Source organism: Stenotrophomonas sp. GD04054 (assembly GCF_029836955.1).
Classification (GTDB): domain Bacteria; phylum Pseudomonadota; class Gammaproteobacteria; order Xanthomonadales; family Xanthomonadaceae; genus Stenotrophomonas; species Stenotrophomonas maltophilia_A.
On record NZ_JAOECR010000002.1, the window covers coordinates 1 to 57671 of the forward strand.

Here is a 57671-nt window from a genome sequence, read left to right on the forward strand (position 1 = left end):
GCGGTGATCATCGGCTGGCGTACACACGCGGCGTGGGATACTCCGCCGGCTATTGATGGCGAGGGAATGCGATGTTCCGTTGGTTTGAATCCCTGATTCCGGTGTTCCCACCCGTGGACGGGCGCATGCCGCCGCGCAAGGTGGTGCCGTTCTACCTGCACTACCTGCGCCCGGTGTGGCCGGTGCTGCTGGCCACCCTGATCGCCGGCCTGCTGCTGGCGCTGGTGGAAGTGGCGATGTTCGATTACCTGGGCCGCATCGTCGACATGGTCGCCGAGCAGCCGGGGGCCGATTTCTTCAAGCGCCATGCCAATGAGCTGGGCTGGATGCTGTTCATCACGGTCATCGCGCGGCCGATCCTGGTCGGCCTGCACAACCTGCTGGTCAACCAGGCCATCGTGCCTGGCCTGAGCAACCGCTCGCGCTGGCTGATGCACAACTACGTGGTGCGGCAGAGCCTGAACTTCTTCCAGAACGACTTCGCCGGCAGCGTGGCCAACCGGGTGATGCAGACCGGTACCTCGCTGCGCGAATCGGCAGTGCAGATGGTCGACTCGCTCTGGTACATCGTGGTCTACACCGGCACCGCGCTGTACCTGTTCGCGCAGGCCGACTGGCGGCTGATGGTGCCGTTGATCCTGTGGCTGCTGGCCTATGCAGTGATCCTGGCCTATTTCGTTCCGCGCGCGAAGGAACGCGCATGGATCGCCTCCGAAGCGCGTTCCAAGGCGATGGGCCGCATCGTTGATGGCTACACCAACATTCCCACGTTGAAGCTGTTCGCCCATGGCGGACGCGAGCAGGCCTATGTGGCCGAGTCGATCCAGGAACTGGCGGTCAAGCACCGTGCGCAGACCCGCATCACCACCGGCATGGACCTGACCATCGCCATCGTCAACGGTTTCCTGATTGCCGGTACCTGTGGGCTCGCGCTGTGGCTGTGGAACGGTGGCCACATCACTGTTGGCGCGATCACGCTGGCGACCGGCCTGGTGATCCGCATTCACAACATGTCCGGCTGGATCATGTGGACCATCAACGGCATCTTCGAGGACATCGGTACGGTGCAGGATGGCATCACTACCATCGCCCAGCCGCTGACCGTGCAGGACCGCGAGGATGCGGTGCCGTTGCAGGTGACCCGTGGTGGCGTGCACTTCCAGGACATCCACTTCCACTACGGCAAGAAGGGCGGCGTGATTGCCGGACTGGACCTGGTGGTGAAGCCGGGCGAGAAGATCGGCCTGGTCGGTCCTTCCGGTGCCGGCAAGTCGACCCTGGTCAACGTGCTGCTGCGCCTGTACGACCTGGAAAGCGGCCGCATCCTGATCGACGATCAGGACATCGCCCATGTCAACCAGGAGAGCCTGCGCCAGCAGATCGGCGTGGTCACCCAGGACACCTCGCTGCTGCATCGCTCGATCCGCGACAACCTGCTGTATGGCCGCCCCGATGCCACTGACGAGCAGCTGCATGCCGCCGTGGCCAAGGCGCGCGCCGCAGCCTTCATCGATACGCTGGTGGACGGGCAGGGCCGGCGTGGCTACGACGCGCACGTGGGCGAGCGCGGCGTGAAGCTGTCCGGTGGTCAGCGCCAGCGCATCGCCATCGCCCGCGTGCTGCTGAAGGACGCACCGATCCTGGTGCTGGATGAGGCGACCTCGGCACTGGACTCGGAAGTGGAAGCGGCGATCCAGGACAGCCTGGACCAGCTGATGGGCGGCAAGACGGTGATCGCGATCGCGCACCGGCTGTCGACCATCGCACGCATGGACCGGCTGGTGGTGATGGACCAGGGCCGCATTGTCGAGACCGGCACCCATGCCGAGCTCATTGCGGCCGGTGGCCTGTACGCGCGCTTGTGGGCGCGGCAGACCGGTGGTTTTGTGGCTGCAGACCAGTAGACCCACGCCATGCGTGGATGCATTCCTTGGGGTCGGAGGCCCGCATGATTCGTTCTCTACGCCCCCTGCTGCTGGCGCTGGTGCTGGCACTGGTCGCCACTGCCGCAGCCGCTGCATCGCCATCAGTGGAAGGCGAAGCCCTCGAGCAGGTCATCCTTCTCAGCCGCCACAACCTGCGCGCACCGGTGGTGGCATCGGGCGCGTTGGCCAATGCGACTCCGGAGCGCTGGCCGAGCTGGGACGTGGGCGCCGGCGAGCTGACCACCAAGGGCGGCGTGCTGGAGGTCTACATGGGCCGTTACATCGGCCAGTGGCTGCGGCAGGCAAAGTTGCTGCCGGCAACGGGCTGCCCGCAGCCGAGCGACTTCCACGCGCACGCCAACAGCCTGCAGCGCACCCAGGCCACCGCGCAGTTTTTCGTTGCCGGTGCGTTCCCGGGCTGCCACGTGGCGGTGGAACAGCGCATGCCGCTGGGCACGATGGATCCGTTGTTCAATCCGGTGATCCACAACGGTGATGCGGCCTTCCGCGAACGCGCGTTGTCGGCGATGCAACAGGCGCAGGCCGCATCGGATCTGGCACCAGCGTTGGCGGCGGTGGAGGCGATCACCCGCTACCCGCAGTCGGCTGCGTGCGCAGGCCGCAGCGAATGCCACCTGACGCCGGCCGATTCCATTTTCAGCGCAGAGCCGGGCAAAGAACCGCGTACTTCCGGTTCGCTGGCCCTGGCAAGCGGGTTGGTCGATGCCTTGTTGATGGAGCACTACCAGGGAAGTGGCATTCCCGGCGAAGGCTGGGGCCGATTGAACACGGAGGACCAATGGCAGGCGCTGGCGCAGGTCCGCAACCGCTACCAGGACATCCTGTTCGGAACACCCGAGGTGGCGCGTGACGTGGCTGCGCCGCTTTTGGCAAGAATAAACGGGCTGTTCGAAGATCCGGCGTCACCGAAGGTGAGCCTGCTGGTCGGCCACGATTCCAACATCGGTTCCGTGCTGGCGGCGCTGGGAATCACGGACTACACGTTGCCGGGCCAGTATGAGAAGACACCGATCGGCGGCCTGCTGCAGTTCGAGCGCTGGCGCGACCGCCAAAGCGGTGGCGAGCGCTTCCGCCTGGCCTACGTCTACCCGACCACCGCGCAACTGCGAGATGCGCTGCCGTTGAGCGATGTACAGCCACCCGGTCGGGTGGAGCTCGCGCTTCCCGGGTGTGGGCAGAATGGATGCAGTGACGTGCAGTTCGAGCGCGTGCTGCATCGCGCGGTGAATTGAATGCCATCCACGCATGGCGTGGATCTACTGGCAGGCGGGTAGTAGATCCACGCCATGCGTGGATGGGTCCATCCCGGGACGCCGAACAGAAAACGGCCCGGGTTTCCCCGGGCCGTTCTGTTTCCGCTCACACCGGCGCGATCACTCGATCGGCTGGTCCAGCATCAGCTGGCGTGCGAAACGCACCGGTGGCGCGCCGTAGGACAGCATCTGGTCGTGGTAGGCCTTGAGGTTGAACTTGTCGCCCAGCTTCTCCTGCACCGCCTTGCGGGTGTCGAAGTGTTCCTGCGCACCGACGAAGTAGGTCGGCAGCTGCGCCGAGGTCAGCTGCGCGCGCACCCACTTGCCCGAGGCTTCGCTTTCCTGCTGGAAGGCATCGTGGGTCATCAGGTGCATCGCCTTTTCGCGATCCCAGTTGTCCACGTGCACGCCCTGGTCGAGGATCGCGTTGGAGATCGTGCGCAGGTAGAACTTCAGCTGCACCAGGTGGAACAGCGGGTCGTTGTTGAGGTAACCCTGCTCCTGCATCATGCGCTCGGTGTAGACCGCCCAGCCTTCGGCGAACAGGCCAGAACGCAGCACCGCACGCAGGGTGGAGGGGAACTTGGCCGAATGCCAGCCTTCCAGGTAGTGGCCCGGGGTGCCTTCGTGGATGCTCAGCAGGTGGATCATGCGCGAGTTGTACTCACGCAGGAACGAGTCGACCTGCTTGTCGTTCCAGTCGTCCGGAATCGGCGACACGGCGTAGAAGGTCTTCAGGTTCTTGTCCAGCGGGCCCGGCGAATCGCAGTAGGCCACGGCCACGCCACGCTGGAATTCCGGCATCAGGATGATGTCCACCGGCGCGTCGGGCAGGGTCATCAGATCGTGCTCGCGCACGAATGCGGTGGACTGCTCCAGTGCGGCCTTGGCATCGTCGACCACCTTGTCGCGCGCCGGCTTGTCGGCGTAGGCCAGCTCCAGCGCGGCCTCGATCGCCTTCTGCTGCTGCTCGTCGGTCGGCTGTGCCGGCATCTCCGGTGCGCCCGGCTTGTCCTTCAGCACGGTCTGCGCGATGCCGTACATGTCTTCGCGCACGCGCTTGAGTTCGGCGCGTGCACGCTCGCCGATCTCCTGGCGCGACAGCGACGAGTTCAGCGCGAACTTCAGCTTCTGGTCGTACTTCTCCGCGCCGATGCGGAAATCGCCCTTGGCGTTGGGCACCAGGGTCTTGTCCAGCCAGGTCTGCTGCTCGTCCACGGCCTTCTTCAGGCCATCGATGGCGGCCTGCAGGCGCTGCTGGTCGGCCTGCGGCAGTTCACCGATGTGCGGGGTGATGAAGGTATCGACGATGCTGAGGATGCCCTTGTTCTGCTTGGCCACCGTCTCGGCGTGGATCTTCGGCACGCGGGCCGGATCCAGGTTCTCGCGTGCCTGGGCGAAGATCGCCGGCAGCTTTTCCATACGCGCGGTGGCCGACTTCAGGCGCTCCGGCAGCGGCGCGAACTCGCGGGCCATCAGGCCGTAGATCGCGCTGCCGGCAATGCCGTTGTACAGCTGCGGGTCCCACTTGCCGGACTGCAGCACTTCGGCGTTCCAGATCTCGGACTGCAGCTGGTTGCGCAGGATCGCCGCGTCCACCTGGTTCTCGCGGCCCAGCTTGGCCACCTCGATCTTGTCCAGCTCGCCCAGAAGCGCCTTGTAGGCGGCCAGGGTCTTCTGCTGGCCGGCGGCACTGAGGTCATCCAGTTCGCTGTCGTAGCGGTGGTCACCGATCTGGGTGGCGCTGACCGGCGAGAGCTGCATCCAGGTGTCCAGGGCGCGCTTGGACAGGTCGGCGAAGGCGGCATCGACCGCCGCGTCACCGGCCTGCTGGCTGGCGGCCGGGGTGGAACCGTTGGTCGGGGCGTCGGCCGGCTGGCAACCGGCCAGGGCGGCGACCAGGGCGAGGGCAAGAAGATGCGGGCGCATCGGCGTTCCTGTACAGGGTCAAACCCCGAGCATAGGGCCCCGGGGCTGCTTTGTCCCCGTGCCATAGGATTACCATGGGCACTGACAAGGACCCTCCAGCGGAGCACAGGACATGGAATACCAGGGAAGCTGCCATTGCGGCAGGATCGCATTCACCGTACAGGCCGAGGCGCCGATCAGCGACGTCATCGACTGCAACTGCTCGATGTGCCGCCGTCGCGGCAGCCTGCTGTGGTTCGCCCCGCGCGAGGCGTTCCAGCTGAGCACCAATCCCGCGGACGTGGCCACCTACCACTTCAACAAAGCCCACATCGATCATCACCACTGCCGCGAGTGCGGCGTTGCCCCCTACAGCGAAGCGGTGGACCCTCGCACCGGTACGCCGATGGTGGCGGTGAACGTGCGCTGCGTACCGCAGGTGGACCTGGCCACGCTGGCGGTGATGTCCTACGACGGAGCGGCACTGTGACGCCGCTGCGCGCGTGGACGCGTGTGGTGGCAATGCCGGTGCTGCTGCTGGCGCTGGCGGCCTGTGCCAAGAACGGCGAGAGGGCGCAGGAGGCGGGTGCGGCCGCTGCCGATGCTGCTGTCGCTTCGCCGGAAGGTGCGTTCCTGGCCTACGAGCATGACGTGCAGATCCAGCTGGAAGCGGCGCAGATCGCTGTGCGCATCCAGCAGGTGGCGCAGGCCTGCCAGAGTGCGAAGTTCGGTGATTGCGCGGTGCTGCAGGTCGACCAGCGCAGTGGCGAGCAGCCCAGCGGTGAGGTCAAGGTACGAATCGCGCCGAAGGGCACCGAGCCGTTGATCGCTCTGGCCGGTGAGGGGGGCACGCTGCAGTCGCGCAATACGCGCGCCGAGGACCTGGCGCAGGAGGTAGCAGACACCGCACTGACCAAGGCGCGGCTGGAGAAGGAACATGCGCGGCTGCTGTCCTACCAGGACCGCAAGGACCTGAAGATCGAGGACCTGATGGCGATCACCACGCGCCTGTCGGAGATCGAAGCGGGCGTCGAACAGGCCAACAAGGATTCGGCGCAGCAACGCCGGCGCATCGATACCCAGCTGGTCACGATGCACTTCGATACCACCTCGGGCCAGCGCAGCCGCAGCGAGATCGGTGAGGCGCTGAGCGAATCGGGCAGCATCCTCAGCACCAGTATTGCGTTCCTGATCCGCGCCGCGGCCGCGCTGCTGCCGGTGGCGGTGCTGGCCCTGATCGCGGCCTGGGGTGTGCGGGCGTGGTGGCGTCGCCGCCGCCGCAGGCTGCCGCCCAGCCTCTGAGGTGAAGGTTGATGCCGGCAACCCGCCGGCATCAGCCCTCGTCGGTCTCGTACTCGACGAACACGTCCAGCTCCAGTGCCAGTTCCTGCACGGCATCGCGCACCTTCTGCGCGGTGCTTTCATTGCCGACTTCCACTTCCAGTTCGTGGATGCCCGGGCCGATGTCATCGGACAGCCCGGCCGAACTGGAATCGTCGTCGTCCATGTGCGGCATCAGGTCGTCGGTTTCCTCGACATGTTCGATGCCGTCCAGGCCGAGCAGCAGGTCGCTGATGGCACGGGCGTCGTCTTCGGTTCCGGTGATGCGCAGTCGCAGCATGGCCATGGCGTCGATACGGTGTGGGGTTGCCTGCAGCCTAGCCAGCGTGAAGCAAAGAACGGGTGAGGGCGCAGTCAGCCGTGCGTGGCCGGGCGCCCGAGCAGGCTTTCCGGCAACGCGGGAATCGGCGTGCGTTCGTCCTGCGCCTGCTCCAGCAACCAGTCGATGAACAGGCGCGCGGCGTGGCTCGGCGGTTGCCCTTCGGCATGCACCACGTGATACGCGTAGCGCGCCTTCAGCGCCGGGCCAGGCAGGCGTACCACCTCGTAGCGCTGCAGGTAGGGCTGCGCGATATGGGTACGTGCCAGCACCGCGCCCATGCCGTACACCGCGGCACGCATCGCATCAGTGCTGTCGGCAAAGGTATGCATCGGCGGCAGCGGCGACGGTGGACGCACACCCGAGTGGCGGAACCAGTCGCGCCAGCCCTGCGGCGACAGATCGGTCAGCAGCGGCAGGTCGGCGATGCGCGCCGGATCGACCAGCGTTTCGACCCCGGCCAGCGCCGGCGAGGCCACCGGGAACAGGTAGTCATCCATCAGGTGCTGTGCACGCAGGCCTGGCCACTGGCCCAGGCCATAGCGGATGCCGACCTCCGGACCGTTGTCGTCGTAGCGGTCCAGACCGCTGCCCGTGTGCAGTTCGATGCGGATGTGCGGATGGGCCTGGGTGAAGCGTGGCAGCCGTGGCAGCAGCCAGCAGTAGGACAGCGAGCGCAGCGTGGTGATCCGCAGCGGCACGCTGTCGGCATCCGGCTGCAGGTGATGGGCGACGGCCGCGACATCGGAGAAGGCGGCGCTGGCGGCGTCGGCCAGCTGCCGGCCCTCGGCAGTCAGGCGCACGCCGCGGGCGTGGCGCAGGAACAGCCGGGTTTCCAGCACCTCCTCCAGCCGGCGCACATGGTGGCTGACCGCGCTGGCGGTCAGGTGCAGCTCCTGGGCGGCCTGGGCGAAGTTCTGGTGGCGCGCGGCGACCGCGAACACGGCCAGTGCGGGGAGCAGGGAAGGGCGTAGCTGCATGTCCAGCCTCAAACCATATTTGTGGCTGGCAGCGATACTACGCGCTTGTGCGGCGGGCGTCTGCGCCCGATCCTGTCTGCCTTGGCGAGGAACAGACGATGGACGGAGGCAGGGCATGAATGCGGTCCCACAGGCGGCCGAGCGCGACTGGCGCACGCCGCTGGAATTGACCCTGCTGGGCGCCATCTGGGGCTGCTCGTTCCTGTTCATGCGGGTGGCGGTGCCGTCGTTCGGCCCGTTCGCGCTGGTCGAGGTGCGGCTGGTGCTGGGCGCGCTGGTGCTGCTGCCGTTCCTGTGGCGCGCCCGCGCGCAGTTCCCGCCGCGGCGCTGGCTGTGGCTGGCACCGATCGGCCTGATCAACTCGGCGCTGCCGTTCGTGCTGTTCGCCTATGCCGCCGAACAGGCACCGGCCGCGATCGGTGCGATCTGCAATGCGATGACCGTGCTGTTCGCCGCGCTGATCGCCTTCCTGTTCTTCGGCGAGAAGATCGGCATGCGCCGTGCGGGCGCGCTGCTGGTCGGCTTCGCCGGCGTGGTGGTGCTGGCCACGGCCAAGGTCTCCGGCCTGAGCATCGGCACCGCGGTGCTGGCCGGTGCGGCGGCTTCGTTGCTGTACGGCCTGGGCGTGAACCTGGTGAAGCGACACATGACCGGGCTGCCGTCGGCGGCCGCTGCGGCAGCAACGCTGTCCTGTGCCTCGCTGTGGATGCTGCCGATGGCGGTCAGCCATTGGCCGCAGGCGGCGATTCCGGCCAAGGCCTGGGGCGCAGCGATTGCCCTGGGCGTGGCCTGTACCGGCCTGGCGTTCCTGATGTTCTATCGTTTGATCGGCCGTATCGGCCCGTCGCGTGCGTCGACCGTGACCTATCTGATTCCGCTGTTCGGCGCTGCGTTCGCGTGGTTGTTCCTGGGTGAGCCGGTGACGCTGCAGATGCTGATTGCCGGTGCGTTGATTCTGGGTAGCGTGGCGGTGAGTCAGAAGGGCTGATGCGTTGGCGTTTTGCGCGTGGCGCGTGCTGAAGGTGCTTCATCGTTCATGGGCGTCACTTTTCTTTTCGCGCGAAAAGAAAAGTAACCAAAAGAAACGCGCCGCCAGGTCGCGAGCCGCCGTGCTTCGCACGTCGGTCCCCTGCGCTTCTCGGTGAATCAGGGGACGGTGCCGAACTCGCTGCGCTCAGACATCGGCACCTCTTCGCCCCTGATTCCCCTGCGATGCTCGGCTCACTCAAGGCGGACCCAGATCAAAGACCGCAGCTGCACCCAGTAGATCCACGCCATGCGTGGATGCCTTTGCCGTTGATCTTGACCTTCCAGTCCGCCTTGAGCGAGCCGAGCACCGCAGGTCCGGCGAGGGCGAAGAGGCGCGGGTGTCTGAGCGTAGCGAGTTCCTGCGCCGTCCCTCGACGGGCCGAGGAGCGCAGGGTACCGGTGCGCAGCACCGGCTTGCGGCTGGCGGAACGTTTCTTTTGGTTACTTTTCTTGATGACGCACGTCCCTGTGCGCCACCCTCCGGGCCGGCTGCGCCGTTCCGCGCCGCTCCTGCAGCGCGGCGCGCGTACAAAGAAAAGTAACGCCCATGAACGATGAAGCACCTTCAGCACGCGCCACGCGCAGAACCCGCGACGGCGTTACTTCACCGGCACCGGAATATTGCACAGGTCGATATGCCCCGCCGGGCGCTTGTAGAAATCATCCACGCGATTCCGCCGCGCTTCCACCGTATCGGCGAAGGTCTTCGAATCGGTGCGCAGCACCTGGATTGGCGTGCGCTCGGCCGCCGGCACGTCGCTGGCGCGGCGGATCGACACGATCGGCGTGCGCAGCTTCGGGTCGGCGTAGAAGCCCATCGGCGCCGGTCCGCGCGGCGTTGCACTGAGCAGTTCCATGCCCTTCAGCACGCGGCCGACCAGGGTGATGTTGCGGTCCAGCTGGCGCGGCGACTGGCCGGTCACCACGTACAGTTCGGCGCCGATGCTGCTGTCTTCCTCGTTGCTGCGGCCAGCGCCCAGCATGCCGTAGCAATGCGCCAGCCAGGCCTTGCCGGCCTGCGGGTCCTGGCCGACCGGGAAGCCGTCGACGAAACCGGTCTGCGCGGCCCAGCCATCGCGGTCCGGCAGCACGCTGACCTTCAGGCCGGCGCTGGCGCGCTCGAACTCGGCCGGCAGCTTGCGCGCGGCACTGCCGAACGGCTTGGCCTTGGCTGCGTCATCGGCGTCGGCATCGCCGAACTGCACCACGAAGTTGTCCTGCGAGCGGTAGATGCTGGTGCCGTCCCAGAAGTGCTCGCGGGCGAAGGTCTGGATGTTGGCGACATGGCGCGGGGCGAACTGCGGCGCCAGCTCGATGATCACCCGCCCGGCCGGCAGGTCCATGTACAGCAGGTTGGCCGGGTCCGGGGTGCGCCAGTCGCTGGCCGCCGAAGCATCGAGGATCTGCTGCGGGCTGCGGTAGGGCGTGGCCGCACTGGCCAGGGCGGGCAGCAGGCAGGACAGGGCGAGGGCGGTCAGGGCAAGGCGACGACGGTGCGGCATGGGAACCCCGGAACATGAACGAGGCTTCGATTCTGCGTGAGCGGCCCGGCCACGCCAACCGGCAGAGTGACTAACGACACATTCGCTATACCGAACTTCGCACTACTGTGGACTTCAACGTAGTGGAGGGCCGGTCATGTCCGAGGACGATGTCCAGCTGAAGAAGTTCCAGAAGGAACTCAGCGCTGGAACGGTGTCGCTGGCCCTGCTGGCGGTGCTGGCCCGGGCTGGGGAGCCGCTGTACGGCTACCTGATCGCCAAGGAGCTGGAGCGGGTGGGCGAGGGCGTGTTGAGCGGCAAGCAGAGCGCGCTGTACCCGGTGCTGCGCAATCTGGAGGGCGCCGGCCTGCTGGAAAGCCATGTGGAGCCGTCCAGCAGCGGGCCGCCGCGGCGCTACTACCGCATCAATGAACGTGGCCGCGAGGTGCTGGCGCAGTGGCGCCAGGCCTGGCAGGCCACACGCGATTCCGTCGATTCCGTGTTGGAGGGGGTACCGCAATGAACGACCCGAGCCTGGCAGGCCGAGCCCTGCCCACGACCATCCCGCAGTACCTGGCGCAGCTGCGCGCGGCATTGGAAGGCGCCGACCCGGCGATGGTGCAGGACGCGCTGTACGACGCCGAGGAATACCTGCGCTCGGAGCTGGCGGCGCAGCCCGGCCGCAGCGAGGCGGAGGTGATCGCCGACGTTGCCGGCAGCTACGGTGCGCCGGACGAGGTAGCCGAAATCTACCGCGAGACCGAAGTGACGGTGAATCGCGCGCTGCGTACACCGCGTGCGGATACCGCACCGATGCTGCGTGCGGCCGCGCAAGCGAGTGGCGTCGAGCCTGCCGCGCCGCCGCCGACGCCGGTGCAGCGCTCGCTGCTGGCGCGTTTCTTCGGCGTGGTGGCCGATCCGCATACCTATGGTGCGCTGTTCTACATGTTGCTGTCGCTGGCGACTGGCACCTTCTTCTTCACCTGGGTGGTCACCGGGCTGTCGCTGTCGCTGGGTTTGATGATCCTGATCATCGGCATCCCGTTGACGGTGCTGTTCTTCGGTTCGGTGCGCGGGCTGGCGTTGCTGGAAGGGCGCCTGGTGGAAGCGCTGCTGGGCGAACGCATGCCGCGCCGGCCGCAGTACACCGACCGCAGCCGCACGTGGCTGCAGCGCATCGGTGACATGTTCACCGATGGCCGCACCTGGCTGACGCTGCTGTACTTCGTGCTGATGCTGCCGCTGGGCGTGATCTACTTCACCATCGCGGTGACGTTGCTGTCGCTGTCGCTGAGCCTGATCTGGGCGCCGGTCGCGGCGATCTTCAGTGGCGACATCCCCGGCGTGTACATCAACGACGTGAACGTGCTGCCGATGGCGGCCTCGCCGCTGGTGGCAATCGCGGTTGCCGCGGCGGGCGCGCTGCTGCTGCTGCTGACGATGCATCTGGCACGCGGCATCGGCAAGCTGCATGGGCTGATCGCCAAGAACCTGCTCGTGCGGCTGTAAACGGGAATCCACGCTTCGGTAGGTGCCAACCTTGGTTGGCACGATCCATCAGTGCAGGGGCGCTTGGCGGAATTCGCTTTGGTAGGTGCCAACCTTGGTTGGCACAATCCATCAGATACCGGGATTCATGGTAGAGCGCCAACCAAGGTTGGCATCTACCAGGGCGTACCGACCAAGGTCGGTGCCCACCAGGGCCGAGTTACCCCGCCTTTCGCCGCAACGGGGTGACGTTGCTCTTCTTCTTCGTGACCTTCGCCGCCGGTGCTTCGGCATGCGCGGCGAAGAAATCGCGCACCTTCGGGTACACCACTTCGCGCCAGCGACGGCCGCTGAAGATGCCGTAGTGGCCGGCGCCTTCAACGATGAAATGCTCGCGGCGGTCAGCGTCGATGCCGGTGCACAGCGCCTGCGCCGCTTCGGTCTGGCCGAGGCCGGCGATGTCGTCCAGCTCGCCTTCGATGCTCAGCAGCGCGGTATCGCGGATCGCCGACGGATCGACCTTCTCGCCGTTGACCACCCACTCGCCACGCGGCAGCAGGAAGTCCTGGAACACCACGGAAATAGTATCCAGGTAGTACTTGGCCGGCATGTCCAGCACCGCGTTGTACTCGTCGTAGAAACGACGGTGCGCGTCGGCGTCTTCCAGGTCGCCCTTGACCAGGTCGGTGTAGAAGTCCCAGTGCGAGCTGAAGTGGCGGCTCGGGTTCATCGACAGGAAACCGGCGTGCTGCAGGAAGCCCGGGTACACGCGACGGCCGGCGCCGGGATAGCTGGCCGGCACGGTGTGGATGACGTTGTTCTCGAACCACGACAGCGGGTTCTGCGTGGCCAGGTTGTTCACTGCGGTCGGGCTGCAGCGTGCATCGATCGGGCCACCCATCATCACCAGCGTGCGCGGCGTCGGCTCGCCACGGCTGGCCATCAGCGAAACTGCCGCCAGCACCGGCACGGTCGGCTGGCACACGCTGACCACGTGCAGGCGCTCCACGCCGAGGTGGCGGATGAACTCCTGGATGTAGGCGATGTAGTCGTCCAGGCCGAACTCGCCTTCGCTGGCCGGCACCATGCGCGCGTCGACCCAGTCGGTCACATACACGCGGTGGTCGCGCAGCAACGTGCGCACGGTGTCGCGCAGCAGCGTGGCGTGGTGGCCGGACAGCGGCGCCACCACCAGCACGAACGGCTGGTTGAGCATGGTGTGCAGCTGGTCGGCTTCATTGCTGTGGCGCTTGAAGCGCAGCAGCTTGCAGAACGGCTTGCTCACTTCCTCGTGCACGACGATCGGCACGCGCTCGCCCTCGACGTCGATTTCGTTGATGCCCCACTCGGGCTTCTCGTAATCCTTGCCGATGCGATGGAAGAGTTCATTGACCGCCGCCAGGCGATCAGCACCGGGCATCTGCGACCACCAGTGGCCCTGGTTGGCGAAGAACCTAGCGTTGGCCTGGGCCTGGTGCACCCAGGGGGCGAGCAGGTTGCGGGTCAGTTCGTGCAGTTGATAGAGCATGACGACCGAATATGTATGGTCATATGTTGCCGCGCAGCATATCCCATCCGGGTGTCCCGAAGGTTAAGTTGGCTGAAAATAATGAATCCGGATTCACATCCGTTCCAGCGCGGCCGCATCGCCTGCCAGGGCGGGACCGAGCCAGCAATGCGACCCTACCGGCTGCAGGCCATGCCGGGCCAGCGTCCGCCGGTACCAGCGCGCCGGGCGGGCCTGGAAACCCTCGTGGTCGCCCTCGAACGCGTCCTCGGCGGCGAAGGTCTCCAGGAAGGCCACGCCGCCGGTCAGCTCCGCCACGCCGGCCAGTCCGGCACGCAGCTCACGGTCGGGCACGTAGTGCATCACGTCCGAGCAGATCAGCAGGTCGACCGGGGCGCAGGGCCGCAGCCAGGCGAAATCACCGAAGCGGGCCAGGTGCAGGTTGCGGGTGCGGCCGTAGCGGCGCACAGCGTACTCGCTGCTGTCGAAGCCGAGGTATTCGACCTTCGGACGCAGCTTCAGCAGCGGTGCGCGCCAGGCGCCTTCGCCACATCCGATGTCCAGCACGCTGCGGATCGGCCGTTCCAGGTAGTACTCGGCGCTGGCCACGGCCAGGGCAACCTTGCGCGCCAGGCGGGCGCTGCCGCCGATGTCGGCACGGCGGTACCAGCGTTGGAAGTAGGCGGCGTCGTAGGTCTTGTCCATGGGGCGGTGCACGATCGGGGAAAACGGCGCTTATCGTACGGCGTTGCGGCGTGCCATGCGTCGATGTGTCGCGGCGCTGGGGCGTGAGGTGGCCCGGCCACGGCATGCGAGAATTGCCGCCAACCTACGCCAGCCGCCGGAGCGAGCGCATGCAGAGCTATTACTGGGTCAAGACCTTCCACATCGTGTTCGTGGTGGCGTGGATGGCCACGGTGTTCTACCTGCCGCGCATCCTGGTGAATCTGGCCGAGACCGCAGGCCAGCCGGCGGTGACCGAGCGCCTGCAGCTGATGGGCCTGCGCCTGTACCGTTTCGGCCACTCGATGTTCGGGTTGGCATTCCTGCTGGGCCTGGTGCTGTGGCTGGGCTACAAGGTCATTCCGGATTTCCCGACGATGGTTGCCTCGGGCGGCGCCGGTTGGCTGCATGCCAAGCTGGGGCTGGTGGTGCTGCTGCTGGTGTACTTCAGCTGGATCGGGCGCCTGCTCAAGGGCGTGGCCAAGGGCAGGGCGCTGCCGTCGTCGCGCGCGCTGCGCTGGATCAATGAGATCCCGCTGCTGGCCTTCATCCCGATCGTGTGGCTGGTGCTGGCCAAGCCGTTCTGAGATCCCGCTATCCGTAGAGCCATGCTTGGCTCTACGGGTTCGCGTGATTCTTCGCCAAAGCAGAGGCATCCACGCGTGGCGTGGATCTACTGGGTGCAGCTGTGGCTTTTGATGTTCAGGTCCGCCATGAGCGAGCCGAGCATCGCAGGTGAAACAGGGGCGAAGAGGCGCCGATGTTTGAGCGCAGCGAGTTCGGCGCCGTCCCCTGATTCACCGAGAAGCGCAGGGAACCGGTGCAAGGCACCGGCTCGCGTTCGGCGGCGTGTTCTTTGGTTACTTTCTTGCACGAGCAAGAAAGTAACAAGCCGATGAATCAGGCCGCTTCGTACGTGCCGTAGCTGCGCAGGCGGGCGTAGCGCTGTTCCAGCAGCTGCTCGGTGGACAGCTTGTCCAGCGCGTCCAGTTCGTTCAGCAGCACCGCCTTCAGGCGCTTGGCCATCTGCGTCGGGTTGCGGTGGGCGCCGCCGGTCGGCTCGCGCACGACCTTGTCGACCAAGCCCAGGCTCTTCAGGCGCGGGGCGGTCAGGCCCAGCTGTTCGGCGGCATCCTTGGCCTTGCCGGCATCCTTCCACAGGATCGAGGCGCAGCCTTCCGGGGTGATGGTCGAGTACACCGAGTACTCCAGCATCACGGTGCGGTCGCCCACGCCCAGCGCCAGCGCGCCGCCGGAGCCACCTTCACCGATCACGGTGCAGATGATCGGCACCTTCAGTTCGGCCATCTCGATCAGGTTGCGTGCGATCGCTTCGGACTGGCCACGCGATTCGGCATCGATGCCCGGCCAGGCGCCGGCGGTGTCGATCAGGGTCAGCACCGGCAGGCCGAAGCGCTCGGCCATCTTCATCAGGCGCAGGGCCTTGCGGTAGCCCTCCGGCTTGGGCATGCCGAAGTTGCGCTTGATCTTTTCCTTGGTGTCACGGCCCTTCTGGTGGCCGATCACCATCACCGCACGGCCGTTGATGCGTGCCAGGCCGCCCATGATCGCCTTGTCGTCGGCGAAGGCACGGTCGCCGGCCAGCTCCTGGAACTCATCGAACATGACGCGGAGGTAGTCTGCGGTGTACGGGCGCGACGGATGACGGGCCAGCTGCAGCACCTGCCACGAGGTCAGGTTGCGGAAGATCTGCGCGGTGCGCATGCGCAGCTTGTCCTGCAGCGCGTGCACTTCCGCCTCGACATTGACCGCCGGCCCGGCACTGGCGTTGCGCAGTTCCTGGATCTTGGCTTCCAGGTCGGCGATGGGTTGCTCGAAGTCGAGGTAGTTCGGATTCATCGGAAGCCGTCGTGTAAAGAAGAGGGGAATTCTAGCCGAATGCGTGCAAACCACCCGTACGCCTTCGTCTGGAAGGCGACGGTAGCGCAGCCGGGCAGGGGGCGCCAGTCAGCTCAGGGCACCACCAGGGCGCTGCGGCCCATCAGCTGGCTGCGCTGGGAAACGAAGTCGTTGTAGGCCTCGTTGGCCTCCCGGCCCAGCCCGCTGCCCAGGGTGGCGGTGGCCGAGGTGAAGGCCATCTGCGCGGCGAAGTCCTGCTTGCGCAGGGCCTTCTGTTCATCGGCGGTGGTGGCCTTCAGCCAGCGCGCATAGACCTCACGCAGCGGCGCGGCATGCGCCTCGAAGGCCGGCACCAGCGCCGGCAGGCTGGCCTGGGCCGATTCCAGGCTAAACGCCGGGGCCACGTAGCCGGCCGGCTGCTCGCGCTTGAACGCACCGGGCTCGCCCATGCCTTCTTCCACGTAAGCGATGAAGTCCGGCGCGGTGAACACCTTGGCCACGATCTGGCCACCGCTGGCGTCGACGTGGGCCACCACCTTTTCCTTCGGGAAGGGCTCGCGCACGCCGTAGGTCCAGGTCTTGTCGATGAACAGTTCGTGGCTCTTTTCGAACGGGCCTTCGAAGTCGACGCCGCCCAGCTCGATGCCGGCCTTGCCGGTGCCGAAGTTCTTCAGCTTGCTCTCGTCGGTGACATAGATCTCGCGGGCGATCACGTACTCGCTCAGGGTCGGGTTGATCAGCCCGCCACGACCGTCGACGTAGACGATGAAGCGCACATCACCGAGCTTGTCGGTATGCAGGCGATGCTCGCCGACGGCCAGCGAAATCGGGCGCGAGCCCTGTGCGGCCACCGGCAGGTCCTTGCCATCGATGCTCAGTGCCAGCGGCGTGTCGGTCGGGTTGTCGATCTGGAACTCGACCTTCGAGGGCGAACAGGCGGCCAGGGCCAGCGCGGCGGCGAACGGGAACAGCAGGGTCTTCATCGGCAATCGTCCTTGATACATGGAACGGGAAAGCAGGGGTATCAGCAAAACCAGGGAGCCAGCTTCAGCTGGCCCACGGCGGGCTGTAGCGCACCTTCAGGGTGCGCACGGCGGGGTCGGCGCGCAGCGCCTCCATCAGCTTGGAATCGATGCGTACCGCGCTCTGCCCGGACACATCGAGCATGCCGGCGACACCGCCCTGCGGACCCTTCAGCAGCAGGTCCAGGCGCAGCGGCGTGCGGCCGGGGCGATGGCGGTCGAGCAGGGCGTCGATGCGCTCCCAGACCGGGCGCTGCTGGCGCAGGTCCAGGCGCAGCGACAGCCGCGTGGCGTAGTTGGCGCAGACTTCGTCGAAGTCCCAGCACTGGCGGATGCGCAGCGCGAAGCCGCCGTTGAACTCGTCCTCGCGCAGGCCACCTTTGACCACCAGGATGCGGTCCTTGGTCATCAGGTGGCCGAACTCGGCCATCGCGTCGGAGAACGCGCTGCACTCGACGCGGCCACGGCCGTCCTCGAGCTGGATGAAGATCTGGCTCTCACCCTTGCGGCGCACGCCGACCACCTGGCCGGCCAGCACGGTCTGTACTTCCGGGCGCCAGCGCTTCTCGCCGCCGCCGCCGCCACCACTGTTGGCGCTCCAGATCTTCTCCACCGAGCCCAGGTCGTTGCCGACCAGGTCGCGCACGTCGTCGCGCCAGGGATCGAACGGGTGGCCGCTGAGGTAGAAGCCCAGCGTGTCGCGCTCGCCATTGAGGCGCTGCAGCAGCGGCCATTCCTCGGCTTCGGGCAGGTCCAGCTGGATCGTGGTCGCGCTCGGGTCGGGGCCGCCGAACAGCGAGTTCTGGCCCGACGCACGTTCGCGCGCCATCTGGTCGGTGGCCTTGATCACCTCCGGCAGCTGCAGCATCAGCGAGGCACGGTTATGGCCGAGTTCGTCCAGTGCGCCGCAGTTGATCATCGCTTCCAGCGTGCGCCGGTTGAGCTTGGCCGAACCGACGCGGGTACAGAAGTCGAGCAGGTCCTTGTACTCGCCGCCCTTCAGGCGTTCGTCGACCACCGCTTCGCAGGCACCCTGGCCGACGCCCTTGATCGCGCCAAGCCCGTACTGGATGGTGTCCGGGGTCACGGCTTCGAACATGAAGGCGGAGTGGTTCACCTTCGGCGGCAGCACGGTCAGGCCGAGGTTGCGCACCTCGTCGAGGAAGCCGACCACCTTCTCGGTGTTGTCCAGGTCCGAGGACAGCGTGGCCGCCATGAACTCGGCCGGGTAATGGCGCTTCAGCCATGCGGTCTGGTAGCTGACCAGCGCGTAGGCAGCGGCGTGCGACTTGTTGAAGCCGTAGCCGGCGAACTTCTCCATCAGGTCGAAGATCGCGTCGGCCTTGGCCTCGTCCACGCCGTCCTTGGCCGCGCCTTCGCGGAAGATCTCGCGGTGCTTGGCCATTTCGGCCGGCACCTTCTTGCCCATCGCGCGGCGCAGCAGGTCGGCGCCGCCCAGCGAGTAGCCGCCGACGATCTGCGCCATCTGCATCACCTGCTCCTGGTACACCATGATGCCGTAGGTGTCCTTCAGGATCGCTTCGGTGCGCGGATCGGGATAGATGATTTCTTCCTGGCCGTGCTTACGCGCGTTGAAGGACGGAATCAGGTCCATCGGGCCGGGGCGGTACAGCGACACCAGCGCGATCAGGTCTTCGAAACGGTCGGGGCGCGCGTCCTTCAGCAGGCGGCGCATGCCCGAGGATTCGAACTGGAACACCGCGCCGGTGTTGCCGTTGGCGAAGATGTCCTTGTAGGTGGGCGTGTCGTCCAGCGGGATCGCGGCGATGTCCACCGGCGGGATGCCGGCGCGCTCATGGCGCTTGTTGATCGCCTTCACCGCCCAGTCGATGATGGTCAGCGTGCGCAGGCCCAGGAAGTCGAACTTCACCAGGCCGACTTCTTCCACGTCGTTCTTGTCGAACTGGGTGACCGGGTTCTTGCCGAGGCCGTTCTCGTCGTGTTCGGCGTACAGCGGGCAGAACTCGCTCAGCGGCTCGGGCCCGATCACCACGCCACCGGCATGCTTGCCGGCGTTGCGGGTCAGGTCTTCCAGCTGCAGCGCCAGATCGATCAGGTCGCGGACATCGTCCTCGGTCTCGTAGCGCTGGATCAGTTCGGCCGACGCCATTTCCGAGCTCGGGCCTTCCTTGCCCTTGCCCAGCGCATCCTTCAGGTGGATGCCGAGGATGTTCGGGATCAGCTTGGAGACGCCGTCGACCAGGCCGTACGGGAAACCGAGCACGCGGCCGGAGTCGCGCACCACCGCCTTGGCGGCCATGGTGCCGTAGGTGATGATCTGGCTGACGCGCTCGCGCCCGTACTTGCGCGCGACGTAGTCGATCACCTCGTCGCGGCGGTCCATGCAGAAGTCGATGTCGAAGTCGGGCATCGACACGCGTTCCGGATTGAGGAAGCGCTCGAACAGCAGGTTGTACGGCAGCGGGTCCAGATCGGTGATCTTCAGCGCCCAGGCCACCAGCGAACCGGCACCCGAACCGCGGCCGGGGCCGATCGGAATGCCCTGGTTCTTGCCCCACTGGATGAAGTCGGCCACGATCAGGAAGTAGCCCGGGAAGCCCATCTTGATGATGGTGTTGAGCTCGAACTCCAGGCGCTCGAAATACTCTTCGCGGGTCTTGCCCGGCGCCAGTGGATTCTTCTCCAGGCGCTCTTCCAGGCCATCGCGCGACATCTTCTGGATCCAGGTGTCCAGGGTCTCGTCGTCCGGCACCGGGTAGTTGGGCAGGAAGTAGGTGCCCAGCCGCATCTCGATGTTGCAGCGCTCGGCCAGCGCCAGCGTGTTGTCGATCGCATCGGGGATGTCGGCGAACAGCGCGCACATCTCCTCGGCAGACTTCAGGTACTGCTGGTCGCTGTATTCGCGCGGGCGCTTGGGGTCGTCCAGCACGCGGCCGGTGGAAATGCACACGCGCGCTTCGTGCGCGCTGAAATCCGTCGGCGACAGGAAGCGTACGTCGTTGCTGGCCACCACCGGCAGGCCACGCTGGCCGGCCGCCATCAGCGCGAACTGGTTGAAGGTTTCCTCGCCCTCGCGGCCGGTGCGGGTCAGCTCCAGGTGCAGGCCATCGCCGAACACGCGCTGCCAGTCGGCCAGCTGCTGCTCGGCCAGTTCATGCTTGCCGTCCAACGCCAGGCGCCCGGCCAGGCTCTGCCGGCCGGCCAGCGCGAACAGGTTGGCATTGCCTGCCTTCAACCAGTCCGGGTGCACGGCCACGCCGCCTTCCGGACGATGACCTTCCATCCAGGCGCGGGTCAGCAGCCGCGACAGGCTCAGGTAGCCCTCACGGTCGCGGCACAGCAGGGTCATCCGCCACGGGTCCTGGCCTTCCTCGGCGATCAGCACGTCGGCGCCGGCGATCGGCTTGATGCCCACGCCTTCGGCGGCCTTGTAGAACTTGACCAGCGCGAACAGGTTGTTGAGGTCGGTCACCGCCAGCGCGGGCAGGCCGAGCTCGACCGAGCGCGACAGCAGGTTGGCCTGCTTGGCCTTCTTCGGGTCCGCCTGGTCGGGCTTGGCCGGCACGCGGATGGTCGAGTCCGCCAGCGAGAACTCGGTGTGGACGTGGAGATGTACGAAGCGGGAGTTGGACATGCCGGACCAGGTTGGAGCGCGCGGGCCCCGGGTGCTGACGGAAGATCGTCGCCGGGGTCGGGATGCGCTGGAGTGCCCGGTCAGGGTAGCGAGGGCAGGGGGAAGCGACAAGGACTTGACGGTGCGCCGATTGCGCGAATGTCGCCGGGCATGGCCCGGCGCCAGCGGAGGCGTTCACATTGCCGTGAAAGCGCCGGACGATACCCGGCAGCCGTTGTTCAAGCGATGGCTGTGATCGCGGGGGCTGGCGCTGTTTCCAGGCACTCGCGCACCGGGGCGAAGCTGCGCCGGTGCTCCACGCAGGGGCCGTGCTCGCGCAGGGCGGCCAGGTGGGCCGGGGTGCCGTAGCCCTTGTGCTGCTCGAAGCCGTACTGCGGATGGCGGGCATGCACCTCCTGCATGTAGCGGTCGCGCGAGACCTTGGCCAGGATCGAGGCGGCCATGATCGCGCGGTCGATGCCATCGCCGCCGACCAGCGCCTGCGCCGGCAGTACCAGACCCTTGGGCACCACGTTGCCATCGATGCGCGCGAAGCCGGCCACGTGGGCGACCGCTGCGACCACGTCGCGCATGCCCTGCAGGGTGGCCTGGTAGATGTTCAGACGGTCGATGGTGTCCACGTCCACCAGCACCACATGCCAGGCCAGGGCGCGCTCGATGATGCGGTCATGCAGCTGCTCGCGGCGCGCCGCGGTCAGCTGCTTGGAATCGTCCAGGCCGTTGATGCGCGGCCGTGCAGGGTCGAACACCACGGCCGCCACCGCGACCGGCCCGGCCAGCGGGCCACGACCGGCTTCGTCGACGCCGGCGACCAGGCGCTCCGGCTCGACCACCGCCGCGCCATCGAACAGGGTCAGGCTGACCGCTGCGGCATGGCGGCGGCTCATGCCTGGGCCTGGTCGCGCATCAGCAGCTCGCCGACGGCGTCGGCGGCACGTGCCGACGCATTGCGGCGCAGGCGCTCATGCAGGCGGGCATAGGTGTCCTGCAGGTCGGTCACCCGCTGCGGGTGGTCGAACCATTGCTGGATGGCCGCAGCCAGCTTGTCCGGCGTGCAGTCATGCTGCATCAGCTCCGGTGCCAGGTCCTGGCCGGCCAGGATGTTGGGCAGGGCGAAGCGGTCGACCTTGATCAGGCCGAATGCCTTGACCAGACGGTAGGTCAGCTCGTTGACACGGTAGCCGACCACCATCGGCCGCTTCACCAGCATCGCCTCCAGGGTCGCGGTACCGGACGCCAGCACCACCACGTCGGCCGCGATCATGGCGTTGCGCGCCTGGCCGTCGAGCACATGCGAGTACGCGACCGGCAGCGCCGAGCGCGACAGCTGCTCTTCGATCAGCCGCTTGCATGCGGCGTTGGCGGCAGGCACCACCACGTGCAGGCCGGGGATGCGCTCGGAGACCTGCCAGGCGGCTTCGAAGAAGGGTTCACCGAGGCGCGAGATTTCGCCCAGGCGGCTGCCTGGCAACACCGCCAGCACCTTGGCCGACGTCGGCAGGCCAAGCGCGGCGCGCGCTTCCTCGCGGTTGCCCTGCAGGGGGATGTCATCGGCCATCGGATGGCCAACGAAACGCGCGTCGATGCCGTGCTTGGCATAGATGGGCGGTTCCATCGGGAACAGGCACAGCACCAGGTCGGCGCTGCTGCCGATCTTCTCGGCGCGCTTCTCGCGCCAGGCCCAGACCGAGGGGCTCACGTAATGCACGGTGCGCACGCCGCGCTGCTTCAGCCAGCGTTCGATGCCCAGGTTGAAGTCGGGCGCGTCGATGCCGATGAACACGTCCGGCTGCCATTCCAGCGCACGCTGGCGGAACGCGGAACGCAGCTTGAGCAGGCGTGGCAGGTGGCGCAGTACTTCGGTCAGGCCCATCACCGCCAGCTCGCTGGCATCGTGCCAGGTCAGGCAGCCGGCGCTGCGCATGGCATCGCCACCGATGCCGGCGAATTCGGCATTTGGAAAGCGTGCCTTCAGTTCGCGCACCAGGCCCGCACCCAGCAGATCACCAGAGGCCTCACCGGCCACCAGTGCGATCCGCAACGGGCGCTCGCTGAGCACCCGCTGCGCGGGGACGCTGCCGGCCATCGAGGCCAGCGGAATCACGGCGGCGCCGGCCGGCGCCTGGCCGGTCGTGCTGCTCATCGCAGCAAGGGCCTCTCGGCGTGCTCGATGAAGTCCAGCATGGCCTTCACGTCATCGCTGTCGCGCGCCTGTTCGGTCAGCTGCACCTTGGCTTCGGCCAGTGGCAGGCCCGCCACGTACAGCGTGCGGTAGGCACGCTTGATGGCAGAAATGCGCTCGGCGTCGAAGCCGCGGCGCTTCAGCCCTTCGCTGTTGATGCCGCGCGGGCGGCCCAACGAATCGGTGCCGACCATGGTGAACGGCGGAACATCGCCATTGGTCAGCGCGCCCATGCCGAGGAAGGCATGCGCGCCGATCCGGCAGAACTGGTGGGCCCCGGCGAAGCCGCTGATGATCACGTAGTCACCCACGGTCACGTGGCCGGCCAGGGTGGTGTTGTTGGAGAACACGCAGAAGTTGCCGACATGGCAGTCATGCGCCACGTGCGTGTAGGCCAGCATCCAGTTGTCGTCGCCGATGGTGGTGATGCCGCCGCCGCCGCCGGTGCCACGGTTCAGCGTGACGAACTCGCGGAACACATTGCGGTCGCCGATCGCCAGCTCGGTGCGCTCCCCTGCATACTTCTTGTCCTGCGGTTCGCCACCGACGGCTGCGTGGCCGATGAAGCGGTTGTCGCGGCCGATCTTCGTCGGGCCGTGGATGCTGCAGTGGGGGCCGATCACCGTGCCGGCACCGATTTCCACATCGGCACCGATCAGGGTGAACGCGCCCACCTGGACGTCATCGGCCAGGCGCGCGGCCGGATCGATGACGGCGGTCGGGTGGATCCGCGGTGCGTTGTCAGTCATTCCTGCCTCCAGTGGATCAGCCCTTGGCGCCGGCGCACATGACTTCGGCCGAGGCAACGACTTCACCGTTGACCTTGGCTTCGCCGTAGTACCAGCCCATGTTGCGGATCAGGCGCTTCATCTGCACATCCAGCATCAGCACGTCGCCGGGAACGACCTGCTTGTTGAAGCGGGCGTTTTCCACCTTGACCATGTAGAACAGCTTGGACTGCGAGTCACGGCCGAGCGTGAGCTGGGTCATCACGCCACCGGCCTGCGCCAGCGCTTCGATGATCAGTACGCCGGGCATGATCGGGCGGCCCGGGAAGTGGCCCTGGAAGAACGGCTCGTTGATGCTGACGTTCTTCTGCGCAAGGATGCGCTTGGCGTCGATGTCGAGCTCAAGCACCCGGTCCACCAGCAGGAACGGGTAGCGGTGCGGGAGCAGTTCCTGGATCTGGCAGACGTCGATCGGAAGCTGCAGCGTGTCGTTCATTCTTTCTCCTTGCCAGCAGCCAGGACGCGGCGAGCCAATGCGTCCAGCTGCTTGAAGCGCGCGGCGTTCTTGCGCCACGTGCGGTTGTCGGTCAACGGGGTGCCGGACGAGTACTCGCCCGGCTCATGGATGGAATTGCGGACCACCGACTTGCCGGTGATCACGACCTTGTCGCAGATCTCGAGGTGGCCGACCACGCCAACGTGGCCGCCGAGCAGGCAGTAGCGGCCGATCTTGGCGCTGCCGGCGATGCCGGTGCAGCCGGCGATGGCCGAGTGCGCACCGATCTGCACGTTGTGCGCGATCTGCACCAGGTTGTCCAGGCGCACGTCTTCGTCCAGCACGGTGTCTTCCAGCGCACCGCGGTCGACGCAGGTGTTGGCGCCGATCTCGCAGTCATCGCCGATGCGCACGCCGCCGAGCTGCGGCACCTTGATCCATTTGCCGGCGTCCATGGCCAGGCCGAAGCCATCGGCGCCGAGCACGGCACCGGGATGCACACGAACCCGCTTGCCGAGCTTGACCCGGGTGACCAGGGTGACCCGCGCGATCAGTTCGCAGCCGTTGTCCAGGCTGCAGTCTTCGCCGATCACGCTGCCGGTGCCGATGATGCAGTTTTCGCCGACCACGCTGCGTGCGCCGACGGAGACGAACGGGCCGATATGCGCGCTGGCGGCGACCTGCGCGCTGGGATCGATGACGGCGCTGGGGTGGATGCCCGGCGGGCGCGTCGGCGCGATGTCGAACAGCGCGGCGATCTTGGCGAAGGTGGTGTACGGGTCCTTGGCCACAAGCGCGGCGCCGGGGGCGGCCTCGGCGTCGTCGGCACGCAGGACTACCAGCGAGGCCTGGCTGTCGGCCAGCTGGGCGCGGTAGCGCGGGTTGGCGAGGAAGGTCAGCTGGCCAGGACCGGCATGGGCGAGGGTGGCCACGCCATGGATGGCGGTGGCGGGGTCGCCGTGGACCTGCAGGCCGAACTGCTCGGCGAGTTGCTGGGCGGTGTAGGTGGGAGTATTCACGGCGGGAGTTTAACGTGTGACGGCATTGCGGTCATGCGGGGGCAGGGCTTGGCGCCTGCCTGGTACGGGCGGGAGGCGGCGGGTGGCCCTGGCCAGGACACGCAAAAGCCCCTCCATGGTGCTCGATGGCGCCATCCATGGCGCCAACGGTCCTGTCCAGGGCCACCCGCCGCCTCTGGACAATTTCCCGCGAGCGCGGCCAAAAGCCCATGCCGTGGAGTGTCATCTGAAAAACGAAAACGCCGGGCAATGCCCGGCGCTTCGCATCCCGTCTGGTGGAGAGCCCCCCTTTGTTAAGGGGGGGCGCGCCAGCGGCGCGGGGGATAGGTGAAATGCGCGGGCAATTCACCGGAGGTGGATCAGTTCTGAGGAACGACGTTCCTCAGAACTGGCCACCGAACGTGAATTGCAGCCGCTCGATCTTGTCGCCGTCTTCCTTCTTCAGCGGGAAGGCGTAGCTGATCGAGATCGGGCCGACCGGGGCGCGCCACAGCAGGGCCACACCGGTGGACACGCGCAGTTCGTTGGCCTTGAAGTTGTCCACGCCGGTGTAGACGTTGCCGAAGTCGACGAAGGCCGACACGCGTGCCGACGGGCTGTCGAACAGGCGCGGGAAGTAGGCTTCGACCGAACCGACGGTCTTCAGCGAACCACCCAGCGGCTGGCCTTCCGGATAACCGCGGGTCACTTCGCGCGGGCCGAGGGTGTTGTCCTCGAAGCCGCGCACCGAGTTGGTGCCACCGGCGTAGAAGTTCTCGTAGAACGGCAGGCCCTTGGCTGTGACCGAACGCAGGTTGCCGGCCTCGTCAGGCACCATCGCGGTCTTGTCGCTGCCATAGCTGTCGCCGTAACCCACTTCGGCGCGGGTGTTGATGACCAGCGACGGCATGATCGGCCAGTACTTGCTGATCTGGTAGTTCAGCTTGTAGTACTCGATGGTCGAGCCCGGCAGCGTCGTTTCCAGGCCAACGCGCTGGTAGGTACCACGGGTCGGCATGAAGTAGTCGTTGCGCGAGTCGCGTGCCCAGCCCAGCTCCGTGCGCCATGCATGGAAGGTCTTGCTGCCCAGTACGTTGATGTAGTCGATGATCGACTGCGGCGTCGAGCCTGGGTAGGTGGTGATCTGGTTGCTGTCGATGCCGAACATCAGCGAGACGGTATCGGTCTCGGTGATCGGCACGCCGAACACCACCTGCGCCGAACCATTGGTGCTGTTGTACTGCGCGGTGTTGAAGTCGGAGTAGTCCAGTTCGCGCCAGGACAGGTTGTAGCCCAGCGACACGCCGTCATCGGTGAAGTACGGGTTGGTGTAGCTGAAGCCGTAGCGCTGCAGGTAGCTGCTGCGCGAGGCTTCGACCGACACGCGGTTGCCGCCGCCGAGGAAGTTGTTCTGCGACAGCTGCACCGAGGTGGTCATGCCGTAGGACTGCGAGTAGCCCAGGCCGAACACGAAGCTGCCGGACGTGGTTTCCTTGACGTTGTAGACGACGTCGACCTGGTCGTTGCTGCCACTCACGGCCGGGGTTTCAACGTCCACCGACTCGAAGTAGCCCAGGCGCTGCAGGCGGATCTTGGAGCGGTCGATCGCGGCCTGCGAGTACCAGCTGTTCTCGAACTGGCGCATTTCGCGACGCATCACTTCGTCGGACGTACGCGTGTTGCCACGGAACAGGATGCGACGCACCGACACGCGCGGGCCGGGCACGACCTGCATGTTGATCGCCACGGTCTGCTCGGGGCGGTTGGTGGTCGGGATCGGGTTCACCTTGGCGAACGCGTAGCCGATGTTGGACAGCGAGTTGGTGATGGTGTCCGAGCTGAATTCCAGCAGCGCACGCGAGAACGTGTCGCCGGACTTCTGGATCACCATGCGCTCGACGTCCTCCTGCGGAAGGATCGTGTCGCCGCTGACCTTGATCTCGGAGATCTTGTACTGCGCACCTTCGGTCACGCCGGCGGTGAGGAACATGTCGCGCTTGTCGGGGCTGATCGACACCTGGGTCGAATCAATGCTGAAGTCGACATAGCCGCGGTCGAGGTACCAGGAATTGAGCTTTTCCAGGTCGCCGGACAGCTTTTCCTTGGAGTACTGGTCGTCACGGCGGTACCACGATGCCCAGTTGTGCTCCTTGGACTCCCAGGTCTCCAGGATGTCCTTGCTCTCGAACTTCTCGGTGCCGACCAGGTTGACGTGACGGATCTTGGCCGCCTTGCCTTCCTTGATGGCGATCGCGATGTCCACGCGGTTGCGGTCCAGCGGGCTCACCGTCGGGGTGATCTCGACGTTGTACTTGCCGCGGTCGTTGTACTGGCGGCGCAGTTCCTGGGTCACGCGGTCCAGGCTCAGGCGATCGAAGGTGCCGCCCTCGGTCAGGCCGATGTCGGACAGGCCCTTGAGCAGCTGCTCGGACTTGATGTCCTTGTTGCCGGTCACGGTCAGCTTGTTGATCGCCGGGCGTTCCTTGACGGTCACCACCAGGATGCTGCCCTGGCGGTCCAGCTGCACGTCTTCGAAGAAGCCGGTCTTGTACAGGGCGCGGATGGTCTCGCCGACCTTGTTGTCGGTGACCGTCTCGCCACGCTCCACCGGCAGGTAGGTGAATACCGTGCCCGAGCTGATGCGCTGCAGGCCATCCACGCGGATGTCGCTGACAGTGAAGGGCTCGGCTGCCTGGGCCAGGGCGGGAGCGCCGGTGACGGCGGCGAGGGCGAGGGCCAGCAGGCGGCGATTGGGGAGTCGCGTCATGTCACGTCCGGTAGGAAGGTCGATTTCATTGGTGCGGGATGCCGACGCTGTAGACGGCAACAACGTGGAAAAGTTCATCGCGGGACCAGGCCGAGGATGTCGTTGTAGAACGCCAACCCCATCAGCCCGGCCAGCAACGCCAGGCCGATGTACTGGCCGGCGGCGATGGCACGCTCGCTCAGCGGGCTGCCCTTGACCAACTCGATAAGGTAATACAGCAGGTGGCCGCCGTCCAAGATCGGGATCGGCAACAGGTTGATGATGCACAGGCTGAGTGACAGCAGGGCAAGGAACTGCAGGAACCAGTCCAGGCCGCGTTTGGCCGAGATGTTGGCTACCCGGGCGATGGTGACGGGTCCGGAAACGTTCTGCAGCGAGGCTTTGCCGGTGACGATGCGGCCCATCATGCCCAGCGAATCGGCCGCCAGGCGGCCGGTTTCGCGCACGGCCACGGTGACCGCGTCGAGCGGGCCATAGCGCAGCAGGGTGTCGTAGGGAGGGCTGAACGAGGTCGGGAACTGCACGCCGATCTGCCAGATCGGCTCGCCCTTTGAATCCTTGCCCTGGCGCGGGGTGACTTCCAGCGCCAGGCGCTCGCCGCCCCGCAGGACCTCGATCATGCCCGGGCCGCCGGCGCGACCCAGCGTCTGGATCTCGCCGATGACCTGGTCGGCGCCGTCGATGCGCTGGCCGTCGATCGCTACGATCAGATCGCCCGGCTGCAGCTGTCCGGCCACCACGGAGTCCGCGGTGAGCGACTCGACCAGCGCCGGTTGCAGCCACGACTGCCAGTACAGGCCAGCCAGGATCGGCACGCGCCGTTCATCGAAGCCGGGGGGCAGCTGCGACAGCGGCAGGCTGCGCACGCGCACCTGGTCGGCCGGGTCCAGCACTTCCAGCTTCACGTCGCGGCGGTCCATCGCGGCGGCGGTCAGCGCCATGCTGGCCTCGCCGAGGGTGACCACCGGGCGCTCGTCCACGCGCAGCACGCGGTCGCCGCTGGTCAGGCCGGCGCTGGCGGCGATGCCGCTGACACGGCCGATGGTCGGCGAATAATCCTGCTTGCCGATCACGAACATCGCCCACAGCAGCAGGATGCACAGCAGCAGGTTGGCGATCGGTCCGGCGGCGACGATGGCGATGCGCTGCCAGACGGTCTTGTGGTTGAAGGCCTGGCCGCGCTCGTGCGGGTGCACTTCGACCTCGCGCTCGTCCAGGAACTTCACATAACCGCCCAGCGGGATGGCGGCGATGGCGAACTCGGTGCCGTGCCTGTCCCGGCGCGACCACAGCGGCCGGCCGAAGCCGACCGAGAAGCGCAGGATCTTGACCCCGCACAGGCGCCCGACCCAGTAATGCCCGAACTCGTGGAACGTGACCAGCAGCCCGAGGCTGACAATCATCCACCAGACCGATCCGATGAAGTCAGTCATGCAGGCTCACAGTGGCGGGCAGGGGCGGCGTCGTCATGCTGGGCGAGGCGGTCGTTCAGGCGGCGTCGATGGCGTTCAGGGTCAGCTGGCGTGCCCGCTGGTCGGCGGACAACAGGACCTCCAGTGTATCGGCTGGCTGGGTCGGCAGTGTTGAAAGAGCGTTAGCAACCAGCTCCGGGATGGTCAGGAAACCGATCCGGCCCTGAAGAAACGCTGAAACCGCCTCTTCATTGGCAGCGTTCAGCACCGCCGGGGCGGTGCCGCCGGCCCGCATCGCCTGCCAGGCCAGGGCCAGGCAGGGGAAGGCGTCGGTGTCCGGGGCCTCGAAATCGAGCCGGCCCTGGGCCAGCAGATCCAGCCCGGATACGCCCGATTCAATGCGTTGTGGCCAGCCCAGGCCAACGGCCAGTGTGGTGCGCATGTCCGGCAGGCCCATCTGCGCCAGGGTCGAGCCGTCCACGAACTCGACCAGCGAGTGGACCAGGCTCTGCGGGTGCACCAGCACTTCGATGCGCTCACCGGGGATGCCGAACAGGTGGTGGGCCTCGATCACTTCCAGGCCCTTGTTCATCAACGTCGCCGAATCGACCGAGATCTTCGGCCCCATCGACCACTTCGGGTGGGCAACGGCCTGGGCCGGGGTGACCTGGGCCAGTTCGGCGCGGCTGCGGCCACGGAACGGGCCGCCGGACGCAGTGAGCAGGATGCGACGCACGCCGGCGCCATCGACGCTGGCATCGCGCGAGCGCAGGCACTGGAAGATCGCGCTGTGTTCGCTGTCGATCGGGATGATCTCGGCGCCGGCGCGTTCAGCGGTGCGGGTCAGCAGCTCACCGGCCAGCACCAGCGATTCCTTGTTGGCCAGCAGGATGCGCTTGCCCGCGGCGGCGGCGGCCAGGGTGGAAGACAGTCCGGCCGCACCGACGATGGCGGCGACCACCGTGTCGCAGGCATCGCTGGCGGCCAGCTGGTCCAGCGCGGCATGGCCGGCATGCGCCTCGGTGGCCAGTCCGGCATCGCGCAGGCCATCGCGCAGCTCAGCGAACAGCGATTCGTCGGCGATCACCGCGTGCGCGGGCCGGTGCTGGCGGCACAGTGCCAGCAACGCCTGCACCTGACGACCGGCGGCCAGCACGGTGGCCTGGTAGCGCTGCGGGTGGCGGGCGATCACGTCCAGCGTGGAAGCACCGATCGAGCCGGTGGCGCCGAATACGGCGACCCGGCGCAGGTCTGCGACAGCATTCATGGTCAGAACCCGAAGATTTCCTTGCCGAGTGCGAACACCGGCACTGCAGCCAGGACGCCGTCGACACGGTCGAGTACGCCACCATGGCCCGGAATCAGGTGGCCCGAGTCCTTGGCGCCCGCGTGGCGCTTGATCAGGCTTTCGAACAGATCACCCAGCACCGAGGCGAACACGGCCACCACCGAAGTGATCAGCAGGCCCGGCAGGTGTGCGGTATCGATGCCGGCCAGCCAGCCCAGGCCGACGGCCACGGCGACACCGGCCAGCAGGCCGCCGAACAGGCCTTCCCAGGTCTTGTTGGGGCTGATGCGCGGGGCCAGCTTGTGCTTGCCGAAGTGACGGCCGGCGAAATAGGCGCCCGAATCGGCCGCCCAGACCAGTGCCAGCGCAGCCAGCAGCCACAGGTGGCCCTGCTTGCCCGGCGGATCGCCGCCCGCATGGATCAGCACCAGCGCGGCCCAGGCCGGAACGATGGCCAGCGTACCGGCCAGCATCTTCACGATGCGCGAGGGTGCCGACGGCTGCGCGCCGAAATTGAAGAAGCGCAGCCAGACCAGCGCCGCCAACCACCAGGCAACACCGGCCAATGTGGTGATCTGGAACAGCACCAGCGTGCTGCCATCGGCCCACACCAGCAGCACCATCAGCAGCAGGTTCAGTACCAGCAGCACGGTGCGCGCCAGGGTGTCTTCAATGCCGGCCAGCTTCAGCCACTCCCACAGGCCGATCAGCAGCACCGCAGCGGCCGCCGCTGCCAGCCATTGGGTCGGCAGCAGCAGGATCGCGGCAATGGCGACCGGCGCCATGATCAGCGCGGCAAGGACTCGGGTCTTGGTCATGGGCTGGAAGTCTCGGTGGCCAGTGCGGCGATCTGGGCGCTGGTCAGGCCGAAACGACGCTCACGGCTGCCGTAGGCGTCCAGCGCCTGCTGCAGCAGGGCGGGATCGAAGTCTGGCCACAGTGCCTCGGTGAACCACAGCTCGGTGTACGCCAGCTGCCACAGCAGGAAGTTGCTGATGCGGGTGTCGCCACCGGTGCGGATGAACAGGTCCGGTGGCGGCAGGTCGGCCAGGGCGACCTGGCTGCCCAGCAGCGATTCGTCGATCTGTTCGGGCAGCAGGCGGCCGGCGGCGACTTCAGCGGCCAGCGCGCGCGCGGCACGGGCGATGTCCTGGCGGCCACCGTAGCTGGCGGCGATCGACAGGGTCAGGGTGGTGTTGTCTGCGGTGCGCTGCTCGGCCAGCTGCATGCGGCTGACCAGCCCGGCACCGAAGCGTTCGCGCTCGCCGATGAAGCGCACGCGCACGCCACGCCGATGCAGCTCGTCCACTTCGCGGTCGAGCGCGCCGAGGAACAGCTTCATCAACGCATCGACTTCTTCCTGCGGCCGGCCCCAGTTCTCGCTGGAAAACGCGAACAGGGTCAGCGCCGGAATGCCCAGCTCAAGGCAGCGCTCGATGGTGCGGTTGACCGCACGCGCGCCGGCCCGGTGGCCGATCACGCGCGGACGACGGCGCTGCTGTGCCCAGCGTCCATTGCCATCCATGATGATGGCAATGTGGCGGGGCAGGGCGGCCGGCAACGGAGGCGGGACTGAAGGCATCGACTTCAGACCGACAGCAGTTCTTTTTCCTTGTCGGCAACGACCTTGTCGACGTCCTTGATGTTGGTGTCGGTCAACTTCTGGATGTCGTCCTCACCGCGCTTCTTCTCGTCTTCGCTGATCGCCTTGTCCTTGACCAGCTTGGCGATTTCCTTGTTCGCGTCCTGACGGATGTTGCGGATCGCGATCTTGGCGCCTTCGCCTTCCTTCTGCACCTGCTTGGCCAGCTCCTTGCGGCGCTCTTCGGTCGGCGGCGGCATGTTGATGCGGATCGCGGTGCCCAGGGTGTTCGGGGTGAACTCGGCGTTGTAGAGACCCTTTTCGATCTCCTTGATCATGCTCTTGTCGAACGGCGTGACCAGCAGCGAGTGGGCGTCGGCGTTGGAGATCGATGCGACCTGGTTCAGCGGGGTGCTGGCGTTGCCATAGGCGCTGACCGTGACGCGGTCCAGCAGGGCCGGGGTGGCGCGGCCGGTGCGGATCGAGGTGAGGGTGTGCTTCAGAGCGTCGATGCTCTTGGCCATGCGCGTCTGCGCGTTGTTCTTGATGTCGTTGAGCATCGCCCGGTCCTGGGTGTAACTGGAATCGGGCGATTATAGGCGAATACGGGACGCTGCCGGGCCAGAATCGGCCCGGAGCTCGCCTGGCGCTCAGGCTCAGGCCGGGTCGCGGCCCTGGACCAGGGTGCCGATGTTCGCGCCGCTGAGGATCTTCAGCAGCTCGCCCGGCTGGCCCATGTCGAACACGCGCATCGGCAGGTCGCTGTCGCGGGCCAGTGCGAAGGCCGCGGTATCCATCACTTCCAGGCCGCGGCGGATCACTTCGTCGTAGCTCAGGCTGTCGAAACGGACCGCGTCGCTGTGCTTGTTCGGGTCCTTGTCGTACACGCCATCGACCTTGGTGGCCTTCAGCAGCAGGTCGGCACCGATCTCGATCGCACGCAGCGCGGCGCCGGAGTCGGTGGTGAAGAACGGGCTGCCGACGCCGGCGGCGAAAATCACCAGGCGGCCCTTTTCCAGGTGGCGGATGGCGCGGCGGCGGATGTAGTCCTCGCACACGTCGTTGATCTTGATCGCGCTCATCACGCGGGCCTTGGCGCCCAGCTTTTCCAGAGCGTCCTGCATGGCCAGGGCATTGATGACCGTGGCCAGCATGCCCATCTGGTCGCCGGTGACCCGGTCCATGCCGCCAGCGGCCAGGCCGGCGCCGCGGAAGATGTTGCCGCCGCCGATCACCAGCGCCACTTCGGCACCGGCCTGCTGGGCTTCGATGACCTCACGGGCCAGGCGATTGATGATCTTCGGGTCGATGCCGTAGTCCTCATCTCCCATCAGCGCCTCCCCGGACAGTTTCAGAAGGATGCGGCGATAGGCGAGCTTGGACATAGGGACCTCGGGTGCGTGGAAATCGCGGGCGATTCTACGCGCATGCGGCGTTGGGCCAAAGTGTTTTGTGCACTGCGGCGCGAAATCCTGCCGTCCGCCCCGCTCACGCGGGGCGTCCCGTTCAGCCCAGCTCGGCGCCGGCGGTGGCTGAAAGCTCGTCGTGGCCGAGGGCGCCGGGGGAGCGGGCGATCACCCGGTTGCGGCCCAGGTTCTTCGAGCGGTACAGCACATCGTCGGCTGCGCGCAGCAGGTCCTGCACGTCGGCAAAGCGTTCGTAGCCGCCCTGGGTGGCCACGCCGGCGGAGAAGGTGACGAACAGCGGGCCTTCCTCCAGCTCGGCCATCGGCGTGGCGACGATGTTGGCCAGCACACGCCGGATCACGTCCAGCGCCACCGATTCACTGGTGTTGGGCAGCAGCGCGACGAATTCCTCGCCACCGAAGCGGGCCACGGTGTCGCTGTTGCGCAGCTGGCCCTGCAGCTTGCCGGCAAAGGCGCGCAGCACCTCGTCGCCGGTCAGGTGGCCGTGGGCATCATTGATTTTCTTGAAGTCGTCCAGGTCGATGAAGGCCACCGACAGCGGCCAGCCCTGGCGCCCGGCGCGCAGGAACTCCTGTTCCAGCACCGCCTCTAGCTGGCGGCGGTTGAGCACGCCGGTCAGGGCGTCGCGGTGGGCCTGGTCGGCCAGGCGCTTGGCCCGCGCCTCGAATTCGTCGGCGCGGCGGCGTGCCTGATCGGCATCCTGCAGCTCGCGCAGGTTGCGCAGGGTGGCCAGTTCCTGCGCGTGGTCGATCAGCTCACGGACCCGCGAGGGCGAGTTCAGGCCGGCCTCGAACAGGCTGGCGATATCCGGCAGGGCATCGCTGATGCGGGTCAGCACCTGGTCGAAACGGGCGCTGTCGAGTTCCAGCCGGTCATGCACCTGGTGCAGGGCGCGTTCGCGGGCGGTATCGGCGTCTTCGTCCAGCCAGATGTCGGCGACAGCGCCGGACAGCTGTACGCAGGCCTGGAACGGCGAATCGGCAGCGTCGTCGTCCTCGCTGTGGCTGATGCTCTCCACCAGGTAGCGCGGCAGGCCCCACTGTTCGGCCACCCAGGCGCCGACATCGGCGTGGCTGCAGCCCAGTTCCTCGCGCTCGCGTGCGACCAGATCGGTATTGTCACGGGCTTCGCGCAGCAGTGGCAGGTAGCGCTCCGATTCGGCCTGGGCCAGGCACAGCACGCCCAGGTCCTGCAGCAGCCCGGCCAGCATCAGTTCCTCCAGCCGGCGCAGGCCGCGCGCCTGGCCCAGCTGGCTGGCGGCCAGGGCGCTGAGAATGCTGCGCTTCCACGCGCGCTGGCGCAGGTCGTGGTCGGCACCGCCGCCACCGGTCAGGCCCTGGGTGACGGTGAAGCCGAGGGCGAGGCTGATCGTGGCATTCAGGCCGAGCATGGTCAGCGCCTGGCCGAGGTTCTCGATGCGGCGGCGGCTGGCGTACAGCGGCGAATTGGCGATGCGCAGCATGCGAGCGCTCAGCGCCATGTCGATGGCGATGATGTCGGCGGCGGTGGCGATGTCCGCTTCCGGGTCCTGGGCCAGCTCGATGATGCGCAGGGCAATACCGGGTGGCGAGGGCAGGTTGCGGCAGAGCGCCAGGGCAGCTGTCAGCTCGGGAGGCATGTCGGGTCGTTCAATTCCATTGGGACAAGAATACCTAGGAATGCATCACAGTCCGCGATTTTCGTTCCTGCTATGTGACTGTGGATTCCCTGCGCCGAGTATCGGCTTGATTCGCGCGCAACGCAAAGGTGCCGGTTGTGCGCACCAACCGATGGGGCATGGGTTCATCCCTTGGCCCATACATAAAAAAAGAGCCGCGGTTTCCCGCGGCTCCTTCTGGTCGCTTCACAGCCGGAAGGCTGGAATCAGACCTGCATCGCCTTGGCAACTTCAGCGGCGTAGTCTTCCACCACCTTCTCGATGCCTTCGCCGACGATCAGCAGCTTGAAGCCCGCCACGTCGGCGCCAGCGGCCTTGACCACCTGCTCGACGGTGGTGTCGCCCAGCACGTAGGTCTGGCCGTACAGGGTCACGTCGCTGACGATCTTGTTGATCTTGCCGCTGATGATCTTTTCCAGGATCTCGGCCGGCTTGGCCTTGTCCTTTTCGGACATCTTGGCCAGCTCGATTTCCTTTTCCTTCTCGACGAACTCGGCCGGGACGTCCGCAGCCTTGTTGTGCGGCGGCTTCAGGGCTGCCACGTGCATGGCCAGGCCACGGGCCAGCTCGACGTCGCCGCCGACCAGGTCGACCAGCACGCCAACCTTGCCGTTGGTGTGGACGTAGGCGCCGATGGTGTTGTTGCCATCAACCTTCACCATGCGACGGATCTGGATGTTTTCACCCAGGGTCTGCACGGCGGTGGCGCGGGCTTCTTCAACGGTGCGGCCATCGGCCAGCTTGGCAGCCTTCACGGCTTCGACGTCGTTGGCGCCCGATGCCAGGGCGGCAGCGGCGACGGCATTGACGAAGGACTTGAAGTTGTCATCGTTGGCGACGAAGTCGGTTTCCGAGTTGACTTCGACCAGCACGGCCTTGCCGCCATCCTGGGCCAGGCCCAGACGGCCTTCGGCGGCCACGCGGTCAGCCTTCTTGTCGGCCTTGGCAGCGCCGGACTTGCGCATGGCTTCAGCAGCAGCGTTGATGTCGCCGTTGGCTTCGGTGAGAGCCTTCTTGCATTCCATCATGCCGGCGCCGGTGCGCTCGCGCAGTTCCTTGACCAGGGAAGCAGTGATTTCCACGGGATTACCTCACGAAAGAAAGGGGTTGGGCCGGCATGGTGGCCGGCCCGTGTGACACGGTCCTGTCACGCGTCAAAGGCTGCGCGCAGGGAGGGTGGACGCCGGGCGTCCACCCCGGGGCCTGGATCAGGCCTGGGCGTCGTCGCCCTTCTTGGCAGCCTTCTTGGCCGGAGCGCGGCGGGCCGGCTTCTCTTCGCCTTCGGCAGCAGCTTCGGCGAACTCTTCCTCACGCACCGAAGCAGCGTGCGGAGCAGCAGCCTTGCCTTCCAGCACGGCGTCGGCAGCGGCGCGGGCGTACAGCTGCACAGCGCGGATGGCGTCGTCGTTGCCCGGGATGGCGTAATCAACCAGTTCCGGGTTGTAGTTGGTGTCGACCACGGCGATGACCGGGATGCCCAGCTTCTTGGCTTCCTTGATCGCGATGTCTTCGTGGCCGATGTCGATCACGAAGATGGCGTCCGGCAGACGGTTCATGTCCTTGATGCCGCCCAGCGAGGCTTCCAGCTTGTCGCGCTCGCGACGCAGGCCCAGCACTTCGTGCTTGACCAGCTTCTCGAAGGTGCCGTCGGTTTCACCGGCTTCCAGTTCCTTCAGGCGGGCAACCGACTGCTTGACGGTACGGAAGTTGGTCAGGGTGCCGCCCAGCCAACGCTGGTTCATGAACGGCATGCCACAACGCTCGGCTTCTTCCTTGATGGTTTCGCGGGCGCTGCGCTTGGTGCCCAGGAACAGGACGGTGCCGCGCTTCTGGGCAACCGACGAGATGAAGTTCATCGCATCGTTGAACAGCGGGACGGTCTTTTCCAGGTTGATGATGTGGATCTTGCCGCGGGCGCCGAAGATGTACGGAGCCATCTTCGGGTTCCAGTAGCGGGTCTGGTGGCCGAAGTGGACGCCGGCTTCCAGCATCTGACGCATGGTGACCTGGGGCATTGCAATACTCCTGATATGGAACCGGCGATTCCGCCCGCGGGATAGGTGTGCGGGACGCGTGGAAGCGCGGATGGTTCCGGGGTTGGGCTTCCCTGTTGCCTCCGTGGCCGAACTCCTTGCGGAGCACCCCGGCACGGATGGGGGCAGCAGGTGTGGATTCACCGGTGACGTCCGGTGTGGACGGTCTCCCGCGCACGCAGGCGGCAGGAATCCGGTCGATTATAGCCCGCTGGGAGCGCTCGCTGCAATTGCCGGGGCCGGCGCGGTCAGATCGACCACGCGGCCGTCCTGCAGCCGGGCCTGGAAATGGCCACCGGCATAGCCGTCGGCATGGACGGGGAGGGCCCAGCGGCGTTCCCGGCCCGCCAGCAGGTAGCCGGCCAGTCCCGGCAGCAGCAGGGTGCGACGGCCATCGCCGGCGACGAACGCAAGATCGTGCAGGCGGGCGTGTACCGTGCCTGCGTTATGCAGTCGCAGAAGGGGCTGCGACGTGCCGGATTCGATCCCGGCATGCAGGTCCTGCCGCGCCAGGGGCGCCGCATGCCCCCGGAACAAGGGCAGCGAGTAGCGTGGTAGGTCCGGTCCGCTGGGGCTCAGGATCACCCGGTAGGCCTGCTCGACGGCAACGGGCGACGTCTCCCGAGGCAGCAGCCAGATGCGTTGACGGGTGCCGGGCGGGAGGTCGAGCCGGGCGGGGCTGGCCAGGATCTGGTCGCTGGGCCGCAGCTTTTCCGCATCGACCTGCTGTTCCCAGGCCAGGATCCGAACCTCGCCCTGCCAGCGGCCGGGCCCGGGGTTGTACAGCCACAGCTCGCCGTGCCCCCCTTCGGCGGGCAGCTGCAGGGTGGTGGGCACCAGGTCCAGCGCCGCAGCGGGCAGTGCCAGCAGCAGTGCCAGCAGGCTCAGCAGGATGCGCATCAGTAGATGAGGGTCACGGCAGGCGCCGCGTCGTCGCTGTCGGCCGGCGGCGCGAGGTCGCGGATCTGTTGCGGAAGCTCGGGCGCGTCGCTGCGCCGGTGCGGTGCCGTGCATCGGGTGTTGCCGGCATCACTGCTGCAGCCCTCGACCACAGTCAGCCGGATCTGCAGGGAGGTGCTGCCGGGATCGGCCCACGCGGGCGTACTGGCGACCAGCATCGCCCCGATCAGAAGTGCGCGAACCACCTGCCATCCACCGTACTGTAGGACCCGTTGCGCGGTATCGGCCGGATCGGCCGAATCTGTAGGCTCGACTGCCAGTCGACTGGTCCTGGCGCAGGAGGGATGCGCGCATCCACGCACGGCGTGGATCTACCGGAACCCACCCCGGTGGGTGCCGACGATTCCAAACCCATCCCGGTGGATGCCGACCGTTGGTCGGCACACAGGTCAGTAAGTGATCGTCACCTGCACCAGATCGTTGTAGGTACCGGCCGGGGGCTGGCCGGTGACCGGCGGCACCCGGCCATGGATGGTCAGCTGCTGCGCGCTGCCACTTCCGGTGCCGCCAACGGTATCGACATTGAGGGTATTGCCCCAGCGCAGGCTGCGCGCGGCGTCGCGGTACAGCTCATAGGGGAGGTAGTAGGTGCCGCTGCCAATGGTGGTGGCCATGCGCCGGGTGGTGGAGGCGGCGGGGTTGTTCTGGCCGTTGTTGAGGCTGATCTGGTAGGCGGTGTTCTTCAGGCAGGTCAGCGTGAGCGTGGCGGTCCGGTCGATGTTGGCGGGAATGCTGCCGGTGACGTTGCCGAAGTCCATGTTGGTGGTGACGTAGCTGCCGCATTGCGGCAGCACGTTGGCAGTGGCAGTGAAGCTGAAGGCCGCACTGGCGCTGTTGGTGCCGGTTGCGCCGCCGTTGCAGGCGGCCGGCACGGTGGCGTTGCCGAGCAGGACTTCATTCCAGGCCCAGGTGAGCACCACGTTGGCGCCACTGAAGGTGCTGCTGTAAGCACCCGAAGCGAGGATCTGGTTGGCGGGGATCTGCGCGAACAGCTGCACGGACTGCGCACCGCTGCCGCCGGTCAGCAGCGGCACGTTGTAGCTCATGGTCAGTTCCTGCGCCGGCGGCGTGCCGCGTGGCACCAGGCCGGTGACCTGGCCGTAGCTGGCGTTGTTGTAGAGCTGGAAATTCATGGTGTCGCTGGTGGAGGTGGACATCTTGCGGAAGGTGGAGCTGCTGCCGCCGCCACTGCCTGCGCCGACACCCACGCAGACGCGGACGCCGGTGGTGGCCAGCAGGCTCAGTGCGGCGGTGGTGCAGGTCACCGTGATGTTCAGCGTCGCCGCCGTAGGGCCGGGAGCGTTGCTGTTGATGTTGCCGAACGGCAGGGTCGGGTTCGCGGTTGCCGTGCAGACCGCTGTCGCCTGGGCCGGTAGTGCCGCGAGCAGGCCGGCGAACAGCAGCATGCCGAGCAGCAGCACTCTCATGGCGCCACCTCCGGGATGCACGGCAGCGGTGCCGGCTTCGGCCGGGCGCCGGACGCCACTACCTTGGGCGGCTCGGGTACCTTCACCCGGCACTGGCCGCGGCTGGTGGTGATGTACAGCACGCTGCCGGCAGCGACGTCTTCCAGATACAGCAGGCCGTCATAGCCCACCGTGGCCTGGCGTCCGCCGGGCAACTGCACTTCGCTGCCCACTTCCAGCGGCTGCCCGTCCATGCTCTGCAGCGTCAGGCTCAGAGAGGGCCGCGAGCGCAACTGGAATGTCACGTGGGTCCCCGCGCGCTGGCGCGGCGTCACCCAGTCCTCGATGCGGTCGGCACGCATGTCCTCGGGCAGGTCCAGGGTGTCGATCGAGACCCGGTTGCGCTGCCAGGACAGCAGCGGGCTGACCAGCAACAGGCCACGATCATCGGTGACGCCGATCAGGCGGTTCTCCAGCCGCACCGGCACGCCACCGACACCATTGGTGCTGATCACCGCGAATGCATCGGAGACCTCGCGGGTGGCGAACGCGTGCCCGCCCATCCAGACCAGGCTGCCACTGGCGCTGCCGTAGGCATAGTTGAGCCCGCCCTGGCGCGAGGCCCCGAAGGAGTAGCGGCCGACGTCATTGAGGATGCCGACTTCGGTCAGGCCGCCACTGCCGTCCTCGCCGTGGCGCACCTGCGCGCGCCAACCGATGCCGCCTGCACTGCCATCGCCGGGCACCGGCTGGGTGACGTCGGCCACCCAGGTCTGGCTGTCGCCATTGCGCTGGCTGGACAGGCTGGCCTGGCGGTTGTTGCCCAGGCTGGCGGTTACCGACAGATAGATGCTGCGGTCATCACTCTGGTCCAGGTTCTGGTTCACCGAGAGGTAGGCTGACCAGCGCTGGCTCCAGGTACGCGACCAGAACAGGCTGGCGTAGCGGTTGTCTTCGCCATCGGGGTAGCGCAGGCGCAGGTAGCTGGCGCTGAGCGTGCCCAGCCGCAGCAGGTCGGCGCCGACCGTGGCCTGTTCGCTGATGCTCGGCGGCAGGTTGCCCTGCAGTGCGCCCAGGTCGCGGTAATCACCATGGCTGCGCACGGTGCGCAGATTGACGTTGAGTCGGCGGTTGTTCCAGCTGTAGCCCAGTGCCCATTGCCCGCCCTGCAGGCCGTGATAGTCACTGTGCGCATAGGCGGCGTTGAACACGCCCGCGCCACCCAGCAGCCACCAGCCGCCGATGCCGGCCTGGGCCAGGCCACCACCGCCTTCGGCATGAGCCTCGCCGGTGAACGTGTCACTGATGCCACCGCGCCAGCTGGCACTGGCCACGGTGCGGTCGTCGTAGGCGAAGGAGCGTTGGCCGAAGTCCTCACGCAGGTGGCCGATGCCGGCGGACCAGTCCGACAGGCCCTTGGCCAGCAGCTGCTGGGTGCCATAGAAGCTGAAATCCAGGGTCTGCATGCGGCCGAACGCATCGGTCACCACCACCTGTGCGCTGCCGGTGCCGCTGATCCCCGGCTGTGCGGCCAGCTGGAACGGGCCGACCGGGACCTGGCCGCTGTACTGGCGCAGGCCATCGACGTACAGCTCGACCGTGGACGGCACCACCGCCTGGCCGAGGAAACTGGGCGTGGGGGTCAGCACGCGATAGGGCTGCAGGCCGTAGTTGCGACCGATCTGCAGGCCACCCAGGCGCACCGGACGGGTCCAGTCGACGAAGCCGCTGTAGAAATCGCCGACCTCCAGCGTCATCGCCTGGTCGGGGAAATCCAGGCTCCAGCGCGTATCCAGGCGCACGCTCTCCCCTCGCCAGAGACGGTCGCCAGGCTGCTGGTAGCGCCTGCTGACCGCGGTGTTTTCGAAGGTGCCGTTGCCGACGCCGAACAGGCGCAGTTCGGAGCTCAGGCTGAGGTTGCCCAGCGTATCCACCCGGCTGCCATACACGTCGTAGTTGAGCAGCAGTCCGGGTGAGGCACTGCCTGCGGGCGCGCGTGTCTGCGGGCGGCTGAGCACGGTGGTTGGCAGGGTCAGCTGGTCCAGTGGCACGTCCAGCGCCAGGGTCTGCAGGCGTGCGTCATAGCGCACCACCGCGCCGCTGATCTGGTCCAGGTACACCGGTGCATCGCCGTGGGCGTTGAAGCCGAGCTGGCGCAGTACGTCGGGGCTGGCCTGCAGGCGGCCACGGTTCTCGATGAAAGGCAGCAGTCCGCGTGGGGTGCTGTTGAGCGAAACGTCCAGGTACAGCGTCTGGTTGGCGGTCAACGGTGTGGGCGGTGGCAGCATCGCATCGGCGGAGATGCCTGATACATCGGCGGTGGCGGTAGCCGCTGCACCGGACACATCGGCGGCTTGGGTCGCCGCAGGAGCCAGGGCAGCAAGCAGCGCGCCCATCAACGCCTCAGCGAGCCGATGGGGGCGACAGCGGCGTCTGTTCCGACTCGCCATTGAGTTTGGCCGTGATCTGGTCGTTGTCGCGGTCGATCGCCGTGCGCTCGATCGGCCAGCGCATCACCTGCCCGGGCAGCACGTAACCCAGCAGTCCGGGATGCACGATGCGTGGGCGCGTGGGGCTGCCCAGCGCAAGATCGGCGATCTGCGCATAGCTGTTGCCTGCGTTGGCCACCTCGACGCCGTTGCGGCCATCGGGCAACTGCACCAGGCGGGCCTGCAGCTGCGGCGCAAGCTTGCCGGCGGCGGGCTGCACGAACACCGGTATCGAATAGCGCAGCACGAACTGCATGCCGTCGGCGCGGGTGGCCAGGTCGGGCACCTCGTCGACAATCAGCCTGTAGTACTGCTGTGCCGGCGGTGGCGTCCTGTCCGGACGCATCACCCGGACCAGCTGCTGCTGCCCGGCAGCCAGTTCCTGCATCGGCGGGGTGACCACCAGTTCATCGGTGGGCAACAGTTGCTCCTGGCCGTCCTGCTGCACCCAGCGGAACACCCGAACCTGCAGCTTCACCGGCGAGGTGCCACTGTTGGTCAGCCAAAGCTCGCCGGCACGCTGGCGCGCTTCCAGCTGCAGGCTGGTCGGGGCGACCTGCAGGCTGGTGGCTTCGACCGGGGCGGCGAATACCAGGCTCAGGACGAGCAGCGCCACGCCGGTGGCGCGCCACGGGCGGGGTCCGGCCATGCGGGCGTGCTCCATCAATAGGTGATCGTGGCGGTAACCGTATCCAGGTAGTTGCCGGTCGCCGGGTTGTTGGTGCTCAGGTTCAGGATCTGGCCGTAGACGATGTAGGGCACGGCCAGGCCGGTGCCGATGCCAGCCTGCGTGTTGGTGCCGGAGGTGGCACCCCAGACCAGGGTGTGCGCGGCGTCCTGGTAGAGCTGGTAGCCGACGTAGTTGTTGGCGGTCACCGCGGCGTTGGTGTTCTTCATCCGGCGAGTGGTGACGTCATTGGCGGTGCTGGCATTGGCACCCGCATTCAGTGAAATCGTGTACGGGGTCAGTGCCGAGCACTGGGCGGTCACCGTGCCCTGGCCCAGGGTGGGGGTCGCGGTGGTCGAGGCCGCCGTGCCGAAGTCAACGTTGGTGGCGGCAGCAGCCGTGATCGTGCAGGCCTTGGTCACCACCAGGGTGACATTGAAGGTGGTGGTGTCTGCGGCCAGGGCCGGGCCGGACAGCAGGACCCCGGCCAGGGCCCAGGCAAGCGGGGAACGAAGCGCGGATCGCATGGACAACCTCCCTGACCCGAAGGTCCGTTGAACAAGGCGAAGGCGGCACGTTCGGCACCGCTTCGGCGACGGTGACCCCAGCTTAGGAGGCGTAAGTGTCTGTATTCCGTGATAAACAGGGAGGCGAAAGGGGGGCGGCGATCACGCTTTCACTTTCCTTGCCGGAACCGTGCATGGCCCGGATCGCCAGTTGGGTGGCGTTCGTTCAGATTGCGGCCGGATCGGCGATAATGGGGGCCATGAGCGTGAATCTGAAAACCCCGCAGGAAATCGAGATGATGCGAATCGCCGGCCGCATGGCCAGCGAAGTGCTCGACATCGTCACCCCCCACGTCAAGCCCGGTGTCACCACCGAGGAACTGGACCGCATCTGCCACGACCACATCGTGAACGTGCAGGGCGCCGTTCCGGCCAACGTCGGCTACCGCGGCTTCCCGAAGACCGTGTGCACCTCGGTCAACAACGTCATCTGCCATGGCATCCCCAGCGAAGGGAAGGTGCTCAAGGATGGCGACATCATCAACATCGACGTCACCGTCATCAAGGATGGCTGGCACGGCGACACCAGCCGCATGTACTTCGTCGGCACCCCGTCGGTGATGGCCCGCCGCCTGGTGGAAACCACCTACGAAGCCATGTGGCGCGGCATCCGCGCGGTGCGTCCGGGCGCGACCCTGGGCGACATCGGCCATGCCATCCAGAGCTATGCCGAAGGCGAGCGTTTCAGCGTGGTGCGCGAGTACTGCGGCCACGGCATCGGCAAGGTCTACCACGATGAACCGCAGGTGGTGCATTACGGCCGCCCGGGCCAGGGCCTGGTGCTGCAGCCGGGCATGACCTTCACCATCGAGCCGATGATCAACGAGGGCACCCGCTACAACAAGGTGCTGCCGGATGGCTGGACCGTGGTGACCAAGGACCGCAAGCTGTCGGCACAGTGGGAGCACATGATCGCGGTCACCGAGACCGGCGTGGACGTGCTGACCCTGTCGCCGGGCGAGTCGCAGGTCTCCTGACGATGCTGCCGGCGAGTTCGCTGCTGGACACGCCGGCCGCGTCGCTCAACGACCCGGACTGGGCTGCTGCCGCGCGCCAGGCGCTGCAGCAGGCCGACGCGCGCCTGTACCGCCGCTTCGACCAGGGCGACAACATCGAGCGCCTGCTGGCGCTGCGCGCGCGCGCTGCCGACCATCTGATCCGCCTGGCCTGGCAGCGCTGCCTGCCGGCCGACAGCGGGCTGTCGCTGTTCGCGGTCGGCGGCTATGGCCGCGGTGAACTGTTTCCGCGTTCGGACATCGACCTGCTGGTGTTCGGCGATCCGCCGGCACAGCTGGCCCATGAGGCGGCGCTGGCGCGCCTGTTCGCGCTGCTGTGGGACTGCGGATTGGCCGTCAGCCATGCGGTGCGTTCTGCATCGCAGTGCCGCGAGGCGGCAGCGGACCAGACCGTGCTGACCGCGCTGATCGAGGCGCGCCCGATCCTGGCCGATGATGTGGCGCGCCGCGCGCTGCGCGAGGCCGTCGACGATCGTGAACTGTGGCCGGCGCGCACCTTCTTCCTGGCCAAGCTGGAAGAGCTGCGCAACCGACACCAGCGCTTCGGCGATACCGCCGACAACCTGGAGCCGGACCTGAAGGATGGCCCCGGCGGCCTGCGCGATCTCAATACGCTGGGCTGGATGGCGTTGCGTGCCTTCGGCGTGCGTGACCTGGAGGCGCTGGTCGGGCTCGGCCATCTGGGCGCAGACGAAGCGGCAGCACTGAAGCGCGAACGTGCGGTGCTGGCGCGGCTGCGCTTTGGCCTGCATCTGGTCGCGCGTCGCCCGGAAGAGCGCCTGCGTTTTGATTATCAGAAGACCTTGGCGGCACGCCTGGGCTTTGAAGACGATGCCGAGAACCTCGGTGTCGAGAAGATGATGCAGGGCTTCTACCGCGCCGCGCTGGTCGTGCGCCGGATCAGCGACCGCCTGCTGCAGCGCTTCGAGGAACAGTTCGATGGCGAGGCGCAGCCGGAGCCGCTGACCGTGGGTTTTTCCCTGCGCCGTGGTTACCTGGCGGCCAACGAAGCCGACTGGCCGCGCGGCGACATCGGCCAGGTGTTCGCGCTGTTCGCCAGCTGGGCCAACAATCCGCAGGTGCGCGGCCTGCATTCGCTGACCGCGCGTGCGCTGGCCGAAGCGCTGCCGCTGCTGCCGGCCTACGACCAGGCTGATGCCGATGCACGCGAGCAGTTCCTGGCGCTGCTGCGCGGCCAGCGCCCGGTCGATACGCTCTCGCGCATGGCACGGTTGGGCGTGCTTGGCCAGTGGATTCCCGCTTTTGCCCAGGTCAGCGGGCGCATGCAGTTCGATCTGTTCCATGTCTACACCGTCGACCAGCACACGCTGATGGTCCTGCGCAACATCGGCCTGTTTGCCAGCAGCCGTGCCGACGAGCGCTTCTCGATCGCGCACGAAGTGTGGCCGCGCCTGCGCAAGCCGGAACTACTGCTGCTGGCCGGCCTGTTCCATGACATCGCCAAGGGCCGTGGCGGCGACCACTCGGAACTGGGCGCGGTGGACGCGCGCGCGTTCTGCCAGGCGCATGCGCTGAGCACGTCCGACACCGAACTGGTGGCGTGGCTGGTCGAACAGCACCTGCGCATGTCGGTGACCGCGCAGAAGCAGGACATCGCCGATCCGGAAGTGATCCATCGCTTCGCCACCCTGGTCGGCAGCCGCGACCGCCTGGACTACCTGTACCTGCTGACCTGCGCCGACATCGCCGGCACCAGCCCCAAGCTGTGGAATGCATGGAAGGACCGCCTGCTGGCCGACCTGTACTTCGCCACCCGGCGCGCGCTGCGCGAGGGGCTGGAACACCCGGTGCCGGCGGCCGAGCGCGTGGCCGAAGCGCGTGACAGCGTACGCGCGCTGGTGCGCGAGCGGGGTTACGACGATGCCACCATCGATCGCCAGTTCGCGGTGATGCCCGACGAAGGCTTCATCCGCCTGCGCCCGGAGCAGCTGGCCTGGCAGGCTGCCGCGCTGGTGCCGGTGAAGCAGGGCCAGGCGCTGGTGAAGGTACGCCGGATCAGTGTCGACGATCCCGCGCTGGAAGTCTTCGTGCATTCGCCGGACCGCGACGGCCTGTTCGCCGCGATCGTGATGACGCTGGACCGCAAGGGCTACGGCATCCACCGCGCACGCGTGCTGGACGGTCCGGCCGATACCATCTTCGATACCTTCGAAGTGAACCCGGCCGATACCTTCGCCGATGGCAGTAGTGCCAACCTGGAAGCGGCGCTGCGCGAGGCACTCAGTGGTGACCTGTCGCGCCTTCGGCCGTCACGCCGGGTGGTGCCACGGCAGCTGCGGCACTTCCGCTTCGCCCCGCGCATCGAATTCCGCGATGAGCCGGGCGCAACCCGTTTCGCCCTGGTCGCCCCCGACCGCCCCGGCCTGCTGGCCGATGTGGCGTTCGTGCTGCGCAATCAGGGCCTGCGCGTGCATGATGCACGCATTGCCACGTTCGGCGAACGCGCCGAAGACACCTTCGTGATCAGTGACGAACACGACCTCCCCCTGACTGAACCTGCCCGGCAGCAGCTGCATGACGCGATGCTGGCCTGCCTGGACCCTGATCGAAACGCCGGAGACCCCGCCTGATGGCCACCAAGCCCGCCAAGAAGACCGCTGCGACCCCCAAGAGCGCAGCGGCCCGGAAACCTGCTGCTGCCGCACCGGCCGCGAAGAAGACCCCAGCGCCGAAGAAGGCCGCTGCGGTGACGGCCCCGGCGAAGAAAGCGGCTGCGGTGAAGCGTGCTGTGAAGAAGCCGGCGCCGGCCAAGAGTGCCGAAGCGGTCCGCGCCGAAACCATTGCCCGCAAGTCGCTGCGCAAGCCGTCGGCCCCGGGCGTGGAAGAGCTGAAGTTCGGCATCGAGAGTGCCTTCGAGCGCCGCGCTACCTTGACCCTGCACGAGCTGGAAGGCTCGACCAAGCCGCTGGTCAACCGCGTGATTGACGGCCTGGAGAGCGGTGAGTTCCGTGTTGCCGAGCCGGACGGCCAGGGTGGCTGGAAGGTCAACGAGTGGCTGAAGAAGGCCGTGCTGTTGTACTTCCGTGTCAATGACATGGCCGTGGTCGACGCCCGTCCGGCGCCGTTCTGGGACAAGGTCGAATCGCGCTTCGCCGGCTATGACGAGGCGAAGTTCCGCCGTGGTGGCGTGCGCGTGGTGCCGGGCGCGATCGCCCGCCGCGGCACCTACTTCGGCAAGGACGTGGTGCTGATGCCGAGCTTCACCAACATCGGCGCCTACGTCGGCGAAGGCACCATGGTCGATACCTGGGCCACCGTCGGCTCCTGCGCGCAGATCGGCCAGCACTGCCATCTGTCCGGCGGCGCCGGTATCGGTGGCGTGCTGGAACCGCTGCAGGCCAGCCCGACCATCATCGAGGACCACTGCTTCATCGGTGCGCGCTCGGAAGTGGTGGAAGGCGTGGTGGTCGGCCACCACAGCGTGATCGGCATGGGCGTGTTCCTCAGCCAGAGCACCCGCATCTACAACCGTGCCACCGGCGAAATCACCTACGGTTACATCCCGCCGTACAGCGTGGTGGTGTCCGGCTCGCTGCCGAGCAAGGACGGTACCCATTCGCTGTACTGCGCGGTGATCGTCAAGCAGGTTGATGCCAAGACCCGCAGCAAGACCAGCGTCAACGACCTGCTGCGCGGCCTGGCCGACTGAAGGTGACTGCGCCGGAGGATCTGGCGCAGTCCGCGATCTACCGGCATCCGTCCGACACCCTGGTCGGGCGGATGCTGCCGCGCCTGCTGCACGCCCCGCGCTGGACCCGGCTGCGCCGCGCGCTGTCGCGGCGCTGGCCGATGCCGGCGCTGGTCAGCGATGTACGCGACGTGGTCTACGTGAGCTGGTGGGTCGACGTGCGTCACGCACCAATGCCACCGCCGGGCCATCATTACGTGGTCCATGCCGGACGCACGCCTTACACCATCCTCAGCTACCGTCACGGCCACTTCGGGCCCGCGCTGGCTGGGCCGCTGCGTTCCCTGATGCCGTCACCACGGCAGAGCAACTGGCGCTGGTACCTGCGTCGTGACGACGATCCGGACGGGACGCCGGTGGTGCTGTTCGACCGCAACGTGATGGACCAGCTGGCCTTTGTCGCCGGCGCGCGCGTTTTCAGCGATGCCATGCAGCCGCATCTGTCCACACACTTCGAGCATGTGGTGCGCACCGATGGCGATGGGCACACCCTGATCGAAGGCGGGCAGGGCAGTGCGCCGAGGTTGCACCTGCAGTGGCAGGCCGCTGCAGGCTGGGAGGATGGGGCGGCGTGGTCGGCGGCCTTCGACGGCCACCAGGCCCTGCTGCGTTTCCTCACCTGCCAGGACGAGGCCATCGCCCGTACCTGCGACGGCCGCTGGGCCAGCACCCGCATCGCGCTGCCGGTGGAGATCGACAGCCTGCAGCCCCTGCGCCTGATCGGTGAGCAGCAGTGTCCGCGGCTGCAGGCGATGGACTTGGCGCTGCAGGAAGGGCTGGCCTTCCGGCTGCCACGGGTGCCGTTCCGGGTCGTGTCCGAGCGCCTGTTGTGAGATTCTGGCCCTCTGTTTTCCAGCATCACAGATGGCCATGAGCACCACTGTCTACGGTTTGAAGAACTGCGATACCTGCAAGAAGGCGACCAAGTGGCTGGACCGCTTCGGCGTGCCTTACACCTTCGTCGATTACCGCGAGAACAAGCCGAGCCCGGAAACACTGCTGGTGTGGGCTGGGCAGCTGGGGGGCCTGGCCGCGATGGTGAACAAGTCCTCCACTACCTGGCGGCAGTTGCCGGACAACCGCAAGGCCGCGGACTCCGAGGCCGAATGGAAGCTGCTGCTGCGCGAGTACCCGCAGCTGATCAAGCGCCCGCTGGTGGTCACCGCCGACGGCACGGTCAGCCAGGGTTTCAGTGACAACGGCTTCAAGGCCCGCTTCGGCGTGGGTGACGCATGAGCGCGGTCCTCGACCTGACCTGCGAGCTGATCGCACGACCCTCGGTGACGCCCGATGATGCCGGTTGCCAGGCGCTGCTGGCGGCACGCCTGAAGCAGGCCGGGTTCCAGTGCGATCACCTGCGCCTGGGCGAGGTCGACAACCTGTGGGCGACCCATGGCCAGGGCACGCCGGTGCTGGTGCTGCTGGGCCATACCGACGTGGTGCCGACGGGCCCGCGCGAGGCCTGGGCCAGCGACCCGTTCACGCCGCAGATCCGTGACGGCGTGCTGTACGGCCGTGGCGCCGCCGACATGAAGGGCAGCGTGGCGGCGTTCGTGGTCGCCGCCGAGCAGTTCGTCGCCGCACATCCCGATCACCCTGGCACGCTGGCGGTACTGCTGACCAGCGACGAGGAAGGCGATGCCATCGATGGTGTGCGTCACGTTGCACGGCTGTTCGCCGAGCGCGGCCAACGCATCGACTGGTGCATTACCGGTGAACCGTCGTCGACCGCGATCCTGGGTGACCTGCTGCGCGTGGGGCGTCGTGGCAGCCTGTCGGCCAAGCTGCGCGTGCAGGGCGTACAGGGCCACGTGGCGTACCCGGATAAGGCGCGCAACCCGATTCACCAGGCTGCTCCGGCCCTGGCCGAACTGAGCGCGCGGCGCTGGGATGACGGCTACGAGAGTTTCCCGCCGACCAGCCTGCAGGTCTCCAACATCCATGCCGGCACCGGTGCCAACAACGTGATTCCCGGCGAGCTGGAGGTGGATTTCAACATCCGCTACAACCCGCACTGGGATGCACCGAAGCTGGAGGCGGAGATCACCGCATTGCTGGACCGCCATGGCCTGCAGTACACGCTGAAGTGGCACCGCAGCGGCGAGCCGTTCTACACCCCGGAAGGCACGCTGCGCGCCACCGCGCGTGCGGTGCTGGCCGAGCACATCGGCCGTGCGCCGGAAGAAAGCACCGGCGGCGGCACGTCAGATGCACGCTTCATCGCGCCACTGGGTGCGCAGTGCATCGAAGTGGGGCCGGTCAACGCCAGCATCCACCAGGTGGATGAGAACGTGCGCGTGGACGATCTGGAAGCGTTGCCGGGGCTGTACCAGCGCCTGGTGGAACGGCTGCTGGTGGGAACCCCATGACGGAATGAATCCCGCGAGGGTGGGTGCCGACCGTTGGTCGGCACGCCTCCCGCCGGGGCCGCTTCTCTACTCGGAAAAAATAAAGAACGGCGGCTCGACCGCTTTCTTCCAGTAACTTGGCGCGGCCATGTAGAAGTGTTGCGCCTCGGCTCTGGCGAACCAGCGCGCCGCCGCGTCGGTGTCTTTCTCCACACCCGGCGCACTGCGGCCCAGCAGCAGACCGGCGAAGTACTGGCCGAACACATTGCCCTTCTCACCGGCGCGCTGGTACAGCTGCAGCGCACGCGCCGGATCGCGCGGCAGTCCCATGCCTTTCTCCAGCAGCGCGCCCAGGTCGACCTGCGCTTCGGCGTCGCCGTGCTCGGCACGACGCTGGATCTGCGCCACCAGCGGATGCACGGTGTCACCCTGTGCGGCCACCGCATCCGGCAGTCGCGACGACGAACTCGGGTAGCGCTCGTAGATCATTCCGCGCAGGTCCCAGCGCAGCGCCTGCTGCGCGTCGCCTCGCTGGCGGTAGGCCTTGGCGAGCCCGTAGAACGCATAGGGATTGCCGTGGTTGGCAGCCGCCAGATACGCGCGTTCGCCACGTCGCCAGGACGCGCGCAGGACAGGTGCCGGGTTGATGTGGGGGCTGTCGGCATGCTGCAGCCTGCCGGAGATCCAGATCCGGCCCAGTGCTTCTTCCGCTTTGGTGTTGTGGAAGGTCCAGGGCGTGACCGCGGCAGCACGCTCGTAGTAGGCGACGGCGCGCGGATCGTTGAAACGTTCGAAGGTCTGCGCAGTGTCCCAGGCTCCGTCGAAGCTGCCGTCGGTGCCGCGTTGCTCCAGTGCCTGCTGCTGCGCCAGCGCCAGCGGCAGCGTGGAGGGCGGAGGCAGGGTCTGGCAGGCGGCCAGGCCCAGGCAGAGCAGGGCGGCCAGCGCCGCGTTGCGTCCAGTACGGTGTTGCATTTCCATTACACGTTTCACGGCGGTCCATTATGCGCGCCGGGGAGTGGTTGCCAACGCAACGGTTGCGCCGTGCCGGAAACCGGGGTAGGGTCGATGCCATGTCGATCCGCCTGGCCACCGCCGTCAATAACAACAACCGCAATAATCTGCGCGCGAATAATCGTGCGCGGCCGATGCGGGACTGCGACCTGGGTAGATAGACAGCAACACACGCCCGGACACCAGAAAACCCGCATCAGCCGATGCGGGTTTTTTTGTGCCCGGGGCGCAGCCCCACCCGGGCCTGGATGGCCGGTCGAACACCCTCCCACCCGTGAAATCCCCCAACAGGAGCTCTCCCATGTGTTCGATCTTCGGAATCTTCGGCCTGCAGGCCGGTGACGATCTTCCCGCCCTGCGCCGCCATGCGCTGGAACTGTCGCAGCGCCAGCGCCACCGTGGCCCGGACTGGAGCGGCGTATACCTCGACGAAGGTGCGCTGCTGGTCCATGAGCGGCTGGCCATCGTCGACCCGGCCGGTGGTTCGCAGCCGCTGCTGTCGGCCGATGGCCAGCTGGCGCTGGCGGTGAACGGCGAGATCTACAACCACCAGGCATTGAAGGCGGCGCTGACCACCGCCTACGACTTCCAGACCGGCTCGGACTGCGAGGTGATCAACGCGCTGTATCGCCAGGGCAGTTCGCCGGCGCAGTGGCTGGAACAGCTCAACGGCATCTTCGCCTTCGCGCTGTGGGACCGCGAGAGTGGACGCGTGCTGGTGGCACGCGACCCGGTCGGCGTGGTGCCGCTGTACTGGGGCCACGATGCCCAGGGGCGCCTGCGGGTGGCCTCGGAAATGAAGGCGCTGTTCGATACCTGTGCCGACGTCGCACAGTTCCCGCCGGGTCACTACTTCGACAGTGCCAGCGGTGAGCTGGCACGCTATTACCAGCAGCCGTGGCGCGACTACGCCGACGTGCAGGGCCGCCAGGCCGACCTGGCCGAACTGCGCCAGGCCTTCGAGCATGCGGTGGAGCGCCAGCTGATGAGCGACGTGCCGTATGGGGTGCTGCTGTCCGGTGGCCTGGACTCGTCGCTGGTGGCGGCCGTTGCCGCGCGCTATGCGCGTTGCCGCATCGAGGATGGCGGGCAGACCGAAGCCTGGTGGCCGCGCCTGCATTCGTTCGCGATCGGCTTGAAGGGCTCGCCCGATCTGGCGGCCGCGGCGATCGCTGCCGAGGCACTTGGTACCGTGCATCACGGCTTCGAATACACCTTCGAGGAAGGCCTCGACGCGCTGCCGGAAGTGATCCGCCACATCGAAACCTACGACGTCACCACCATCCGCGCCTCGACGCCGATGTTCCTGCTGGCACGGCGGATCAAGGCGATGGGCGTGAAAATGGTGCTGTCCGGCGAGGGCAGCGATGAGATCTTTGGTGGCTACCTGTACTTCCACAAGGCGCCGGATGCACATGAATTCCACGACGAGCTGGTGCGCAAGCTGGACGCGCTGCACAACTACGACTGCCTGCGCGCCAACAAGTCGATGATGGCCTGGGGCGTGGAGCCGCGCGTGCCATTCCTCGATCGTGAGTTCCTCGATGTGGCGATGCGCTTCGATGCCGCGCACAAGATGGTCGGTGCCGGCTTTGGCGGGCGTCGCATCGAAAAAGCGGTGCTGCGCGAGGCGTTCGACGGCTACCTGCCGGACAGCATCCTGTGGCGGCAGAAGGAACAGTTCAGCGATGGCGTTGGCTACGGCTGGATCGATGGGCTGAAGGCGCATGCCGAAGCACAGGTGAGCGACCGTGTGTTGGCGGCAGCGGACAAGCGCTTCGCGCACAACCCGCCGCAGACCAAGGAGGCGTACTACTACCGCCACCTGTTCGAGCAGTTCTTCCCGAGTCGTGCTGCGGCGGAAACCGTGCCGGGCGGCAAGTCGATTGCCTGTTCGTCGCCGGCCGCCATTGCCTGGGATGCCAGCTTCGCCGCGGCGGCGGACCCCTCGGGCCGCGCGATCGCCGGGGTGCACGAACAGGCACTGGCCTAAGCCCTCAAAAAGGGGGCGGAGGGGATTAAGTCGTTTGTGCAACTAACGACTTAATCCCCTCCGTCCCCTTTTTGTATGATCGCCCCCTGCGCATTGGGGAATGTTCATGGACGTACAGGCAGGTGGCGACGTGCCGCCCACGAAATGGGGATGGCGTTATCTGGCCTGGGCCGGGGTGCCGTTGCTGGCTGGCGTACTGCTGGCGCGGTATGCCGGGCCGGCGGCGCCCGAGGCGGTTGCCCGCGCCACCGCCGCCGAAGGCAGCTGGGCGCAGCACCTTGCCTCACCGCTGGGCTTGTTTCTGCTGCAGCTGCTGGTGCTGCTGCTGGTGGCCAAGGGCGCGGGTGCGCTGCTCAAGCACTTTGGACAACCGGCGGTGATCGGTGAGATGGCCGCTGGCCTGATGATGGGGCCGCTGGTGCTCGGCAGCCTGCTGCCGCAGCTGCATGGTGCGTTGTTCCCGGCCAGCTCGCTGGGTCCGCTGGGCATGCTCAGCCAGCTGGGCGTGCTGATGTTCCTGCTGGTAGCCGGTGCCGAGCTGGACCTGGCGGCGCTGCGTGGCCGCCGGCGCTTCGCCTTCACGGTCAGCCATGCCGGTATTGCAGTGCCGTTCGTGCTCGGCGTGGCGCTGGCGATCTGGCTGTATCCGCAGCACGGTCCGCAGGGTGTGGGCTTTACTGCATTCGCATTGTTCGTCGGCATCTCCATGAGCATCACCGCGTTCCCCGTGTTGCTTCGCATCCTTGCCGATCGTGGGATCACACAGACGCCATTGGGCCAGACCGCGATCGCCTGCGCGGCATTGGGCGATGCCACCGCCTGGTGCCTGCTGGCCTTGATCGTCGCCGCCGCCCAGGCCAGCGGCTGGTTGCCGGCCAGCCTCAACCTGCTGTGCGTGGTCGTGTTCGTGGCGCTGATGCTGGGGCTGGTGAAGCCGTGGTTTGCCCGCCAGCAGATCGCGCCGGGCCGTGAGGGACGTTGGTTGCTGGGTATCCTGCTGCTGTCACTGGCGAGTGCGCTGGTCACCGAGATGCTGGGCATCCACGCGTTGTTCGGTGCATTCGCTGCGGGCGTCGCGGTATCGTCCAACGCGCAGCTGCGCGACCTGTTGATGGCCCGCGTCGAACCGTTCGCGGTGACCCTGCTGCTGCCACTGTTCTTCGCCATGACCGGCCTGCGCATGCGCGCCGATGCGCTGCAGGCCAGCGATATCGTGTTGTGCGTGGTGGTGATCGCGGTGGCCACGGCCGGCAAGCTGCTGGGCACATTCAGTGCCGCTCGCAGCGCGGGCATGCCCACGCGCGAGGCATGGCGGCTGGGCGCATTGATGAACACCCGTGGCCTGATGGAGCTGATCGTGCTCAACCTGGGCTACGAGCTGGGCCTGCTCGGCGATCGGCTGTTCGCGGTGCTGGTGATCATGGCGTTGGTGACCACGGCGATGACCGGGCCGCTGCTGAACCTGATCGAGCGGCGCCGGGGCTGAGCGCTGGACGGTCGTGCCGGTACCAGCGTCATCGTGTGCTGCGCCTTGCCGGGCAGGAACGGTGTCGGCCGCCCATGCACCCAGTCCTCGTGGCCGGCGCCCCAGTACGGCGACAGCGGGTGCCCGCTCTGGCCGCCGGGCATGTGTACGATGCCGTCGGCCTCGTGGCCGGGCGAAACCACCATGCGTTCGGAGGCGCCGAAGTTCGGCGTCTGCACGCGCGGCATGTCACGGTCGCCGGGCAGCGGGTCGGCGGGCATGCACAGCCAGCGCTTGGCGATGTCCGGCAATGCACGCGCGATGGGATGGCAGAGCGCCGCGGTGTTGCGCTCTCCCCAGGTGCGCTGGGCCAGTGGGCCCTGCTTGGCCAGCTCGCTCTCGGTGCGGCGTGCGGCATCAAGCAGCAGCGCGTCCCAGCTGTCGTAGGCCGGTGGCAGCAGGTTGGCGGGGCGCTGCTGCAGCATCGGCCAGGCCACGCCTTCCAGTTGTGCCAGGCGCGGGTCCAGATAGTCATCGCCCAGCTGCGCGTTGGCCGGTGCCAGCAGTGCTTCGGACAGGGTATCCATCACCTGCGTGCGGAACGCGCGCACCACCCGGTAGCTGACCGAGCCGGCCGAGGCCCGGCCGCCCCATTGATGGCTGACCGCCTTCAAGCGCTTCAGTGCAGGGTCGTCACTGCGTTCGATGACGTCATGCAGCAACGCCCACCAGCGCTGCAGAAACACGGCGCGATCATCGAGCTGGATCGCCAGCAGGTCGTGTTCGTCGAAGCGGTCCTGGATGGCGAGCAGGTCGCGGATCTGCTGCGCACGCGCGCCGAGGTCATAGCCACCGTTGCCGACGCTGGCCAGTGCCTCGCCGTCGAGGACGCGTCCGTTGGCGGTCCACAGGCGATGGTTGGGGGGATCGATCAATGCAGGCGAGGCATCGCTGCGGATCGGCCACGGTGCGCAGTCCTGGTTGCTGGCGGCCGTGAAGCCGGCCGGCGCACAGCCGGGGCCGCGGTCAGGGCGGGCGCCGATCAGCCGCCAGGCAATGCGGCCGCTGCGGTCGCCGACCACCAGGTTCTGCGCGGGAATGCCGGCGCGGTCGGCGAAGTGCAGTGCACCGTCCAGGTCACCGGCGCGGGCCAGATCAGCGAAATCCAGGCGTACGGCGCCGGGCAGGTGTGCGACCCAGCGCAGGGCATCGCCACTGCCATCGGCATGGGTGTGCAGGATCGGCCCCCAGGCGGTTTCGCGTACCGGGAACAGCACGTCGGCCTGGCCGGCCACTGCGATGCGCTCTTCATGCACCGTGACCGCGGCGTTGGCCGGTTCCGTGCGGTAGTCCGCCGTGTCGATGTAGCTGTTGGTGAAGCCCCAGGCGACGTGGCCGTTGCTGCCGACGATCACCGCCGGCAGGCCAGGGAGCGAGAAGCCAGTGACGTCGACCTGGCCGCCGGCGGCCTGCGGGTCCGGATAGCGCAGGCGCACCCGGAACCACAGGCCAGGCGCGCGCAGGCCCAGGTGCATGTCGTCGGCGACGATGGCGCGGCCGTCGGCGGTGAGTGCGCCGGCCACCGCGAAGTTGTTGCTGCCGATGACGTCCGCCTCCTCCTGCTCGGTGCCCGGCTTTCCCTTCAATGTGCGCAGATCGAGCTGGCTGGCATCGGGCAGAATCGCATTGCCGGTGGCTTCGCCAAACAGCGGTGCATCCCATTCGGTGCCGTCGTGGGCAATCAGCGCGTACAGCGCCGGCGGCACCACCGCACGGATGCGGCTGAGGGCAAGCTCGGTCTGGTTGTTCGGGTCCTGCAGGTCGGCGTACATGGCCAGCCCGGCCAGCACGCTGTCGCTGGCCTGCCACGGTTGCGGTGACTGCCGCAGCAGCAGGTAGGCCCATGGCCGCACGGAGAGATCGGTAAGGCCTTCGTTGACGCCATCTACATAGGCGCGCACGACCGCGCCGTTGTCGCCCAGCGCGGTATCCAGATGCGCCTCGGTGCGGGCGCGCAGGCGGTGCACGCGCATGCGCTTGTCAGCTTCAATGGCCTTCGGCCCGAACAATGCCGACAGCTCGCCGGCGGCACTGCGGCGCATCAGGTCCATCTCGAAATAGCGTTCCTGCGCATGCACATGGCCGAGTGCGCGCATCGCGTCGGCCTGGCTGCCGGCAGTGATGGTGACCACGCCCAGCGCATCGCGCTCGATGGTGACCGGCTTGGCCAGGCCCGGCAGCGCATGCTCGCCGTCCAGGTCGGCCAGGCTGCCGCGCAGCAGCAGCCACAGGGCCAGTGCGGTGACCAGCACGATGGCGACCAACACACCCAGCACCCAACGCCATGTACGTCGCATCGCACGTCCTTTCCGAACTCGTGGGCCGATTGTAGCCGCAGGCGCAACTGCGACTGATTCCGATTAGATCACCGTATTTTGAAATGCGGCACCCTATGCCACATCGATTCACAGGAGCCCCCCATGAAAGGCAACCCGGACGTCATCGCCTGCCTGAAGGAACTGCTGCGCGGCGAGCTTGCTGCCCGCGACCAGTACTTCATCCATTCCCGCCGCTACGAGGACCAGGGCCTGTTCGCGCTGTACGAACGCTTGAACCACGAGATGGAAGAGGAAACCCAGCACGCCGACGCGCTGCTGCGCCGGATCCTGTTCCTCGGCGGCGACCCGGACATGCGCCCGCATGCCACCGAGCCGGGCAAGACCGTGGAAGAGATGCTGCAGAAGGATCTCGACACTGAATACGCGGTTCGGAACAATCTCGCCGCCGGCATGAAGCTGTGCGAAGAGAAGGGTGACTACGTGAGCCGCGACATGCTGCTGGCGCAGCTGAAGGACACCGAGGAAGACCACGCCTGGTGGCTGGAGCAGCAGCTGGGCCTGATCAAGCGCATCGGCCTGGAGCTGTACCAGCTGAGCAAGATCGACGGCAACGGCGCCCCGGCGCACTGAGCCGGCACCGCGATCCGGTAGGGCCGACT

The 57671-nt window shown here is 67.1% G+C and carries 47 protein-coding genes and 2 pseudogenes; 17 read left to right on the forward strand and 32 right to left on the reverse strand.

Translation table 11 applies throughout. The features are described 5' to 3' along the window. Positions 1-71: 71 nt before the first annotated feature. Together smrA and agp are read left to right on the forward strand one after the other, a co-directional pair. A complete protein-coding gene (smrA, locus tag N7573_RS01765) occupies positions 72-1904 on the forward strand; it encodes a multidrug efflux ABC transporter SmrA (RefSeq protein ID WP_279913183.1) in 1833 nt (610 codons plus the stop codon). Positions 1905-1948: 44 nt separating this feature from the next. Then, entirely contained in the window at positions 1949-3178 is a 1230-nt protein-coding gene (gene agp / locus N7573_RS01770) for a bifunctional glucose-1-phosphatase/inositol phosphatase (protein ID WP_279913184.1), read from the forward strand. A gap of 141 nt (positions 3179-3319) precedes the next feature. Here the strand turns inward: agp and N7573_RS01775 are convergent, their stop codons facing one another. Beyond that, entirely contained in the window at positions 3320-5128 is a 1809-nt protein-coding gene (locus tag N7573_RS01775; RefSeq protein ID WP_279913185.1) for a DUF885 domain-containing protein, read from the reverse strand. A gap of 112 nt (positions 5129-5240) precedes the next feature. Here N7573_RS01775 and N7573_RS01780 point away from each other — a divergent pair, with 112 nt between their 5' ends. Then, positions 5241-5597 carry a GFA family protein gene (locus tag N7573_RS01780; RefSeq protein WP_046983156.1) on the forward strand — a complete coding sequence of 119 codons (357 nt, stop codon included), beginning with the start codon at positions 5241-5243 and terminating at the stop codon, positions 5595-5597. A 32-nt stretch (positions 5598-5629) separates the two neighbouring features. Beyond that, a complete protein-coding gene (locus N7573_RS01785; protein ID WP_279913191.1) occupies positions 5630-6409 on the forward strand; it encodes a DUF4349 domain-containing protein in 780 nt (259 codons plus the stop codon). Positions 6410-6440: 31 nt separating this feature from the next. Here N7573_RS01785 and N7573_RS01790 read toward each other — a convergent pair whose 3' ends face one another. Both N7573_RS01790 and N7573_RS01795 read right to left on the reverse strand, forming a co-directional pair. Beyond that, positions 6441-6734, reverse strand: coding sequence for a hypothetical protein (locus N7573_RS01790; protein WP_005415831.1), 294 nt, complete (start codon positions 6732-6734; stop codon positions 6441-6443). 68 nt (positions 6735-6802) lie between these two features. After that, positions 6803-7747 carry a LysR substrate-binding domain-containing protein gene (locus N7573_RS01795; protein WP_279913186.1) on the reverse strand — a complete coding sequence of 315 codons (945 nt, stop codon included), beginning with the start codon at positions 7745-7747 and terminating at the stop codon, positions 6803-6805. Positions 7748-7862: 115 nt separating this feature from the next. On the opposite strand from N7573_RS01795, the gene N7573_RS01800 reads away from it, so the two are divergent. Continuing rightward, positions 7863-8735: a DMT family transporter gene (locus N7573_RS01800; protein ID WP_032128339.1), complete on the forward strand. Its 873-nt coding sequence runs from the start codon at positions 7863-7865 to the stop codon at positions 8733-8735. A 640-nt stretch (positions 8736-9375) separates the two neighbouring features. On the opposite strand, the gene N7573_RS01805 is transcribed toward N7573_RS01800, so the two are convergent. Beyond that, positions 9376-10278, reverse strand: coding sequence for a peptidylprolyl isomerase (locus tag N7573_RS01805; protein WP_279913187.1), 903 nt, complete (start codon positions 10276-10278; stop codon positions 9376-9378). Between the two features lie 136 nt (positions 10279-10414). Here N7573_RS01805 and N7573_RS01810 point away from each other — a divergent pair, with 136 nt between their 5' ends. Next, positions 10415-10780: a PadR family transcriptional regulator gene (locus N7573_RS01810; RefSeq protein WP_032128337.1), complete on the forward strand. Its 366-nt coding sequence runs from the start codon at positions 10415-10417 to the stop codon at positions 10778-10780. Continuing rightward, positions 10777-11766: a sensor domain-containing protein gene (locus N7573_RS01815; RefSeq protein ID WP_279913188.1), complete on the forward strand. Its 990-nt coding sequence runs from the start codon at positions 10777-10779 to the stop codon at positions 11764-11766. Before N7573_RS01810 ends, N7573_RS01815 begins: the two co-directional genes overlap by 4 nt. A gap of 199 nt (positions 11767-11965) precedes the next feature. Here the strand turns inward: N7573_RS01815 and phaZ are convergent, their stop codons facing one another. Both phaZ and N7573_RS01825 read right to left on the reverse strand, forming a co-directional pair. Continuing rightward, positions 11966-13273: a polyhydroxyalkanoate depolymerase gene (gene phaZ / locus N7573_RS01820; protein ID WP_279913189.1), complete on the reverse strand. Its 1308-nt coding sequence runs from the start codon at positions 13271-13273 to the stop codon at positions 11966-11968. A 93-nt stretch (positions 13274-13366) separates the two neighbouring features. Further along, a complete protein-coding gene (locus tag N7573_RS01825) occupies positions 13367-13957 on the reverse strand; it encodes a class I SAM-dependent methyltransferase (RefSeq protein ID WP_032128334.1) in 591 nt (196 codons plus the stop codon). A gap of 149 nt (positions 13958-14106) precedes the next feature. Here N7573_RS01825 and N7573_RS01830 point away from each other — a divergent pair, with 149 nt between their 5' ends. Continuing rightward, positions 14107-14562 carry a CopD family protein gene (locus N7573_RS01830; protein WP_032128333.1) on the forward strand — a complete coding sequence of 152 codons (456 nt, stop codon included), beginning with the start codon at positions 14107-14109 and terminating at the stop codon, positions 14560-14562. 313 nt (positions 14563-14875) lie between these two features. On the opposite strand, the gene N7573_RS01835 is transcribed toward N7573_RS01830, so the two are convergent. From N7573_RS01835 to N7573_RS01950, 24 genes and pseudogenes are all read right to left on the reverse strand, one after another. Next, on the reverse strand, positions 14876-15835 hold the full coding sequence (locus N7573_RS01835; protein ID WP_032128332.1) for an acetyl-CoA carboxylase carboxyltransferase subunit alpha: 960 nt from the start codon (positions 15833-15835) through the stop codon (positions 14876-14878). A 113-nt stretch (positions 15836-15948) separates the two neighbouring features. Beyond that, on the reverse strand, positions 15949-16818 hold the full coding sequence (locus N7573_RS01840; protein ID WP_279913190.1) for a hypothetical protein: 870 nt from the start codon (positions 16816-16818) through the stop codon (positions 15949-15951). 64 nt (positions 16819-16882) lie between these two features. Then, a complete protein-coding gene (dnaE, locus tag N7573_RS01845; RefSeq protein WP_279943067.1) occupies positions 16883-20473 on the reverse strand; it encodes a DNA polymerase III subunit alpha in 3591 nt (1196 codons plus the stop codon). Between the two features lie 218 nt (positions 20474-20691). Then, complete coding sequence (locus N7573_RS01850) at positions 20692-21360, reverse strand: ribonuclease HII (RefSeq protein ID WP_279912326.1); 669 nt, start codon at positions 21358-21360, stop codon at positions 20692-20694. Continuing rightward, positions 21357-22520 (reverse strand): annotated as a pseudogene (gene lpxB, locus N7573_RS01855) (lipid-A-disaccharide synthase); the annotation flags it as partial. The pseudogene lpxB and the gene N7573_RS01850, both read right to left, overlap by 4 nt. 92 nt (positions 22521-22612) lie before the next feature. Continuing rightward, a complete protein-coding gene (gene lpxA, locus N7573_RS01860; protein ID WP_279912327.1) occupies positions 22613-23404 on the reverse strand; it encodes an acyl-ACP--UDP-N-acetylglucosamine O-acyltransferase in 792 nt (263 codons plus the stop codon). A 16-nt stretch (positions 23405-23420) separates the two neighbouring features. Next, positions 23421-23879 carry a 3-hydroxyacyl-ACP dehydratase FabZ gene (fabZ, locus tag N7573_RS01865; protein WP_032128326.1) on the reverse strand — a complete coding sequence of 153 codons (459 nt, stop codon included), beginning with the start codon at positions 23877-23879 and terminating at the stop codon, positions 23421-23423. Beyond that, a complete protein-coding gene (lpxD, locus tag N7573_RS01870) occupies positions 23876-24898 on the reverse strand; it encodes a UDP-3-O-(3-hydroxymyristoyl)glucosamine N-acyltransferase (protein WP_010486339.1) in 1023 nt (340 codons plus the stop codon). The genes fabZ and lpxD overlap by 4 nt, the downstream gene beginning before the upstream one ends. A gap of 382 nt (positions 24899-25280) precedes the next feature. Further along, positions 25281-27644, reverse strand: a complete 2364-nt coding sequence (gene bamA, locus N7573_RS01875) for an outer membrane protein assembly factor BamA (RefSeq protein ID WP_049421648.1) — start codon at positions 27642-27644, stop codon at positions 25281-25283. Positions 27645-27718: 74 nt separating this feature from the next. Next, the gene (rseP, locus tag N7573_RS01880; RefSeq protein WP_032127946.1) at positions 27719-29077 is read right to left on the reverse strand and encodes an RIP metalloprotease RseP; all 1359 of its coding nucleotides are present in this window, start codon (positions 29075-29077) and stop codon (positions 27719-27721) included. A 55-nt stretch (positions 29078-29132) separates the two neighbouring features. Beyond that, positions 29133-30323, reverse strand: a complete 1191-nt coding sequence (locus tag N7573_RS01885; protein WP_279912328.1) for a 1-deoxy-D-xylulose-5-phosphate reductoisomerase — start codon at positions 30321-30323, stop codon at positions 29133-29135. Positions 30324-30325: 2 nt separating this feature from the next. Beyond that, positions 30326-31162 (reverse strand): phosphatidate cytidylyltransferase, encoded by an 837-nt coding sequence (locus N7573_RS01890; protein WP_010486331.1) that lies wholly within the window; start codon positions 31160-31162, stop codon positions 30326-30328. Further along, positions 31159-31926 (reverse strand): polyprenyl diphosphate synthase, encoded by a 768-nt coding sequence (uppS, locus tag N7573_RS01895; protein WP_032127943.1) that lies wholly within the window; start codon positions 31924-31926, stop codon positions 31159-31161. The genes N7573_RS01890 and uppS overlap by 4 nt, the downstream gene beginning before the upstream one ends. Before the next feature lie 5 nt (positions 31927-31931). Beyond that, on the reverse strand, positions 31932-32486 hold the full coding sequence (gene frr / locus N7573_RS01900; protein WP_032127942.1) for a ribosome recycling factor: 555 nt from the start codon (positions 32484-32486) through the stop codon (positions 31932-31934). A gap of 96 nt (positions 32487-32582) precedes the next feature. Further along, entirely contained in the window at positions 32583-33311 is a 729-nt protein-coding gene (pyrH, locus tag N7573_RS01905) for a UMP kinase (RefSeq protein ID WP_032127941.1), read from the reverse strand. A 121-nt stretch (positions 33312-33432) separates the two neighbouring features. After that, positions 33433-34971 (reverse strand): GGDEF domain-containing protein, encoded by a 1539-nt coding sequence (locus N7573_RS01910; protein ID WP_279912329.1) that lies wholly within the window; start codon positions 34969-34971, stop codon positions 33433-33435. A 245-nt stretch (positions 34972-35216) separates the two neighbouring features. Beyond that, entirely contained in the window at positions 35217-36092 is an 876-nt protein-coding gene (tsf, locus tag N7573_RS01915) for a translation elongation factor Ts (protein ID WP_032127939.1), read from the reverse strand. Positions 36093-36218: 126 nt separating this feature from the next. Next, a complete protein-coding gene (gene rpsB, locus N7573_RS01920) occupies positions 36219-37025 on the reverse strand; it encodes a 30S ribosomal protein S2 (protein ID WP_005408748.1) in 807 nt (268 codons plus the stop codon). Positions 37026-37244: 219 nt separating this feature from the next. After that, positions 37245-37943 (reverse strand): molecular chaperone, encoded by a 699-nt coding sequence (locus N7573_RS01925; protein WP_279912330.1) that lies wholly within the window; start codon positions 37941-37943, stop codon positions 37245-37247. Continuing rightward, positions 37943-38161, reverse strand: a complete 219-nt coding sequence (locus N7573_RS01930; RefSeq protein WP_049399532.1) for a hypothetical protein — start codon at positions 38159-38161, stop codon at positions 37943-37945. Before N7573_RS01930 ends, N7573_RS01925 begins: the two co-directional genes overlap by 1 nt. A gap of 231 nt (positions 38162-38392) precedes the next feature. Then, the gene (locus tag N7573_RS01935; RefSeq protein WP_279912331.1) at positions 38393-39430 is read right to left on the reverse strand and encodes a spore coat protein U domain-containing protein; all 1038 of its coding nucleotides are present in this window, start codon (positions 39428-39430) and stop codon (positions 38393-38395) included. After that, complete coding sequence (locus N7573_RS01940) at positions 39427-41805, reverse strand: fimbria/pilus outer membrane usher protein (protein WP_279912332.1); 2379 nt, start codon at positions 41803-41805, stop codon at positions 39427-39429. Before N7573_RS01940 ends, N7573_RS01935 begins: the two co-directional genes overlap by 4 nt. Positions 41806-41812: 7 nt before the next feature. Further along, positions 41813-42562 carry a molecular chaperone gene (locus tag N7573_RS01945; RefSeq protein WP_049399527.1) on the reverse strand — a complete coding sequence of 250 codons (750 nt, stop codon included), beginning with the start codon at positions 42560-42562 and terminating at the stop codon, positions 41813-41815. Continuing rightward, entirely contained in the window at positions 42562-43092 is a 531-nt protein-coding gene (locus N7573_RS01950) for a spore coat U domain-containing protein (protein ID WP_032127934.1), read from the reverse strand. The genes N7573_RS01945 and N7573_RS01950 overlap by 1 nt, the downstream gene beginning before the upstream one ends. Before the next feature lie 173 nt (positions 43093-43265). Between N7573_RS01950 and map the strand changes: the two genes are divergently transcribed. The 6 genes from map to dapE are packed head-to-tail and all read left to right on the forward strand — an operon-like array spanning position 43266 to position 50225. Continuing rightward, positions 43266-44108 (forward strand): type I methionyl aminopeptidase, encoded by an 843-nt coding sequence (gene map / locus N7573_RS01955; RefSeq protein WP_080291753.1) that lies wholly within the window; start codon positions 43266-43268, stop codon positions 44106-44108. A gap of 2 nt (positions 44109-44110) precedes the next feature. Beyond that, a complete protein-coding gene (locus N7573_RS01960) occupies positions 44111-46738 on the forward strand; it encodes a [protein-PII] uridylyltransferase (protein WP_049399523.1) in 2628 nt (875 codons plus the stop codon). Next, entirely contained in the window at positions 46738-47817 is a 1080-nt protein-coding gene (dapD, locus tag N7573_RS01965; protein ID WP_032127931.1) for a 2,3,4,5-tetrahydropyridine-2,6-dicarboxylate N-succinyltransferase, read from the forward strand. The genes N7573_RS01960 and dapD overlap by 1 nt, the downstream gene beginning before the upstream one ends. A 2-nt stretch (positions 47818-47819) precedes the next feature. Further along, positions 47820-48689, forward strand: a complete 870-nt coding sequence (locus N7573_RS01970; protein ID WP_279912333.1) for a hypothetical protein — start codon at positions 47820-47822, stop codon at positions 48687-48689. Positions 48690-48720: 31 nt separating this feature from the next. Continuing rightward, positions 48721-49092, forward strand: a complete 372-nt coding sequence (locus N7573_RS01975) for an arsenate reductase (protein WP_279912334.1) — start codon at positions 48721-48723, stop codon at positions 49090-49092. Continuing rightward, on the forward strand, positions 49089-50225 hold the full coding sequence (dapE, locus tag N7573_RS01980; RefSeq protein WP_279912335.1) for a succinyl-diaminopimelate desuccinylase: 1137 nt from the start codon (positions 49089-49091) through the stop codon (positions 50223-50225). The genes N7573_RS01975 and dapE overlap by 4 nt, the downstream gene beginning before the upstream one ends. Positions 50226-50291: 66 nt before the next feature. Here the strand turns inward: dapE and N7573_RS01985 are convergent, their stop codons facing one another. Beyond that, positions 50292-51176 (reverse strand): sel1 repeat family protein, encoded by an 885-nt coding sequence (locus N7573_RS01985; RefSeq protein ID WP_279912336.1) that lies wholly within the window; start codon positions 51174-51176, stop codon positions 50292-50294. Positions 51177-51516: 340 nt separating this feature from the next. Here N7573_RS01985 and asnB point away from each other — a divergent pair, with 340 nt between their 5' ends. After that, on the forward strand, positions 51517-53208 hold the full coding sequence (gene asnB, locus N7573_RS01990) for an asparagine synthase B (RefSeq protein ID WP_279912337.1): 1692 nt from the start codon (positions 51517-51519) through the stop codon (positions 53206-53208). Between the two features lie 100 nt (positions 53209-53308). Then, positions 53309-54694, forward strand: coding sequence for a cation:proton antiporter (locus N7573_RS01995; RefSeq protein WP_279912338.1), 1386 nt, complete (start codon positions 53309-53311; stop codon positions 54692-54694). An 11-nt stretch (positions 54695-54705) separates the two neighbouring features. Here the strand turns inward: N7573_RS01995 and N7573_RS02000 are convergent. Continuing rightward, positions 54706-57030, reverse strand: a pseudogene (locus tag N7573_RS02000) (penicillin acylase family protein); the annotation flags it as partial. Positions 57031-57153: 123 nt separating this feature from the next. Here N7573_RS02000 and bfr point away from each other — a divergent pair. Further along, on the forward strand, positions 57154-57642 hold the full coding sequence (gene bfr / locus N7573_RS02005) for a bacterioferritin (RefSeq protein WP_004151115.1): 489 nt from the start codon (positions 57154-57156) through the stop codon (positions 57640-57642). Positions 57643-57671: the final 29 nt, after the last annotated feature.

Excerpts from the sequence above, each read along its gene's own strand:
- pyrH (WP_032127941.1), bottom strand. The coding sequence starts at position 33,311 with ATGTCCAAGCTCGCCTATCGCCGCATCCTTCTGAAACTGTCCGGGGAG.
- phaZ (WP_279913189.1), bottom strand. The coding sequence starts at position 13,273 with ATGCTCTATCAACTGCACGAACTGACCCGCAACCTGCTCGCCCCCTGG.
- N7573_RS01890 (WP_010486331.1), bottom strand. The coding sequence starts at position 31,162 with ATGACCAAGACCCGAGTCCTTGCCGCGCTGATCATGGCGCCGGTCGCC.
- N7573_RS01790 (WP_005415831.1), bottom strand. The coding sequence starts at position 6,734 with ATGGCCATGCTGCGACTGCGCATCACCGGAACCGAAGACGACGCCCGT.
- N7573_RS01830 (WP_032128333.1), top strand. The coding sequence starts at position 14,107 with ATGCAGAGCTATTACTGGGTCAAGACCTTCCACATCGTGTTCGTGGTG.
- N7573_RS01795 (WP_279913186.1), bottom strand. The coding sequence starts at position 7,747 with ATGCAGCTACGCCCTTCCCTGCTCCCCGCACTGGCCGTGTTCGCGGTC.
- N7573_RS01930 (WP_049399532.1), bottom strand. The coding sequence starts at position 38,161 with ATGCTGGTCGCCAGTACGCCCGCGTGGGCCGATCCCGGCAGCACCTCC.
- N7573_RS01850 (WP_279912326.1), bottom strand. The coding sequence starts at position 21,360 with ATGAGCCGCCGCCATGCCGCAGCGGTCAGCCTGACCCTGTTCGATGGC.
- N7573_RS01935 (WP_279912331.1), bottom strand. The coding sequence starts at position 39,430 with ATGAGAGTGCTGCTGCTCGGCATGCTGCTGTTCGCCGGCCTGCTCGCG.
- N7573_RS01780 (WP_046983156.1), top strand. The coding sequence starts at position 5,241 with ATGGAATACCAGGGAAGCTGCCATTGCGGCAGGATCGCATTCACCGTA.
- N7573_RS01950 (WP_032127934.1), bottom strand. The coding sequence starts at position 43,092 with ATGCGATCCGCGCTTCGTTCCCCGCTTGCCTGGGCCCTGGCCGGGGTC.
- dapE (WP_279912335.1), top strand. The coding sequence starts at position 49,089 with ATGAGCGCGGTCCTCGACCTGACCTGCGAGCTGATCGCACGACCCTCG.
- N7573_RS01815 (WP_279913188.1), top strand. The coding sequence starts at position 10,777 with ATGAACGACCCGAGCCTGGCAGGCCGAGCCCTGCCCACGACCATCCCG.
- bamA (WP_049421648.1), bottom strand. The coding sequence starts at position 27,644 with ATGACGCGACTCCCCAATCGCCGCCTGCTGGCCCTCGCCCTCGCCGCC.
- map (WP_080291753.1), top strand. The coding sequence starts at position 43,266 with ATGGCCCGGATCGCCAGTTGGGTGGCGTTCGTTCAGATTGCGGCCGGA.
- N7573_RS01885 (WP_279912328.1), bottom strand. The coding sequence starts at position 30,323 with ATGAATGCTGTCGCAGACCTGCGCCGGGTCGCCGTATTCGGCGCCACC.
- smrA (WP_279913183.1), top strand. The coding sequence starts at position 72 with ATGTTCCGTTGGTTTGAATCCCTGATTCCGGTGTTCCCACCCGTGGAC.
- uppS (WP_032127943.1), bottom strand. The coding sequence starts at position 31,926 with ATGCCTTCAGTCCCGCCTCCGTTGCCGGCCGCCCTGCCCCGCCACATT.
- N7573_RS01940 (WP_279912332.1), bottom strand. The coding sequence starts at position 41,805 with ATGGGCGCGCTGCTTGCTGCCCTGGCTCCTGCGGCGACCCAAGCCGCC.
- N7573_RS01805 (WP_279913187.1), bottom strand. The coding sequence starts at position 10,278 with ATGCCGCACCGTCGTCGCCTTGCCCTGACCGCCCTCGCCCTGTCCTGC.
- fabZ (WP_032128326.1), bottom strand. The coding sequence starts at position 23,879 with ATGAACGACACGCTGCAGCTTCCGATCGACGTCTGCCAGATCCAGGAA.
- N7573_RS01985 (WP_279912336.1), bottom strand. The coding sequence starts at position 51,176 with ATGCAACACCGTACTGGACGCAACGCGGCGCTGGCCGCCCTGCTCTGC.
- lpxA (WP_279912327.1), bottom strand. The coding sequence starts at position 23,404 with ATGACTGACAACGCACCGCGGATCCACCCGACCGCCGTCATCGATCCG.
- N7573_RS01775 (WP_279913185.1), bottom strand. The coding sequence starts at position 5,128 with ATGCGCCCGCATCTTCTTGCCCTCGCCCTGGTCGCCGCCCTGGCCGGT.
- N7573_RS01910 (WP_279912329.1), bottom strand. The coding sequence starts at position 34,971 with ATGCCTCCCGAGCTGACAGCTGCCCTGGCGCTCTGCCGCAACCTGCCC.
- rpsB (WP_005408748.1), bottom strand. The coding sequence starts at position 37,025 with ATGCCCCAGGTCACCATGCGTCAGATGCTGGAAGCCGGCGTCCACTTC.
- N7573_RS01995 (WP_279912338.1), top strand. The coding sequence starts at position 53,309 with ATGTTCATGGACGTACAGGCAGGTGGCGACGTGCCGCCCACGAAATGG.
- frr (WP_032127942.1), bottom strand. The coding sequence starts at position 32,486 with ATGCTCAACGACATCAAGAACAACGCGCAGACGCGCATGGCCAAGAGC.
- N7573_RS01785 (WP_279913191.1), top strand. The coding sequence starts at position 5,630 with ATGCCGGTGCTGCTGCTGGCGCTGGCGGCCTGTGCCAAGAACGGCGAG.
- rseP (WP_032127946.1), bottom strand. The coding sequence starts at position 29,077 with ATGACTGACTTCATCGGATCGGTCTGGTGGATGATTGTCAGCCTCGGG.
- dapD (WP_032127931.1), top strand. The coding sequence starts at position 46,738 with ATGGCCACCAAGCCCGCCAAGAAGACCGCTGCGACCCCCAAGAGCGCA.
- N7573_RS01800 (WP_032128339.1), top strand. The coding sequence starts at position 7,863 with ATGAATGCGGTCCCACAGGCGGCCGAGCGCGACTGGCGCACGCCGCTG.
- asnB (WP_279912337.1), top strand. The coding sequence starts at position 51,517 with ATGTGTTCGATCTTCGGAATCTTCGGCCTGCAGGCCGGTGACGATCTT.
- N7573_RS01835 (WP_032128332.1), bottom strand. The coding sequence starts at position 15,835 with ATGAATCCGAACTACCTCGACTTCGAGCAACCCATCGCCGACCTGGAA.
- N7573_RS01925 (WP_279912330.1), bottom strand. The coding sequence starts at position 37,943 with ATGCGCATCCTGCTGAGCCTGCTGGCACTGCTGCTGGCACTGCCCGCT.
- bfr (WP_004151115.1), top strand. The coding sequence starts at position 57,154 with ATGAAAGGCAACCCGGACGTCATCGCCTGCCTGAAGGAACTGCTGCGC.
- dnaE (WP_279943067.1), bottom strand. The coding sequence starts at position 20,473 with ATGTCCAACTCCCGCTTCGTACATCTCCACGTCCACACCGAGTTCTCG.
- N7573_RS01945 (WP_049399527.1), bottom strand. The coding sequence starts at position 42,562 with ATGGAGCACGCCCGCATGGCCGGACCCCGCCCGTGGCGCGCCACCGGC.
- N7573_RS01840 (WP_279913190.1), bottom strand. The coding sequence starts at position 16,818 with ATGAAGACCCTGCTGTTCCCGTTCGCCGCCGCGCTGGCCCTGGCCGCC.
- N7573_RS01960 (WP_049399523.1), top strand. The coding sequence starts at position 44,111 with ATGCTGCCGGCGAGTTCGCTGCTGGACACGCCGGCCGCGTCGCTCAAC.
- N7573_RS01810 (WP_032128337.1), top strand. The coding sequence starts at position 10,415 with ATGTCCGAGGACGATGTCCAGCTGAAGAAGTTCCAGAAGGAACTCAGC.
- N7573_RS01825 (WP_032128334.1), bottom strand. The coding sequence starts at position 13,957 with ATGGACAAGACCTACGACGCCGCCTACTTCCAACGCTGGTACCGCCGT.
- N7573_RS01975 (WP_279912334.1), top strand. The coding sequence starts at position 48,721 with ATGGCCATGAGCACCACTGTCTACGGTTTGAAGAACTGCGATACCTGC.
- agp (WP_279913184.1), top strand. The coding sequence starts at position 1,949 with ATGATTCGTTCTCTACGCCCCCTGCTGCTGGCGCTGGTGCTGGCACTG.